This window comes from Paraburkholderia sp. BR10936, from assembly GCF_040965735.1.
Classification (GTDB): domain Bacteria; phylum Pseudomonadota; class Gammaproteobacteria; order Burkholderiales; family Burkholderiaceae; genus Paraburkholderia; species Paraburkholderia nodosa_A.
This window is the reverse complement of the sequence record NZ_JBFRCM010000017.1, coordinates 113,025-168,915: the sequence shown is the minus strand read 5'-3', so window position 1 is coordinate 168,915 and position 55,891 is coordinate 113,025. Positions and strand designations below refer to the sequence as shown.

Annotated in this window: 58 protein-coding genes (2 of these 58 only partly in view); 35 read left to right on the top strand and 23 right to left on the bottom strand. The window is 65.2% G+C overall.

Annotated features, from left to right (window positions below; all coding sequences use genetic code 11):
* The 8 genes from rhmD to AB4Y36_RS30450 all read right to left on the bottom strand — a co-directional run.
* Positions 1–50: the 5' portion of an L-rhamnonate dehydratase gene (gene rhmD, locus AB4Y36_RS30485; RefSeq protein ID WP_342947114.1), read on the bottom strand. 1,129 nt of this gene lie to the left of the window's left edge; the window shows 50 of its 1,179 coding nt (coding positions 1–50); it begins with the start codon at positions 48–50; its stop codon lies off the left edge, out of view.
* Positions 51–74: 24 nt separating this feature from the next.
* Positions 75–1,433, bottom strand: a complete 1,359-nt coding sequence (locus AB4Y36_RS30480) for an MFS transporter (RefSeq protein ID WP_368684948.1) — start codon at positions 1,431–1,433, stop codon at positions 75–77.
* A 94-nt stretch (positions 1,434–1,527) separates the two neighbouring features.
* Positions 1,528–2,280 carry an SDR family NAD(P)-dependent oxidoreductase gene (locus AB4Y36_RS30475; RefSeq protein ID WP_069266107.1) on the bottom strand — a complete coding sequence of 251 codons (753 nt, stop codon included), beginning with the start codon at positions 2,278–2,280 and terminating at the stop codon, positions 1,528–1,530.
* Complete coding sequence (locus AB4Y36_RS30470; RefSeq protein WP_368684947.1) at positions 2,277–3,140, bottom strand: fumarylacetoacetate hydrolase family protein; 864 nt, start codon at positions 3,138–3,140, stop codon at positions 2,277–2,279. The genes AB4Y36_RS30475 and AB4Y36_RS30470 overlap by 4 nt, the downstream gene beginning before the upstream one ends.
* Positions 3,141–3,370: 230 nt before the next feature.
* Positions 3,371–4,087, bottom strand: a complete 717-nt coding sequence (locus AB4Y36_RS30465) for an MIP/aquaporin family protein (RefSeq protein WP_028203061.1) — start codon at positions 4,085–4,087, stop codon at positions 3,371–3,373.
* Positions 4,088–4,199: 112 nt separating this feature from the next.
* Positions 4,200–5,702 (bottom strand): glycerol kinase GlpK, encoded by a 1,503-nt coding sequence (gene glpK, locus AB4Y36_RS30460; RefSeq protein ID WP_368684946.1) that lies wholly within the window; start codon positions 5,700–5,702, stop codon positions 4,200–4,202.
* 93 nt (positions 5,703–5,795) lie between these two features.
* Complete coding sequence (glpD, locus tag AB4Y36_RS30455) at positions 5,796–7,346, bottom strand: glycerol-3-phosphate dehydrogenase (RefSeq protein ID WP_368603413.1); 1,551 nt, start codon at positions 7,344–7,346, stop codon at positions 5,796–5,798.
* Between the two features lie 290 nt (positions 7,347–7,636).
* The gene (locus AB4Y36_RS30450; RefSeq protein ID WP_069266111.1) at positions 7,637–8,416 is read right to left on the bottom strand and encodes a DeoR/GlpR family DNA-binding transcription regulator; all 780 of its coding nucleotides are present in this window, start codon (positions 8,414–8,416) and stop codon (positions 7,637–7,639) included.
* Positions 8,417–8,487: 71 nt separating this feature from the next.
* Here AB4Y36_RS30450 and AB4Y36_RS30445 point away from each other — a divergent pair, with 71 nt between their 5' ends.
* The 4 genes from AB4Y36_RS30445 (at position 8,488) to AB4Y36_RS30430 (ending at position 11,722) form a co-directional block, all read left to right on the top strand.
* Entirely contained in the window at positions 8,488–8,940 is a 453-nt protein-coding gene (locus AB4Y36_RS30445) for a hypothetical protein (protein WP_368684945.1), read from the top strand.
* 94 nt (positions 8,941–9,034) lie between these two features.
* The gene (locus AB4Y36_RS30440; protein WP_368684944.1) at positions 9,035–10,426 is read left to right on the top strand and encodes a uracil-xanthine permease family protein; all 1,392 of its coding nucleotides are present in this window, start codon (positions 9,035–9,037) and stop codon (positions 10,424–10,426) included.
* Between the two features lie 103 nt (positions 10,427–10,529).
* Positions 10,530–11,120, top strand: a complete 591-nt coding sequence (locus tag AB4Y36_RS30435; protein WP_368684943.1) for a helix-turn-helix domain-containing protein — start codon at positions 10,530–10,532, stop codon at positions 11,118–11,120.
* Positions 11,121–11,173: 53 nt separating this feature from the next.
* On the top strand, positions 11,174–11,722 hold the full coding sequence (locus AB4Y36_RS30430) for a GNAT family N-acetyltransferase (RefSeq protein WP_069266115.1): 549 nt from the start codon (positions 11,174–11,176) through the stop codon (positions 11,720–11,722).
* Between the two features lie 21 nt (positions 11,723–11,743).
* On the opposite strand, the gene AB4Y36_RS30425 is transcribed toward AB4Y36_RS30430, so the two are convergent.
* The gene (locus AB4Y36_RS30425; protein ID WP_368603409.1) at positions 11,744–12,097 is read right to left on the bottom strand and encodes a hypothetical protein; all 354 of its coding nucleotides are present in this window, start codon (positions 12,095–12,097) and stop codon (positions 11,744–11,746) included.
* A gap of 353 nt (positions 12,098–12,450) precedes the next feature.
* On the opposite strand from AB4Y36_RS30425, the gene AB4Y36_RS30420 reads away from it, so the two are divergent.
* Positions 12,451–12,720 (top strand): hypothetical protein, encoded by a 270-nt coding sequence (locus AB4Y36_RS30420; RefSeq protein ID WP_069266117.1) that lies wholly within the window; start codon positions 12,451–12,453, stop codon positions 12,718–12,720.
* Positions 12,721–12,805: 85 nt separating this feature from the next.
* On the opposite strand, the gene AB4Y36_RS30415 is transcribed toward AB4Y36_RS30420, so the two are convergent.
* On the bottom strand, positions 12,806–15,091 hold the full coding sequence (locus AB4Y36_RS30415) for an NADP-dependent malic enzyme (RefSeq protein WP_069266118.1): 2,286 nt from the start codon (positions 15,089–15,091) through the stop codon (positions 12,806–12,808).
* Between the two features lie 140 nt (positions 15,092–15,231).
* Between AB4Y36_RS30415 and AB4Y36_RS30410 the strand changes: the two genes are divergently transcribed.
* On the top strand, positions 15,232–16,197 hold the full coding sequence (locus AB4Y36_RS30410) for a LysR family transcriptional regulator (protein ID WP_069266119.1): 966 nt from the start codon (positions 15,232–15,234) through the stop codon (positions 16,195–16,197).
* Here AB4Y36_RS30410 and AB4Y36_RS30405 read toward each other — a convergent pair.
* Entirely contained in the window at positions 16,194–16,979 is a 786-nt protein-coding gene (locus AB4Y36_RS30405; protein WP_368684942.1) for a DinB family protein, read from the bottom strand. The genes AB4Y36_RS30410 and AB4Y36_RS30405 overlap by 4 nt on opposite strands.
* Positions 16,980–17,147: 168 nt before the next feature.
* Between AB4Y36_RS30405 and AB4Y36_RS30400 the strand changes: the two genes are divergently transcribed.
* The 10 genes from AB4Y36_RS30400 to AB4Y36_RS30355 all read left to right on the top strand — a co-directional run bounded on the left by AB4Y36_RS30400 (position 17,148) and on the right by AB4Y36_RS30355 (position 25,319).
* Complete coding sequence (locus AB4Y36_RS30400; protein WP_368684941.1) at positions 17,148–17,891, top strand: IclR family transcriptional regulator; 744 nt, start codon at positions 17,148–17,150, stop codon at positions 17,889–17,891.
* Positions 17,892–17,964: 73 nt separating this feature from the next.
* Positions 17,965–19,017, top strand: coding sequence for a cyclase family protein (locus tag AB4Y36_RS30395; RefSeq protein ID WP_368684940.1), 1,053 nt, complete (start codon positions 17,965–17,967; stop codon positions 19,015–19,017).
* A 45-nt stretch (positions 19,018–19,062) separates the two neighbouring features.
* The gene (locus tag AB4Y36_RS30390) at positions 19,063–19,764 is read left to right on the top strand and encodes an SDR family oxidoreductase (RefSeq protein ID WP_069266123.1); all 702 of its coding nucleotides are present in this window, start codon (positions 19,063–19,065) and stop codon (positions 19,762–19,764) included.
* 2 nt (positions 19,765–19,766) lie between these two features.
* A complete protein-coding gene (locus tag AB4Y36_RS30385; RefSeq protein ID WP_368616337.1) occupies positions 19,767–20,747 on the top strand; it encodes a 3-hydroxyacyl-CoA dehydrogenase in 981 nt (326 codons plus the stop codon).
* Positions 20,748–20,815: 68 nt separating this feature from the next.
* Positions 20,816–22,147 (top strand): TIGR00366 family protein, encoded by a 1,332-nt coding sequence (locus AB4Y36_RS30380; protein WP_342947103.1) that lies wholly within the window; start codon positions 20,816–20,818, stop codon positions 22,145–22,147.
* Positions 22,148–22,203: 56 nt separating this feature from the next.
* Entirely contained in the window at positions 22,204–22,488 is a 285-nt protein-coding gene (gene catC / locus AB4Y36_RS30375) for a muconolactone Delta-isomerase (protein WP_368684939.1), read from the top strand.
* 12 nt (positions 22,489–22,500) lie between these two features.
* Positions 22,501–22,797: a YciI family protein gene (locus tag AB4Y36_RS30370; protein WP_069266127.1), complete on the top strand. Its 297-nt coding sequence runs from the start codon at positions 22,501–22,503 to the stop codon at positions 22,795–22,797.
* A gap of 250 nt (positions 22,798–23,047) precedes the next feature.
* Complete coding sequence (locus tag AB4Y36_RS30365) at positions 23,048–23,224, top strand: DUF1328 family protein (protein ID WP_028203043.1); 177 nt, start codon at positions 23,048–23,050, stop codon at positions 23,222–23,224.
* Between the two features lie 65 nt (positions 23,225–23,289).
* On the top strand, positions 23,290–23,448 hold the full coding sequence (locus tag AB4Y36_RS30360; RefSeq protein WP_368684938.1) for a hypothetical protein: 159 nt from the start codon (positions 23,290–23,292) through the stop codon (positions 23,446–23,448).
* A gap of 191 nt (positions 23,449–23,639) precedes the next feature.
* Positions 23,640–25,319 (top strand): purple acid phosphatase family protein, encoded by a 1,680-nt coding sequence (locus AB4Y36_RS30355; protein ID WP_368684937.1) that lies wholly within the window; start codon positions 23,640–23,642, stop codon positions 25,317–25,319.
* Between the two features lie 36 nt (positions 25,320–25,355).
* Here AB4Y36_RS30355 and shc read toward each other — a convergent pair whose 3' ends face one another.
* Positions 25,356–27,392 (bottom strand): squalene--hopene cyclase, encoded by a 2,037-nt coding sequence (gene shc / locus AB4Y36_RS30350; protein ID WP_368616342.1) that lies wholly within the window; start codon positions 27,390–27,392, stop codon positions 25,356–25,358.
* A gap of 63 nt (positions 27,393–27,455) precedes the next feature.
* Between shc and AB4Y36_RS30345 the strand changes: the two genes are divergently transcribed.
* The 10 genes from AB4Y36_RS30345 to AB4Y36_RS30300 all read left to right on the top strand — a co-directional run bounded on the left by AB4Y36_RS30345 (position 27,456) and on the right by AB4Y36_RS30300 (position 36,262).
* A complete protein-coding gene (locus AB4Y36_RS30345; RefSeq protein WP_069266187.1) occupies positions 27,456–28,172 on the top strand; it encodes a TetR/AcrR family transcriptional regulator in 717 nt (238 codons plus the stop codon).
* A gap of 118 nt (positions 28,173–28,290) precedes the next feature.
* A complete protein-coding gene (locus AB4Y36_RS30340) occupies positions 28,291–29,250 on the top strand; it encodes a 4-hydroxyproline epimerase (protein WP_141710745.1) in 960 nt (319 codons plus the stop codon).
* A complete protein-coding gene (locus tag AB4Y36_RS30335; RefSeq protein ID WP_069266131.1) occupies positions 29,250–30,407 on the top strand; it encodes an FAD-binding oxidoreductase in 1,158 nt (385 codons plus the stop codon). Before AB4Y36_RS30340 ends, AB4Y36_RS30335 begins: the two co-directional genes overlap by 1 nt.
* Positions 30,400–30,675 carry a 2Fe-2S iron-sulfur cluster-binding protein gene (locus AB4Y36_RS30330; RefSeq protein ID WP_069266132.1) on the top strand — a complete coding sequence of 92 codons (276 nt, stop codon included), beginning with the start codon at positions 30,400–30,402 and terminating at the stop codon, positions 30,673–30,675. Before AB4Y36_RS30335 ends, AB4Y36_RS30330 begins: the two co-directional genes overlap by 8 nt.
* Entirely contained in the window at positions 30,672–31,940 is a 1,269-nt protein-coding gene (locus tag AB4Y36_RS30325) for an FAD/NAD(P)-binding oxidoreductase (RefSeq protein WP_069266133.1), read from the top strand. Before AB4Y36_RS30330 ends, AB4Y36_RS30325 begins: the two co-directional genes overlap by 4 nt.
* A gap of 89 nt (positions 31,941–32,029) precedes the next feature.
* Positions 32,030–32,812, top strand: a complete 783-nt coding sequence (locus AB4Y36_RS30320) for an AraC family transcriptional regulator (RefSeq protein ID WP_069266134.1) — start codon at positions 32,030–32,032, stop codon at positions 32,810–32,812.
* 179 nt (positions 32,813–32,991) lie between these two features.
* A complete protein-coding gene (locus AB4Y36_RS30315; protein ID WP_368684936.1) occupies positions 32,992–33,906 on the top strand; it encodes a dihydrodipicolinate synthase family protein in 915 nt (304 codons plus the stop codon).
* A 94-nt stretch (positions 33,907–34,000) separates the two neighbouring features.
* Positions 34,001–34,156 carry a hypothetical protein gene (locus AB4Y36_RS30310; protein WP_368684935.1) on the top strand — a complete coding sequence of 52 codons (156 nt, stop codon included), beginning with the start codon at positions 34,001–34,003 and terminating at the stop codon, positions 34,154–34,156.
* Between the two features lie 46 nt (positions 34,157–34,202).
* Positions 34,203–34,865: a response regulator gene (locus tag AB4Y36_RS30305; RefSeq protein WP_028203032.1), complete on the top strand. Its 663-nt coding sequence runs from the start codon at positions 34,203–34,205 to the stop codon at positions 34,863–34,865.
* Positions 34,862–36,262 (top strand): ATP-binding protein, encoded by a 1,401-nt coding sequence (locus AB4Y36_RS30300; RefSeq protein WP_368684934.1) that lies wholly within the window; start codon positions 34,862–34,864, stop codon positions 36,260–36,262. The genes AB4Y36_RS30305 and AB4Y36_RS30300 overlap by 4 nt, the downstream gene beginning before the upstream one ends.
* Here the strand turns inward: AB4Y36_RS30300 and ampC are convergent.
* The 5 genes from ampC to AB4Y36_RS30275 all read right to left on the bottom strand — a co-directional run bounded on the left by ampC (position 36,259) and on the right by AB4Y36_RS30275 (position 41,995).
* Positions 36,259–37,431, bottom strand: coding sequence for a class C beta-lactamase (ampC, locus tag AB4Y36_RS30295; protein WP_368684933.1), 1,173 nt, complete (start codon positions 37,429–37,431; stop codon positions 36,259–36,261). The two genes, AB4Y36_RS30300 and ampC, sit on opposite strands and share 4 nt — an antisense overlap.
* An 88-nt stretch (positions 37,432–37,519) precedes the next feature.
* Entirely contained in the window at positions 37,520–39,046 is a 1,527-nt protein-coding gene (locus AB4Y36_RS30290) for a cytosine permease (RefSeq protein ID WP_368684932.1), read from the bottom strand.
* Positions 39,047–39,206: 160 nt separating this feature from the next.
* On the bottom strand, positions 39,207–40,136 hold the full coding sequence (locus tag AB4Y36_RS30285; protein ID WP_342947089.1) for a LysR family transcriptional regulator: 930 nt from the start codon (positions 40,134–40,136) through the stop codon (positions 39,207–39,209).
* 12 nt (positions 40,137–40,148) lie between these two features.
* Positions 40,149–41,582, bottom strand: a complete 1,434-nt coding sequence (locus tag AB4Y36_RS30280) for an NAD(P)/FAD-dependent oxidoreductase (RefSeq protein WP_368684931.1) — start codon at positions 41,580–41,582, stop codon at positions 40,149–40,151.
* 68 nt (positions 41,583–41,650) lie between these two features.
* Positions 41,651–41,995, bottom strand: a complete 345-nt coding sequence (locus AB4Y36_RS30275) for a cupin domain-containing protein (RefSeq protein ID WP_368684930.1) — start codon at positions 41,993–41,995, stop codon at positions 41,651–41,653.
* Between the two features lie 166 nt (positions 41,996–42,161).
* Between AB4Y36_RS30275 and AB4Y36_RS30270 the strand changes: the two genes are divergently transcribed.
* The 6 genes from AB4Y36_RS30270 to AB4Y36_RS30245 all read left to right on the top strand — a co-directional run bounded on the left by AB4Y36_RS30270 (position 42,162) and on the right by AB4Y36_RS30245 (position 47,515).
* Positions 42,162–42,992, top strand: coding sequence for a helix-turn-helix transcriptional regulator (locus AB4Y36_RS30270; protein ID WP_368684929.1), 831 nt, complete (start codon positions 42,162–42,164; stop codon positions 42,990–42,992).
* A 138-nt stretch (positions 42,993–43,130) separates the two neighbouring features.
* Positions 43,131–44,081, top strand: coding sequence for an agmatinase (gene speB / locus AB4Y36_RS30265; RefSeq protein ID WP_069266141.1), 951 nt, complete (start codon positions 43,131–43,133; stop codon positions 44,079–44,081).
* Between the two features lie 18 nt (positions 44,082–44,099).
* Positions 44,100–45,584, top strand: a complete 1,485-nt coding sequence (locus AB4Y36_RS30260) for an aldehyde dehydrogenase family protein (protein WP_368684928.1) — start codon at positions 44,100–44,102, stop codon at positions 45,582–45,584.
* An 18-nt stretch (positions 45,585–45,602) separates the two neighbouring features.
* The gene (locus AB4Y36_RS30255; protein WP_368684927.1) at positions 45,603–46,109 is read left to right on the top strand and encodes a DUF2946 domain-containing protein; all 507 of its coding nucleotides are present in this window, start codon (positions 45,603–45,605) and stop codon (positions 46,107–46,109) included.
* Between the two features lie 133 nt (positions 46,110–46,242).
* Complete coding sequence (locus tag AB4Y36_RS30250) at positions 46,243–47,124, top strand: hypothetical protein (protein ID WP_368684980.1); 882 nt, start codon at positions 46,243–46,245, stop codon at positions 47,122–47,124.
* 28 nt (positions 47,125–47,152) lie between these two features.
* Positions 47,153–47,515 carry a copper resistance protein CopC gene (locus AB4Y36_RS30245; protein ID WP_069266144.1) on the top strand — a complete coding sequence of 121 codons (363 nt, stop codon included), beginning with the start codon at positions 47,153–47,155 and terminating at the stop codon, positions 47,513–47,515.
* A gap of 85 nt (positions 47,516–47,600) precedes the next feature.
* Here the strand turns inward: AB4Y36_RS30245 and AB4Y36_RS30240 are convergent, their stop codons facing one another.
* The 4 genes from AB4Y36_RS30240 to AB4Y36_RS30225 form a co-directional block, all read right to left on the bottom strand.
* Complete coding sequence (locus tag AB4Y36_RS30240; protein ID WP_342947083.1) at positions 47,601–47,825, bottom strand: hypothetical protein; 225 nt, start codon at positions 47,823–47,825, stop codon at positions 47,601–47,603.
* Positions 47,826–48,045: 220 nt separating this feature from the next.
* Entirely contained in the window at positions 48,046–49,236 is a 1,191-nt protein-coding gene (locus AB4Y36_RS30235; RefSeq protein ID WP_368684926.1) for a porin, read from the bottom strand.
* A 119-nt stretch (positions 49,237–49,355) separates the two neighbouring features.
* Positions 49,356–50,150: an ABC transporter substrate-binding protein gene (locus AB4Y36_RS30230; RefSeq protein WP_368616356.1), complete on the bottom strand. Its 795-nt coding sequence runs from the start codon at positions 50,148–50,150 to the stop codon at positions 49,356–49,358.
* A gap of 68 nt (positions 50,151–50,218) precedes the next feature.
* Positions 50,219–51,388, bottom strand: coding sequence for a M20 aminoacylase family protein (locus AB4Y36_RS30225; RefSeq protein WP_368684925.1), 1,170 nt, complete (start codon positions 51,386–51,388; stop codon positions 50,219–50,221).
* Between the two features lie 130 nt (positions 51,389–51,518).
* Here AB4Y36_RS30225 and AB4Y36_RS30220 point away from each other — a divergent pair, with 130 nt between their 5' ends.
* Positions 51,519–52,472: a LysR substrate-binding domain-containing protein gene (locus AB4Y36_RS30220; protein ID WP_368684924.1), complete on the top strand. Its 954-nt coding sequence runs from the start codon at positions 51,519–51,521 to the stop codon at positions 52,470–52,472.
* 43 nt (positions 52,473–52,515) lie between these two features.
* On the opposite strand, the gene AB4Y36_RS30215 is transcribed toward AB4Y36_RS30220, so the two are convergent.
* A complete protein-coding gene (locus tag AB4Y36_RS30215) occupies positions 52,516–52,986 on the bottom strand; it encodes a ribonuclease (protein ID WP_069266150.1) in 471 nt (156 codons plus the stop codon).
* Between the two features lie 589 nt (positions 52,987–53,575).
* A complete protein-coding gene (locus AB4Y36_RS30210; RefSeq protein WP_342947078.1) occupies positions 53,576–54,688 on the bottom strand; it encodes an alkene reductase in 1,113 nt (370 codons plus the stop codon).
* Here AB4Y36_RS30210 and AB4Y36_RS30205 point away from each other — a divergent pair.
* Positions 54,687–54,944, top strand: coding sequence for a hypothetical protein (locus AB4Y36_RS30205; protein WP_368684923.1), 258 nt, complete (start codon positions 54,687–54,689; stop codon positions 54,942–54,944). The two genes, AB4Y36_RS30210 and AB4Y36_RS30205, sit on opposite strands and share 2 nt — an antisense overlap.
* 112 nt (positions 54,945–55,056) lie before the next feature.
* Positions 55,057–55,891, top strand: partial view of a D-amino acid dehydrogenase gene (locus AB4Y36_RS30200; protein WP_368684922.1) — the 5' portion only. Its footprint extends 458 nt past the window's final position; the window shows 835 of its 1,293 coding nt (coding positions 1–835); its start codon is at positions 55,057–55,059; the stop codon falls past the right edge of the window.

Here is a 55,891-nt window from a genome sequence, read left to right as displayed (position 1 = left end):
CCGCCGCGCACGGTGAAGGCTCGCACGTGTTTGATGGTTGGCATGGCCATGTTACGTAGCTCCTGGGTAGAGGATTAGCGCGCGCGCCGCACGGGCGGCTCGAATGAGCGAGCCGCCGGCGCAACGGCGCGCGGCGCGACGACAAGAATGAGCAGCGCGGCGGCAATGCTTGCAAGCCCGAGCAGTTCGAGGCCCGCCGCGTGGGAAGCAAAGTTTCGGTCGGCGGCGGCGCGCAGCATCGGCGCGATGAAGCCGCCCAGGCCGCCGAGCGAATTGATGAGCGCGATGCCGCTGGCCGAGGCCGCGCCCGCGAGATCGCGCGCCGGGAAGGTCCAGAAGAGCGGCTGCGCCGCGATGAAGCCGCTCGCCGCGCAGCACAGGCCGAGCATCGCGACGATCGCGCCCGCGGTGCCGCCAAGGCCTGCCGCCAGGCCCGAGACGGCGATGCCGATGCCCGACATCACGAGCAGGCGCGCGGCCCAAGCGCGATGCCCTCCGAGGCGGTCCGCGCGGCGCGGCACGATCCACGTGAGCGCCACGGCGCACAGCCAGGGCACGGCCGCGAGCAGGCCTACCTCGAGGCCCACAGAGGCGCCCACGAGCGAGGCCACCTGTTGCGGCAGAAAAAAGATCACGCCGTACACGCTCATCTGGATCAGCGCATAGATGCCGGCATAGGCGAGCACGCGGCGGTCGAACAGCGCGGCGAGCGCATCGCGCGGGCCGTGCGCGGCGGCTTCGCGCGCGTCGAGCTGGATCGCGCTCGTGAGCGCGCGGCGCTCGTCGGGGGAGAGCCAGCGCGCGTCCCCGGGCTTATCGACGAGATACCAGAAGGCCCACACGCCCACGGCCGAGGCCAGCCCGCCTTCTACGAGAAAGAGCCACTTCCAGCCTGCGAGCCCGAAGGTGCCGTGCATCTCGAGCAGGAGTCCTGACAACGGCCCGCCGAAGATGAAGGCCAGCGGCGCGCCGAAATAAAACACGCCGATGGCGCGCGCCCGCGAGGACTGCGGAAACCACTGCGTGAGGTAATAGATGATGCCGGGGAAGAAACCCGCTTCGGCCACGCCCAGCAGGAATCGCAGCACATAGAACGAAGTGGGCGACTGCACCCACGCCATCGCTGCGGAAATCATGCCCCACGTGACCATGATGCGGCACATCCAGATCCGCGCGCCCACACGGTGCAGCGCGAGATTGCTCGGCACTTCGAAGAGTGCGTAGCCGACGAAGAACACGCCCGCGCCGAAAGCGAATGCCGCGTCCGAAAGGCCCGTATCGTGCAACAGCGCCTTTTGCGCGAAGCCGATGTTCGCGCGGTCGAGAAACGCGAGCACGTACATCAAGAGCAGGAAGGGCAAAAGGCGGCGCATGGCCTTGCGGCCCGCGGCTTCCGCCAGCGTAGGTGCCAAGGTAGGTGCCTCGATCGACATCGATGTCTCCTGTCGGCGCTCTTCTGTTACCACCGCGCCGTTATCGTGATCCCGCGCGTTGTCCGGCCGGTGCGCGCGGGTCCTGCTTCCCGCCTCAGTATGTCGCGCGCCCGCCCGAAAGATCGAATACCGAGCCGGTACTGAACGCGCAGTCTTCCGTCGTGAGCCAGACGATCATCGAAGCCGCTTCGTCCGGCATGAGGAAGCGGTTCATCGGGATCTTCGCGAGCATGTAGTCGATATGCTGCTGCGACATCGAATCGAAAATCTCGGTCTTGGCCGCCGCCGGCGTCACGGCATTGACGAGCACGCCCTTCGTGGCCAGCTCCTTGCCGAGCGACTTCGTCAGTCCGATGAGGCCGGCCTTCGATGCGCTGTAGTGCGAAGCATTCGGATTGCCTTCCTTGCCGGCCACGGAGGCGATATTGACGATGCGTCCATAGCCCTGCTCGATCATGCGCGGCACCACGGCGCGGCAGGTGAGGTAGCTGCCGATCAGGTTCACTTCGATCACGCGGCGCCACACGTCGACGGGTAGTTCCCACGTGAGACCATTGCCGCCCGTAATACCCGCGCTGTTCACGAGCGCGTGAATCGCGCCGTGCGTTTTCACGGTTTGCTGTGCGGCTGCCTCGACCGAGGCTTCGTCGGTCAGTTCGACCGTCACCACCGAAACCTTGCCCAGCTCCGACAACTCGGCGCGCGCGCGTTCGAGCCGTTCCGCGTCGATGTCCCAGAGCGCGACCGACGCGCCCGAACGCAATGCCCGCTGCGCCACGGCATAACCCAGACCGCGCGCGCCGCCCGTCACGACCATCACGCGATTGTTCAGATCCAGTTGATTCATTGCGCCTGCTCTCCTTGTTCCGCCACGAGGCGTTGCTGTTGTTCACCCAGGCCGCTCACGCCCAGCCGCATGGTCTGTCCCGCGCGCAAATAGATGGGTTCCGGCTTCTGCCCCATGCCGACGCCCGGCGGCGTGCCGGTCGAGATCACGTCGCCGGGCTGCAGGCTCATGAACTGGCTGATATAGGAAACGAGCGTGGCCACGTCGAAGATCATCGTGCGCGTGTTGCCGTTCTGGTAACGCTTGCCGTCGACTTCGAGCCACATGTCGAGCGCCTGCGGGTCGGCGATCTCGTCGCGCGTGACGAGCCAGGGGCCGAGCGGCGCGAAGGTGTCGTAGCCCTTGCCCTTGTCCCACTGGCCGCCGCGCTCGATCTGCCATGCGCGCTCGGAAACATCGTTGACCACGCAATAACCGGCCACATAATCGAGCGCGCGCTCGCGCGGCACATTGCGCGCTGCTTCGCCGATCACCACACCCAGCTCGACTTCCCAGTCGACCTTCATCGCGCCCGGGGGAATCAGCACGTCGTCGTTGGAGCCGGTGATCGAACTCGTTGCCTTGAGGAAGAGCACGGGCTCTGTGGGGACGGGCATATTGGATTCGGCGGCGTGGTCGGAATAATTGAGGCCCACGCAGACGATCTTGCCGACGCTGCCCACGCACGGACCCAGGCGGGTGTCGGCGGGAACGAGCGGCAAGGCGGCGAGATCGTGTCCGGCGAGCTGGCGCAGCGCGGCCGCGCCGAGGCCGTTACCGGCGACGTCCAGCGTGACGCCGGAGAGATCGCGCACGCGCCCCTCGTTATCGATCACACCCGGCTTTTCAGCCCCCTTACTGCCCCAGCGGACCAGCTTCATGCGGCGTCTCCTGATATTGGAATGGATCGTTGACAGCCAATATAGGGGTGCCGCGATAGCCGAACAATCCGAAAGCCGCATGAGGCGATAGCGAAAGCGGATCGCGCCCTTTGTCGCCTTATGTGTCGTGGGTACGCAGAAAAACAGAAGCCCGCGAACGCCGTGGCGTACGCGGGCTTTGTGCACTGCAACGCGCCTGGCTCGCAGGCGCGGCATGAGTCACAGCATGGTCAGTGCATCGCGTGCAGGTAGTGATAGAGACCGGCCGCCGCAGCACCGCCGGCAAGCGGCCCGAACACCGGAATCCACGCATAGCGCCAGTCGCTGTCGCGCTTGCCCGGGATCGGCAGCAGCGCGTGCATGATGCGCGGCGAGAGATCGCGCGCCGGGCTCATCGCGTAGCCGGTCGGGCCGCCGAGCGAAATGCCGATGCCGAGCACGAGCAGGCCGACGGGCAGCGCGTCGAGCGCGCCGAGACCCACCTGCGGCGAGGCCAGATAAAGCACGCCCAGGATCAGCACGAAGGTGCAGATCGCTTCCGTCAACACGTTGTGCCGCTTGCTGCGAATAGCGGGCGCCGTGCAAAACACCGCGAGCTTGATATCCGGATCGGCTTCGTTCGCGAAGTGCTGTCGATAGGCAAGCCATACGAGCAGCGCGCCCGCCATGCCGCCGAGCATCTGCGCCGCGATATAACCGCCGACCTTCGACCACGCGAACTTGCCCGCGAGCGCCAGGCTGATCGTGACGATCGGGTTGAGGTGCGCGCCGCTGAACGAGGCAGTCACGTAGACCGCCACGAACACGGCCATGGCCCAGCCCATCACGATGACGATGAGGTCGGCGCCCTTGCCCTTCGTTTTTGCCAGCAGCACGTTCGCTACGGCGCCGTTACCGAGCAGCACGAGAATGGCCGTGCCGATGAATTCCGCAATATAGGGTGACATGATTGTCGTAGTCTCTCTCTGCCCGCGCGGTGCATGCGCACGAAGCGCATGCGATCCCGCTGCGGGTTATGTTAATTAGTTATGCTTGTATGTTGTAAAGCTGACTCGCGGCTCAGTGCGAGTCGTCCGCCCAGGCCTTGGCCGCGCGCACCGCACGCTGCCAGCCTGCGCGACAGGCGTCGACCTGCGCGCCCTGCATCGACGGCGCGAAACGGCGGTCGAGCTTCCACTGGCTCTGCAGTTCGCCCACGTTCTGCCAGTAGCCGGTTGCGAGGCCTGCAAGGTAGGCCGCGCCGAGCGCCGTGGTTTCGGTGATCTTCGGGCGCACCGCATCCACGCCGAGCAGATCCGCCTGGAACTGCATGAGCAGGTTGTTCGCGCTCGCGCCGCCGTCCACGCGCAGCTCGCCCACGCTGATGCCCGAATCCGCTTCCATGGCCGCCAGCACGTCGAGCGACTGGTAGGCGATCGAATCGAGCGCCGCGCGCGCGAGATGCGCCGAGGTCGTGCCGCGCGTCACGCCGAACAGCGTCCCGCGTGCGCGCGCGTTCCAGTGCGGCGCGCCGAGGCCCGCGAACGCCGGCACGAGGTACACGCCGTCCGTATGCGGCACGCTTGCGGCGAGCGCTTCGATTTCCGGCGCGCTCTTGATGATGCCCATACCGTCGCGCAGCCACTGCACCACCGCGCCCGCGATGAAGATGCTGCCTTCGAGCGCATAGTTGACCTCGTCGCCGATCTGCCACGCGATCGTCGTGACGAGGTTGTTCTTCGACTCGATGGGCTTCGTGCCCGTGTTCATCATCAGGAAGCAGCCCGTGCCGTAGGTGTTCTTCACCATGCCCGTGCTCGTGCACATCTGGCCGAACATCGCGGCCTGCTGGTCGCCCGCGATGCCGGCCAGCGGAATCTTCGAGGCGAACACCGTGGTCTTGGTCGGACCATACACTTCGGATGACGAACGGACTTCGGGCAGCATGCTGCGCGGAATTTCGAGCGCGTCGAGCAACTCGTCGTCCCATTGGCGCGTGTGAATATTGAAGAGCATGGTGCGCGACGCATTCGTCACGTCGGTCACGTGCAGTTCGTGCTTCGTGAAGTTCCACACGAGCCAGCTGTCCACGGTGCCGAACGCGAGCTTGCCTTGACGCGCTTTTTCGCGTGCGCCGGGCACGTTGTCGAGAATCCAGCGAATCTTGGTTGCCGAGAAATACGAATCGATCGGCAGACCCGTTTTCGCGCGCACTTTCTCTTCGAGGCCGCGCGCCTTGAGCGAGTCGCAGAAGTCGGCCGTGCGGCGGTCCTGCCAAACGATGGCGTTATAGACGGGATGGCCCGTCTCCCGATCCCAGACGATCGTCGTCTCGCGCTGGTTCGTAATGCCGATCGCGGCGATGTTGGTGCCGTTCATGCCGGCGCGCGTCACGGCCTCGGCGGCGACGCCCGCCTGGGTCGACCAGATTTCCTGCGGATCGTGCTCGACCCAGCCCGGTTGCGGATAAATCTGTTCGAACTCTTTCTGGGCAACCGAAACGATGTTGCCCTGGCGGTCGAAAAGCATGGCGCGCGAACTCGTGGTGCCCTGGTCGAGCGCAAGAATGTACTGTTCCTGCATGTCTCTCATCTCCGTCTGTACTAGTTGTGATGACGCACCGCGGGGACAGTGCGTGGGGGGTACGTGACCTACCTTGCGTGATGCCGGCGAACTTCAGTGCTGCGCGGTCGCCGTCGCGCTTGTTGCGGCAAACCAGTGATCGATTGCGGCGGCCACGCCGTTGAGCGTGCCCGGCGCGACATGCAGGCCCAGCTTCGAGCGGCGCCACAACACGTCTTCGGCGCGCGTGGCCCATTCGGCGTTGCGCAGGTAGCGCAATTCGGCCTCGAAGATGCCCGGCGCGACTTCGCAGCCGAGGCCCGCGAGCGATTGCGCGTTGTCGAGCAGCCGCTCGGCGCGCGTGCCGTATGCGCGTGCGTAGCGGCGCGCAAGCGGTGCAGGCAGCCACGCATGGCGTCTCGCGAAGTCCTGCGCAAAGGGCTCGAAACGCGCGTTCGCGATATCGCCGCCGGGCAGCGGCGCGCCGGCCGTCCACGAAGGCGCGGCGTGGCCGAGCACGCGACACAGCATGTCCGAAGCCTCTTCCGCGAGCTTGCGGAAGGTCGTGATCTTGCCGCCGAACACCGAAAGCAGCGGCGCGCCGGCAGTTTCGTCGAGTTCGAGCTTGTAGTCGCGCGTGACGGCGGACGCATTCTCCGCGCCCTCTTCCTCGAGCAGCGGACGCACGCCCGAGTAGGTCCATCGCACGTCGGCCGGCGAGATCTTGCGCTTGAAATAGCGATTGATCGACTCGCACAGGTAGCGCGTTTCGTCGCCGTCGATCGAGACCTTCGCGGGGTCGTGGTGATACTCCACGTCGGTCGTGCCGATGAGCGTGAAGTCGTGCTCGTACGGAATCGCGAAGATGATGCGCTTGTCCGGGTTCTGGAAGATGTACGCGTGGTCGTGCTCGAACAGGCGCTTCGTGACGATATGACTGCCCTTCACGAGCCGCACGCTGTGCTGCGCGCCGCGCCCGAGCGCACCGTGGAGCACCTCGCCCACCCACGGCCCGGCCGCGTTGGCGATGGCGCGGGCGCGCACGTCGAAGGTGCTGCCGTCCGGGCGGCGCAGGAGCGCCTGCCATTCGCTTTGCGCGCCGTTCGTGGCGTTCGTGCGCACGGCGGATACGAGCTTCGTGCGCGTGAGGATTTGCGCGCCGCGCTCCTGCGCGTCGAGCGCGTTGAGCACGACGAGGCGCGCGTCGTCGACCCAGCCGTCCGAATACACGAAGCCGCGCTGGATCGAGTCGATGAGCGGCTCACCCGCCGCATGGCGGCGCATGTCGATGCCGCGCGAACCCGGCAGCAATTCGCGCTTCGCAAGATGGTCGTAGAGAAAGAGGCCCATGCGAATGAGCCAGGCGGGACGCAGATTCGGCATGTGCGGCATGACGAAACGCAGCGGCCACATGATGTGGGGCGCCGCGCGCAGCAGCGTTTCGCGCTCCTGCAGCGCCTTGCGCACGAGCCCGAATTCCCTGTACTCGAGATAGCGCAGCCCACCGTGAATCAGCTTGGTGCTGCACGACGAGGTATGCGAGGCGAGATCGTCCTGCTCGCAAAGGAGCACCGACAACCCGCGGCCGGCCGCGTCGCGCGCGATGCCCGCGCCGTTGATCCCGCCGCCCACGACGAGCAGATCGTACCGGTTCTGTTGAGTCACCCTGCTGTGTCCCTGAAAGAAAAACGAACCTCGAAATGTTCGAATTCGAAATTTATCGAACATGAACGAAAAAGTAAAGGTTCGGTTTTCGGGCTTTTGACCGAAAGCAGTGCGTAAACGAACATACATCGGACATTATCGAACGTTCGTCAGGCGCGAATGAAAACGGGCCTTGCGCGCCCGATGGGCAGCACCCCGCCCGCTCGCGAAGCGCGTTGGATGGCAGATCGGAAATGGAGAAAAGGCGCAGACGACGCGCCCGGAAAAAACGCGTACGAAAACCCCGCGGCTTATGCGGCGACGTGAACCTGCGTGCCCGCGGCGAGAACCGCCTCGTTCATTTCCTCGGGCAGCGGCTGGTCGGTGAAGAGCGCGTGGATCTGGCTCAGGTGCCCCTGGCGCACGAGCGCCGGGCGGCCGACCTTCGAATGGTCGGCCACGAGGTAGACCGTGCGCGCATGCTCGATGATGGCCTGCGCCACGCGGACTTCGCGCGTGTCGAAGTCGCGCAGCGTGCCGTCGGTCTCGATGGCCGAGGTGCCGATGATCGCGTAATCCACCTTGAACTGGCGGATGAAGTCGATGGTGTGCTCGCCGACGATGCCTTTGTCCCAGGGTCGCACGACGCCGCCCGTGATCATCACTTCGCAGTCGGGATAGCCGCTCATCACGCTCGCCACGTTGAGGTTGTTCGTGACGACGCGCAGTCCCTGATGATGATTGAGCGCGCGCGCGACTTCCTCGGTCGTGGTGCCGAGGTTGATGAAGAGCGAGGCCTGATCGGGAATGTGCTGGGCCGCCAGGGCCGCGATGCGGCGCTTCTCCTCGTGGAACATGTGCTGCCGTGCACTGTACGAGACGTTCTCCGCACTCGTGGGCAGGCTCGCGCCGCCGTGATAGCGGCGCAGCAGATTCATGTCGGCGAGCCAGTTCACGTCGCGGCGAATGGTTTGCGGCGTGACGTCGAAATGCGAGGCGAGATCGTCGACCGTGACGAAGCCGTCGCGTTGCACCCATTCGAGCATTGCCTGCTGGCGCGCGTTCAGGGTGAGGCGAGGATCTCGTGTCATTGGCTCGTTTGGCATGCAAGTGAGGACCGACCTATTGTAAGGGCTTGCCCACCCGAATCAGGAGAAAGCCGATGCATGCCGTACGCAAATGGATAGCAGGCGTCGCCGTCGCCGCCATGCTGGCCCCGCTGTGGGCCCCGCTGCTGAACCCGCTTCCCGCCGCCGCGCAAACGAACCCCGGCGCGACGGCGCCCGCCGCCTCCGCCACGCCAGCCGGCGACGGCACCTTCCTCCTGACGATCTTCCTGAAGCACGACGAGTCGAAGCCGCTGCCGAAGATCAATCAGCAACTCGCGGAACAGGGCTTCTACAAGGCCTTTCCGCCGCCCGGCATCGAAGTGGTCTCGTGGTACGTGATGATGGGGATCGGCCAGGTCGTGACGCTGCGGGTGCCGGCCGACCGGCTGCGCGAGGTGAACCGCGCGATCGAGGAAACCGCATGGGGCGGCTATCACACGGAGTTTTATCCGACCTACGACTACAAGGCGCTCGCCGAGCAGGCGCGGGCGCGCAACGGCAAGTAGCGGAACGCGGGCGCGCCCTGAAGCAGGCGCGCCCAGGGTTGCTCCGAAGCTTCCGTTAAAATGCTGCGCTTTCTCTATTCCCCCGCCGCGCCCGATGCACTCCGCTCCATCGACCTCGCCCGCCGCTGCCCGCGAAGCGAACGACACCGAACTCACCCACGACCTCGTCTACGGCCCCAACGACCGCCCCGCGCCCACCATCGCCTTCGTGGCCGCGCTCCAGCATCTGCTCGCGATCCTCGTGCCGATCGTGACGCCAGGGCTCCTGATCTGCCAGGCGCTGGGCGTCTCCAGCCGCGACACCACGCTGATCGTCTCGATGTCGCTGGTGATTTCCGGCATCGCCACGTTCCTGCAATGCAAGCGCGTCGGGCCGCTCGGCGCGGGCCTGCTCATCGTGCAGGGCACGAGCTTCAACTTCGTCGGCCCGCTCATCGCGGGCGGCAGCCTGATGGTCAAGCAGGGCACGGCCGTCGAAACCGTGATGGCCGCCATCTTAGGCGTCGTCATTGCGGGTTCGTTCGTCGAAATGGCGGTGTCGCGCATCCTGCCCTTCATCAAGCGGCTCATCACCCCGCTCGTCACCGGCATCGTCGTGCTGCTGATCGGCCTCACGCTCATCAAGGTCGGCCTGATCAGCATGGGCGGCGGCTATGGCGCCATCGCCAAAGGCAACTTCGCGAGCGTCCAGAACCTCACGCTCTCGGGCCTCGTGCTCGGCACCATCATCGTGCTCAACCGCGTGCCCGTCGTTTGGGTGCGCAGCACGGCGCTCGTCATCGCACTCGCCATCGGCTATATCGTTGCGGGCGCAATGGGTCGGCTCGACTTCACCGGCGCGCGCGAAGCCGCGCTGTTCCAGATTCCGACCCCGCTGCATTTCGGCCTGGGCTTCTCGTGGTCGCTCTTCGTGCCGATGCTGATCATCTACCTCGTGACCTCGCTCGAAGCGATCGGCGACGTCACCGCCACCAGCAAGGTGTCGAAGGAGCCGGTGGAAGGCCCGGTGTGGATGCGGCGCATCAAGGGCGGCGTGCTCGTGAACGGCTTCAACTCGCTGCTCGCGGGCTTCTTCAACACGTTTCCCAGCTCCGTGTTCGCGCAGAACAACGGCGTCATCCAGCTCACCGGCATTGCCAGCCGCCACGTTGGCCTCTGGATCGCGGGCATGCTCGTCGTGCTGGGCCTCTTCCCGCCCGTGGCCGGCTTGCTGCAGGCCGTACCCGAACCCGTGCTGGGCGGCGCAGCCATGGTGATGTTCGGCGCGGTGGCCGCTTCGGGCATCAACATCCTCGCGGGCACGCGCCTCGACCGCCGCGCGCTGCTCATCATCGCCGTGTCGCTGGCACTGGGCCTGGGCGTCTCGCAGGTGCCGGAGATTCTGACCAGCCTCCCGCATGCGCTCAAGAACGTGCTGGAGTCGGGCGTCGCAACGGGCGGCATTTGCGCGCTCGTGATGAACTGGTTCCTGCCGGAAAAGGCTTAACGCTCGTCGAGCGTGTGGCCCTGATGCCGGGCCGCACGCTTTTTTATTGACCGTAATTTCCAATTTACTGGATAATGACTCCATCATCTTGGAAACGAACCCCATGGATACCCCGACCGACGCCGGCATCAACGAGCGCATTGCCCGCTGCGTGCGCGACCTGCGCGCCACGCGCGGCCTCACGCTCGACGCGCTGGCCGCGCGCAGCGGCGTGAGCCGTTCGATGATCTCGATGATCGAGCGCGGCGCCGCCAGCCCCACGGCCGTAGTGCTCGAAAAGCTCGCGGCGGGGCTGTCGGTCTCGATGGCGAGCCTGTTCGGCGCCAGCGGCGAGAGCACGCCCGCCGAGCCGCTGGTACGCCGTGCGCAGCAGGCACAGTGGCGCGACCCGCAATCGGGCTATACGCGCCGGAGCGTGTCGCCGCCCAACTGGCCTTCGCCGATCCAGCTGGTCGAAGTGGATTTCCCGGCCGGCGCGCGCGTAGCCTACGAAACGGGCAGCCGCGAGACTGTGATTCACCAGCAGGTCTGGGTGATGGAAGGACGGATCGACGTGGAACTGGGCACCGAACGCCATGCGCTTCATGCGGGCGATTGCCTCGCCATGCGGCTCGATCAGCCGCTCATCTTCAGCAATCCCGGTTCGCAGGCCGCGCGTTACGTCGTCGCGATTTGCGACGCGAGCGGACTCTGAACCCGCGTCATTCGCCTCGATCTTCCACCCTATCCATTTAAAGAGGATTCCCCATGAATTCGAACTCACGCAGCGATGGCGTGCGCTTCATCGATTGCAACGAAACGGACCACGCGTCGGCGATTCTCGAGATCCTCAACGACGCGATCGTCAATTCGACCGCGCTCTACGACTACAAGCCGCGTCCGCCCGAGGCCATGGTCACGTGGTTCGGCACCAAGCGCGCGAACGGTTTTCCGGTGGTGGGCGCCGTAGACGAGGCCGGCACGCTGCTCGGCTTCGCGAGCTGGGGCACGTTTCGCGCGTTTCCCGCCAACAAGTACACGGTCGAGCACAGCGTCTACGTGCACCGCGACCAGCGCGGCCGTGGCCTCGGCGAACGCCTGCTGCTCGAGTTGATCCGCCGCGCCCGTGAGGAACAGATTCACGTGATCGTCGGCTGCATCGACGCCGCCAATGCCGGCAGCATCGCGCTGCACGTCAAGCTGGGCTTCACGCACTCGGGCACGATCAAGGAAGCGGGATTCAAGTTCGGACGCTGGCTCGACGCCGCGTTTTACCAGCTCAATCTGGAGATGCCCGCCCCGCCGGTGGACGGCTGAGGCGAGCGCGCGCCTCGCGACTCAACGTGCGCTCGGGCGGGCCGCAGCCGCCGTCATGGCATTGCGGAGATGGCGCGCCCGCAGCGGCGCGCGTGCCGCGCGCTTCGAGGCGCACGCCGCGCGCGTGGCACGCCGCTTCGCCTGACTGCGGTTGCGGGACTCGGCCTCGCGCGTGGCGCGCCGCGCCTGCCTGCGCACGACGAGCAGCACGCAGCCGATTGCGGCGACCACGGCCACGCGAAACGGCGACGATTCGAAGGCGCGTTCCGGCACGTGCAGCAGAAGAATGGAAATGAACACGGCGACCTGAATGAGGATCGCCGAAAGCGAAGCGACGAACAGGTAGGCGTGCAGGCGATCGGTCGGCGGCTTCATGGGGTTGCACTCCAGAAAGTTGCGCGGACAACGATATCGAGTCTGGCTGGTTATACCCTACGCCTCGCGAATGTCAGGCGCATGGCAACGCGCGAAGCTGGGCAGCGTGAAGGGATCGTGCCTGCTCCAGGCTGATGAGAACCTTAAGGAAAGGCGCCTGCGATTACGCTTTTATCGTCGGACGATAATTGTTTATGCACCTTACCGACCAACGCCTTTCAGCGCCTTTCGTCTTGCCTCGATTGATGCGCAGCGCAGAAAGGTCTCTTCCAGTTCATTCAGTGCTTACCTAAGGTTGACTTAAGCTCGCGCGCCGTACCCTTGCAGGTTGTAATCCGCACGGCAATGCAGTCATGAATCGCACTTATGAATATCGCGGCTACGCAATCCGCGTTGGCGTCGAAGCAAATGGCACGCTCCCGCTCGAGCGCCTGGAAATCGAACGGCCTCGCTATGCAGCGGTGGTGAGCATCGCGGCAATCGACGAGCGCGCCGTCCCCTCGCCCCTGAGAATCGACAACGCCGCCGGGCTGCCCTTCCACTCCGATATCGACGCCTTGATGGGCGGCTACAGCGCGGCCTGCCGCCTGATCGACGAACAGCTCGCCGCAACGGCGCCCTGACCTGCCCAAGCAAAAAAACGCGCGACAGCCGGAAGCCATCGCGCGTTTTTCATCGGGACGCACTGTGTGCGTCCTGTGCCTGCGTTTAGTCGCGGTTCGCCTGCAACACGGTCAAAGCGGCCATGTTGATGATGCGTCGCACCGTCGAGCTCGACGTCAGCACGTTCACCGGCGCATTCACGCCCAGCAGGAACGGGCCGACCGCCACGTTGCTGCCCGCACCCGTCTTGAGCAGGTTGTAGGCGATGTTGCCCGAGTCCACGTTCGGGCACACGAGCAGGTTCGCCGCGCCCTTGAGCTTCGAATGCGGCAGGATGCGCAGGCGCAGGGCTTCGTCCAGCGCGCAGTCGCCGTGCATTTCCCCGTCGATTTCCAGGTCGGGATTTTTTTCCGTCACCAGCTTGAGCACTTCGCGCATCTTCGTGCCCGAAGCCGAACTGCCCGAGCCGAAGTTCGAACGCGAGAGCAGCGCTACCTTCGGCTGCAGGTTCAGCCATTCCATCTGGCGTGCCGCGGCCAGCGTGAATTCGGCGATCTGCTCGGCGTTCGGGTTGTCGTTCACGTGCGTGTCGACGATCGCGACCGTGCGCTTGTCGAGCAGCAGGATGTTCATCGCCGCATACGTATTCGCGTTGCGCTGCTTGCCGATCACCTCGTCGACGAAGCGCAGGTGGTCGTGATACGCGCCCACCGTGCCGCACACCATGCCGTCCGCGTCGCCCAGGCGCACCATCATCGCGCCGATCAGCGTGAGGCGGCGGCGCATTTCCACGCGCGCCATCTCCTTCGAAATGCCGTCGCGGCAACGCAGTTCCCAATAGGTCGTCCAGTACTGGTGGAAGCGCTCGTCGTACTCGGGGTTCGTGACTTCCACGTCTTCGCCGAGCTTCAGCCGCAGGCCGAACTTCTCGATGCGGGCGAGCAGCACTTCCGGACGGCCGATCAGGATCGGACGCGCAAGCTTCTCGTCGACGATCACCTGCACCGCGCGCAGCACGCGCTCCTCCTCGCCTTCGGCGAACACGATGCGCGACTTGCCGCCGTCACGCACGAACTGCTTCGCGGCCGCGAAAATCGGCTTCATGAACGCGCCCGAGTGATACACGAACTGCTGAAGCTCGTTCGTGTAGGCGGCGAAGTCGTCGATCGGACGCGTGGCCACGCCGTCTTCCATCGCCGCCTTCGCAACGGCCGGCGCAATACGCACGATCAGACGCGAGTCGAACGGCTTCGGAATCAGGTACTTCGGGCCGAAGCGCAGGTCATAGGCGCCGTATGCGGCCGCCACCGAATCGTTCAGCTCTTCTTCCGCGAGCTTGGCGATCGCGTGCACCGCCGCGATTTCCATGTTGCGCGTGATGGTCGTTGCACCGACATCGAGTGCGCCGCGGAAGATGTACGGGAAGCACAGCACGTTGTTGACCTGGTTCGGGAAGTCCGAACGGCCCGTGGCGATCACCGCGTCCGGGCGCGCTTCGAGCGCGACCTCGGGGAAGATTTCCGGCGTGGGGTTGGCAAGCGCGAGAATCAGCGGCTGGTCCGCCATCTTCTTGACCATTTCGGCCTTGAGCACGCCGCCGGCCGACAGGCCGAGGAACACGTCCGCGCCTTCGATCACGTCGGACAGCGAGCGCGCCGAGGTGTCCTGCGCGAAGCGTTCCTTGTCCGGGTCCATGAGCGTCGTGCGGCCCTGGTAGACCACGCCGTCGATGTCGGTCACCCAGATGTTCTTGAGCGGCAGGCCCAGATCCACCATGAGATCCAGACAGGCCAGCGCCGCCGCGCCCGCGCCCGAGGTCACGACCTTGACCTTCGAAATGTCCTTGCCGATCACTTTCAGGCCGTTCATGAACGCGGCCGAAACGGTGATGGCGGTGCCGTGCTGATCGTCGTGGAAGACCGGAATCTTCATGCGCTCGCGCAGTTTGCGCTCGACCGTGAAGCAGTCGGGGGCCTTGATGTCTTCCAGATTGATGCCGCCGAAGGTGGCTTCGAGGCTCGCGATGATGTCCACGAGCTTGTCCGGATCGCTTTCGGTGATTTCGATGTCGAACACGTCGATGCCGGCGAACTTCTTGAAGAGCACCGCCTTGCCTTCCATAACCGGCTTCGAGGCCAGCGCGCCGATGTTGCCGAGGCCGAGGACGGCCGTGCCGTTCGTGATCACGCCCACCAGATTGCCGCGCGCCGTATAGCGGAACGAGTTCTGCGGATTGTCGACGATCTCCTCGCAGGCCACGGCCACACCCGGCGTATAGGCGAGCGCGAGGTCGCGCTGGGTGACGAGCGGCTTGCTGGCCGTCACCGAAATCTTGCCCGGGGTGGGGAATTCGTGATATTCGAGGGCGGCCTGACGATCGGTCTTGTTCATGTTCCTCACTCTGATGGTGTGCCGCACGCACGGAAGGCGCGGCGGTCATGTTCGAATGAGGCGATTCTAGAGAGACCTCATAACCTGCTCATTTTGATTTAGTATGGGGCCATCATTTTTTGGTAATACCCTGGGGAATCGTGTCTTTCAGCATTGACGACGTGACGAGGCGGTTGAATACGCGCCTGAAAATGCGCCATCTGGTCCTGCTCCTGCAAATCCGCCAGCACGGCTCGCTCACGCGCGTGGCGGAACACATGGCGACGAGCCAGCCCGCCGTCACCAACGCGCTGGCTGAAATGGAGAGCATGTTCGGCGCGCCGCTCTTCGACCGTACGCCGCGCGGCATGACGCCCACGGCGCTCGGCAACGTGGTGCTCGCACGTGCCCAGGCCATGCTGCACGACCTGGATCACCTCGCGCGCGACATCGAAGCCGTGGTGGCCGGCCATGCCACGCGCGTGCACGTGGGCGTGATCCCGTTCATCTCGGGGCGCACGCTCGCCGCCGCCATTCGCCTCACGCAGTCGCGGCTGCCGCAACGCGTCACCATGACGATTCATGAAGGCACGAGCGACGCACTCCTTCCGCAACTGCGCGACCATACGCTCGATATCGTGATCGGGCGCGCGTCTTCGGCGGTCGACGTCTCGCAGTTGCGCTTCGAGGTGCTGCATCAGCAAAAGCCGCGGCTCATCGCCAGCCGCCGGCTCGCGGCGCGGCTCGCGCGCGGCAAGCTCGACTGGGAAAAGCTTGTCGAACTGGACTGGATCCTGGGCGCGCCGCACACGCCCATCCGCGAGCAGATTTCCGACCTCTTCCTGCACGCGGGCGTGGCGCCGCCCGTGCCTATCGTGGAGAGCTACACGTCGCGGCTGATCGGCGAGATGATCAGCACGAACGAGAACGCCGTGTCGATCGTGCCCGCCGATATCGCCGAGGAACTCGTGCACTTCGCGGGCGTGGCGATCGTGCCGTACACGCTCGACTGGACGCTGCCGCCGGTTGCGATGTTCACGCGCGCGGGCGTGCTGCGCGACGTCGACGCCACCTTCGGGCAGTCGCTGCGCGAGCTGTACCAGGAGGCTGAAAAGGCGCGGGGTTAAGCCGCTTCCTGCAGCTCGCTTTCCAGCTCTTCCAGCTCCAGCCCGTGCGTACGGTCGTGGTCGAGCAGTTCACGCACGAGTTCTTCCAGCGTCATGCGCCGGACGCCGTCGCGCAGCCCGCAGCGCAAGCGCTGCTCGGGCGTGAGGCGTTTGAGCGAGGCGCAAAGACGGCGCCGCCCTTCGCTGAATTCGCCCATTGCGGCGACGAAATCCTGCTTCAGGTATTCGCGTTCTTCCGCGAGCACCATGCCGTTCACCGATGCGATTTCCGGCAGTTGAGCCTTGCGCACGACACTGAATCGTTCGGCGAATACGGCGTCGAGATCGCGCAAATGGCACGCGTGCTCGAGCAACGAGAAGCCCGTGCCGCCTGGCCGGCGCGCCCATAGATCCATAGGCACGCGCTCGACGAGCGCCGCGAAGCGCTCCGGCATGGTTGCGAGCGCTTCGATCACCGCTTCGAACGGCAGGACCACCGGCTGCGCGCTGAACACCGCACCATAGCTGAAAAGCGCCCCGCTCACGCGGCCCCGCGCCTGAGCGACTTCGTGGCCGTGGCGGCGCATCACCTCGGCAACCAGCGCGCCGCAGTATTGGCGCGCCGTGGTGTCTTCGCCGATTTCCGGAAACTTCTGCGCGATTTCCTCGGCCACGGCGGCAATCGCCGCCACGCCGACGCGTGAGAGTACTGCGTACTCCACATAGCGCCCAGGCGCGTCGATCAAGGCTTCCAGCTGGCTGGCGAGCGGTGTCGCCTTGAAACGGTCGAAGCGTGAATGCATGCTGCCTCCTAATAGCTCGAATCGTAACGTATCAAAACGATACGTTACAAAACGCGAAGCGGCAAGTGCTCGAATGCAAACGGGGCGCGGACTTGATCGACGTGCAGCTTTAGGTGTTTACCCGTAATCATATTGTCAGCTGGTTATCGGTATGTCGATAATGCTCTCATGGATGTGAAAACTGCAGTGCGCGTCTTCGACGTGATCAACCTCTTTGCCGAAGTCCGGCAACCGATGATCTACAGCGAGATTGCGCGTCGAACCGAGATCCCGCTGTCGAGCTGCCACGCGCTGTTGCAGACGATGGTGGCCAAAGGCTATCTGTACGCGCCGGGCGTGAAGGCGGGCTACTACCCCACGCAGCGTCTTCTGCATGTGGCGCGCGACATCTGCAGCGAGGACCCGCTCACGCTGATGTTCCAGCCGCTGCTTTCCGCGTTGCGCGACGCAACCGGCGAAACCGCCGCGCTCGCCACGCTTGCGGGCAACCGCGTGGTCTATCTCGACGTGATGGAGTCGCGCCAGAAGATCCGCTACAGCGACGAGCCGGGCGGCTTCATGACCATTGCGAGCGCCGCGGGCAAGGCGCTGCTCGGCGCGCTCGCTCCGGCCGTGCGCCGCAAACTGCTCGACAGTTGCGAGCCGCCGTTGCACTCGGCCAACGGGGCGGTGATCGAGCGCGGCGCGTTCGAGCGCGATGTCGAGCAGGGCGTGACGGACGGCTGGCATCGCTCGACGGGCGAGAGCGTGGAGGACGTAGCCGGCCTCGCGCGCGGTTTCCTGATCCATGGCGAGGCGTTTGCGCTCGTCATCGGCGCGCCCAAGGCGCGTCTTCTCAAGAACGAGCAACACGCCGTGAAGGCTCTGCTCGAGGTGTACGCGCAAATCCCGCCCACGCTGCTCGCAGCCTGAGGCACGTTAAACGTCTCGGGCACTGACTGCAGCGATGCGCGAAGCGCGAAATTCCTGAAGTGGAGGGTCAAGCATGCGTTGGAAGAACCGGCCGCAAGGCTCGAACTGGGGCGACTTCGGTCCCGACGATCAATTGGGGCGCCCCAACCTCATCGGCGCCGAGCAGGTGCTCAAGGGCGCGCAGGAAATTCGCGCGGGCCTCACGTTCACCCTTTCGCTGCCGCTCGACTTTCCGGGCGACAGCAAGCTCAACGTGCGCCGCCATCCGCCGGTGCTGCGCCCTACCTTCCGCGACGGCCTGCCCTACGTGAACTTCCCGTTCGCGCGGAACGTTGCGGGCGCGACCGACGTGGTGAGCGACGATCAGGTGCTGCTCTCGCTTCAATACTCCACGCAGTGGGATTCGCTCGCGCACGTGGGTGCACGCTTCGATGCCAACGGCGACGGCGTGGCCGAAAGCGTCTACTACAACGGCTATCGCGCGAACGTGGACGTGGTCGGCCCGATGGAATATCGCGCGGAAGACAACTTCGCGCCTCACGCGTGCGGCGGCGAACATAGCCATGCCGATGTGCTCGGCATCGAGCATCTTGCCGTGAAGGGCATGCAAGGGCGCGGCGTGCTGATCGATTTCGCCGCGCATTTTGGCCGCGAGTTTCGCACCGTGGGCTACGACGACCTGATGCGCGTGATCGAGGCCGACGGCGTGGAAGTCGAGCGCGGCGACATGCTCGTGCTGCGCACCGGGTTTGCTGAGATGGTGCTCGAAATGAACCGCCAGCCCGACGAAGCCGTGCTGTCGAGCCACTGCAGCGCACTCGACGGCCGCGACGAGCGCCTGCTGCAATGGATCACCGATTCGGGCATCGCGGCGCTCGCTGCCGACAACTACGCAGTCGAACGCTACCCCGCGCGTGCGCCCGCCACACCCGGCGATCACCCGCTCATGCCGCTGCATCACCACTGTCTCTTCAAGCTCGGCCTGCCGCTGGGCGAGCTTTGGTATTTGCGCGATCTCGCCCTGTGGCTGCGCGAGCACCGGCGCTCGCGCTTCATGCTCACCGCGCCGCCGCTGCGGCTGCCTGGGGCCATGGGCTCGCCCGTCACGCCGGTCGCCACGGTTTGAGGAACTGCTTCGCTATCCTCTGTTTTATCCGCATTCCCGAAAAACATGGCTAAAGAAAGAGTCCTGATTACCGGCGGCGCCGCCGGCATCGGCGCCGCGTGCGCCGCGCGCTGCGCGGCCGATGGCTACGAAGCCGTCGTGATCGACCGCGTGGGCGACGGCATCATCGCCGATCTCTCCGACACCGAGGCAACGGCAGCCGCACTCGCCCGCGCGCTGGAAGGCGGCCCGATCACGCGCCTCATCAACAACGTGGGCGTGGTCGTGCCCAATGACGCCGAGCACCAGTCGCTCGAAGAACTCGAACGCGCATGGGCCCTCAACGTGCGCTGCGCGCAGCAGTGCATGCAGGCGCTGTTGCCCGGCATGAAGGCGGCGCGCTTCGGACGCATCGTCAACATGTCGTCGCGCGCCGCGCTCGGTAAAGAGCTGCGTACGGCCTATTCGGCCACCAAGGCCGCGTTGATCGGCATGACGCGTGTATGGGCGCTCGAACTCGGCGCATTCGGCGTGACCGCGAACGCCATTGGGCCGGGCCCGATTCGCACCGAGCTGTTCGACCGCGCCAATCCGCCCGGCGCGCCGCGCACCGAGGCGATCATCAACGCCGTGCCGGTCAAACGTGTAGGTACCCCCGACGATGTCGCGCACGCCGCCTCGTATCTGCTCGACGCGCGCAGCGGTTTCGTGACCGGCCAGGTGCTCTACGTGTGCGGCGGCATGACCGTTGGCGTCGCGGGAGTCTGACGATGGCGGCCCTCGAAACGCCTGCACAACCATGCGAACCGCGCCGCGCCGGCATCGTCGGCGCGGGCAGCATCGGCGTGGCGTTCGCGATCTGCTTTGCGCGGGCCGGCTGGCGCGTGCGCCTCTACGATCCCGACGCGGCACGCCGCGCCGCCGCGCCTGAAGAGATTGCGCTGCGCCTCGACGCTCTCACGCAATACGCGCTGCTCGATGAAAGCGCACAGCAAATCGCCACACGCGTCGCGATCGTCGACACGCTCGAAGCCGCGGTGGCGCACGCCGATCTCGTGCAGGAATGCGCACCGGAGCGCGCCGAACTCAAGCGCGAAATCTTCGCGCAGCTCGACCGCGCCGCGCCGCCCGAAGCGATTCTCGCGAGCGCTTCGTCGTTTCTCGCGGCTTCGATATTCGTCGACGCTACACTGCCGGGTCGCGCGCGCTGCCTCGTCGCCCATCCCGGCAACCCGCCCTACCTCGTACCCGTGATCGAGGTCGTGCCCGCACCGTTCACGTCCGAAGCGGCGACCACGCGCGCGATCGCGCTCTACGCCGAAGCGGGCATGAAGCCCGTGCGCGTAAAGCACGAAGTGGAAGGCTTCATCTTCAACCGCCTGCAAGGCGCCGTGCTGCGTGAAGCGTATTGCCTCGTGCGCGACGGCGTCGCGTCGGTGGAAGACATCGACACCGTGATGCGTGAAGGCCTCGGCCCGCGCTGGTCGGTGATCGGCCCGTTCGAGACCGTCGATCTGAACACGCGCGGCGGCATCGCCTCGCATGCGCAGAAGATGGGTCCCTCGTACGCGCGCATGGGCGCCGAGCGCGGCCAGCACGACCCGTGGACGCCCGAACTCGTCGCCGAGGTCGAGGCGGCGAGACGCGCGGCATTGCCGCTCGATCAATGGGACGAGCGCGTGGGCTGGCGCGACCGCCAGCTCATGCATCTCGCCCGCCATCGCAAGACCCAAAGCCACGACGACTCATAAGCGCATCGAACACGCGCCGAGAGCCGAAGAGACCCGACAACTATTACATTTCAGATAGAGACACTTCCATGCAGAAAGTCACCGCTTTCTTTACCGAGCTGATGCGCCGGTATTTGCCCGATCCGTTCGTCTTCGCGATCGGCCTCACCCTGCTGACGATGGCCCTTGCCGTGATCGTGCAAGGACAAGCCGTCACGGCGCTCACCACGAGCTGGGGCAAGGGCTTCTGGGCGCTGCTCGCGTTCACCACGCAAATGGCGGTGATTCTCGCGATGGGCTACGTGCTCGCGACCGCGCCGCTCACCGACCGCTTTCTGAACCGCCTGGTGGCGCGCGTGAACGATCCGCGCATGGCGATCATCGTCGCGACGCTGGTGGGCGGCATCGGCAGCTATCTGAACTGGGGCTTCGGCCTCGTGGTGGGTGGGATCGTCGCGCGCAAGCTCGCGCTGCGCGTGAAAGGCGTGCACTACCCGCTCATCATCGCTTCGGCCTATAGCGGCTTTACGCTCTACGGCCTCGGGCTTTCCGCCAGCATTCCCGTGCTGATCTCCACGAAGGGGCATCCGCTCGAGGCGCAGATGGGCGTCATTCCGCTCTCCGAAACGATTTTCTCGCCCACCATGCTCATCACGAGCCTCGTGACCCTCATCACGCTGCCGCTGCTGAACGCATGGCTGCACCCGAAGCCGGGTCAGCCGATCAAGGAAATCGACCGCGCCCAGGAAGAAAAGCAGCAGAAGGCCGCCGCGCTCGGCGTGGATCTCGACGAAGGCAACACGCTCGCCAACCGCCTGAACAACAGCCGTCTTCTGAGCTACGTGATCGGCCTGATCGGCATGGGCTATGTCGCGCTGCACTTCGTGCAGGGCGGCTCGATCGACCTGAACCTCATCAACTTCTTCATTCTGTTCCTCGGCATCCTGCTGCTCGGCACGCCGATCCGCTATGTGGAGAAGCTCAACGAAGGCATTCGCACGATCAGCGGCATCATTCTGCAGTACCCGTTCTACGCGGGCATCATGGCGATCATGGCGTCTTCGGGTCTGGTCAATACGTTTTCCGAAGCGTTCGTGAAGGTCGCGACGCCGGGCACGCTGCCGTTCTGGGGCTTGATCAGTTCGTTCGTGATCAACTTCTTCGCGCCTTCGGGCGGCGGCCACTGGGTCATCCAGGGACCGTTCATGATCGAAGCGGCGAAGACCATCGGCGCCTCCGTGGGCCATACCTCGACGGCCGTGATGCTCGGCAACGCATGGAACGACCTCGTGCAGCCGTTCTGGATCTTGCCCGCGCTTGCGCTTTCGAAGCTCAAGCTCAAGGACATCATGGGCTACACGGTCATCATGATGTTCTGGATCGGCATCGTGTATTCGGTTGCGATTCTCGCCTGGGGCTGATTGGCTCTCCCTTATAGGCGCCCCTTTCTGAACCCCATCCTCACCGGAGACTATTCATGCTGTTTCTTGTGCACATGCAGGTGCAGCTTCCGCACGGCACCGACGCCGCCTTCGCCGACGCCCTGAAGGCCGAGGAAAAAGCGTTTTCGCAGAAGCTGCAACGAGAAGGCAAATGGCGCCACCTGTGGCGCGTGGCCGGGGAATATGCGAATTACAGCGTGTTCGATGTCGAATCGAACGACGAACTCCATACGCTGCTGACCGCGCTGCCGCTCTTCCCGTTCCTGAAGATCAGCGTGACGCCGCTCGCCCAGCATCCGTCGGCCATCGTGCCGAATTAAGAGGAACGCGCCATGCCTTTTCTCATCGAAACGTTCGACAAGCCCGGTCACGCCGAAGTGCGCGCACGCGAGCGCGATTCACATCTGGCGTTTCTCGCGCAAAACAAGGCGCTGTTGCTGGCCTGCGGCGCGAAGCTCAACGACGACGGGAGCAGCGCAGGCGGCGGCATCTATATCGTCGATCTCGAAACGCGCGAGGAAGCCGAGCGCTTCATCGCGCAGGATCCGTTCACGCATGTCGGGCTGTTCGAGAGCGTGAAGATCGTTCGCTGGCGCAAGGCCTATATTGACGGAACCTCCTACCTGTAAGCGCAACGCACCTGCAGTCCCGCGAACGTTAAGTTCGTTTTCGACCTCGACGGCGCCGTGCTCCCCTGTACGGCGCCGTTTTGGCCCGGCGTGTGCCTCCGCACGCCGGGCCGTTTTTCATTCCCGCCCGGTTAGGCGCCTGGCTGCGTGCCCCGGTGCTGGGCACATCGATTGCTGAGCAGGTGCGCTGTCAGTCCATCAAGCAGCGCGGCCCATGTGGCGGCGCCTTCACGCGAGGAGGAAACCGATCATGCTAAAAATGGCCCTGTTCTTTGCCGTGATCGCCGTGATCGCGGCCCTGTTTGGCTTCACGGGTATTGCGGCCGGCGCGGCCGCGATTGCGAAGATCCTGTTCTTTATCTTTGTGGTGCTGTGCGTGGTATTCCTCGTGATCGCACTCGTGGTTACGAAGAAGATCGTCGATTGACCGAAGCGCGAACGACGCCCGGCGCGGGCGGCAGCTAGACGATCGGGCAGGCAAAGGTGGGTCTCGTGTTCACGCGCACGATGGTTGCCGAGCCCACGCAGACCGCCCGGGGTGGCTCGCTCAATGCGTTCGACGCCGACTACCTGACGTTCAATAACTTCCCGAGCAACACGCAAGCAGTCGTCGCGGCAGGCATGCGCCTGAAGTTCCAGGCCCATGCTTAACGGCCAAGCGCGTGCCGCGCGATGCTAGCGCGGCCCGTCGTGCTGCGTAAAATAAGGGCAGTGTCATCGCCAGGTCATGCAAGCGCGCCATCGTTGCGCAGACACTCACCCTGCGATGCTTGCGCCCGCGCGCGTCAGTCATGCAAGTCCGCCAGCGCAGGCTTCGCCTTCTGCTCCCGAGGCGAGACGACATGACGAATAAAGACATCCCCGAGAATGCATCCACCGAAAGCGGCGCCAGTGTCTCGCGCCGCGGCTTCCTCAAGCTCGCCGGCGCTTCCGGCTTCGCTAGCGCGGCGAGCGCTTTCGCGGGCAGTGCGAAAGCCGACGCCGCCACAGCCGACGGCACGCCCGAGCAGATCCACCTCACCTGGGGCGAAGATCCGACACGCGAAGTCGTCGTTTCGTGGGCATCGCTCGCCTCCTCCACGAATCCGCGCGTGATCTACAGCGCCGATCGCGGCAAACACGAGACGGTGCACGCCATTCAACGCACCTATACCGACGGGCTCACCGGCGTCGTCGTCTTCACGTATCACGCGCGGCTGCGCGGGCTGGACCCGGCCACGACCTACCGCTACGAAGTCACCGCCGATAACGACAGCCACGCGAGCAGCCCGTTTTCGTCGAGCTTCACCACGGCGCCGCGCGGGCGCGTAAAGTTCCGCTTCACGAGCTACGGCGACCTCGCCACGCCGAACACGGGCTGGGTGCTGTCGTCGCCGCAAAGCCGCTTCGCCGTCGAGGCCGTGGAGCGCTTCCAGCCGCTCTTTCATCTGCTCAATGGCGACCTCTGCTATGCGAACCTGAATCCCGCGCACCAGACCGACGTGTGGTGCGACTTCGGCAACAACAATCAGACGTCGTCCGCGAATCGTCCTTGGATGCCGTGCCCCGGCAATCACGAGATCGAGTTCTACAACGGCCCGCAGGGTCTGAATTCGTATCTCACGCGCTATACACTGCCGCATAACGGCACGCAGTTTTCGGGCCGGTGGTACAGCTTCCGCGTGAGCAACGTGCTGTTCGTCTCGCTCGACGCCGACGACGTGGTCTACCAGGACGCCGCCGCGTTCGTGGCCGGCCCGTCGCCGCTCGTGCCCGCGGCGAGCACGGGCAACGCGCCGGTTCAGCCGGGCACGTCGTTCTACGTGCGCGGCTACAGCAACGGCGTGCAGACGCGCTGGCTCGAGCAAACCTTGAAGCAGGCAAGAGAGGACGACGATATCGACTGGATCGTGGTGCAGATGCACCAGGACGCGCTCAGCTCGTCGAAGACGGGCAACGGCTCGGACAAGGGCATACGCGAAGCGTGGCTGCCCCTCTTCGACCGTTATGGCGTGGATCTCGTGGTGTGCGGCCACGATCACGACTACGAGCGCAGCTACCCGGTGCGCGGCTGCAATCATCACGCGGGCGTCGATGCGAAGACCGGCGCGAGCGTCGACACGCTTCAGCCGCGCCCCGTCACGCACGCTCAGGGCACGGGCAACACCTTCGACACGAGCCACGGCACGATTCACCTGATCCTGGGCGGCGGCGGCACGAGCGCGCCGCTCGACGTGTATGGCGTGGACGCCGGCAACGGCAACCCGCAGGCGCAGGTGTTCACGAAGCCCAATCACCCGGTGGCGGGCACGACCGCGGGCACGTTCGCGCGCCCCACGGCGGATGCGCTCGAAGACGCGATCTGGTCGGCGCAGCGCGATACGGGCACGGGCTATGGCATTGCGGTGTTCGACGTCGATCCCGGCGCGCACGGCGGCAAGACGACGATCACGATGAACTACTATCACGCACCCGGTGCGGATCAAACGCCGACCGGCAATTATGAGTTGTTCGAAACGATTACGCTGGCGAAGTCACGCTAAGCGAGCCACGCGGGGCGCTTGCGCCCCGCTTCGAATTCAGACTGCGAGCACAGCTTCTTCCACTTCCCGCACCGCGACCGCACCGGCCGCCAGCCGCCGGTAGCGCGACAGCGCCCACAGCGGGAAATAGGCCGTGTACCCGTGATACTTGAGGTAGTAAATGCGCGGGAACCCCGGCGCATTGTGCGAACGGTGCCACCAGAATCCATCTTCCTGCTGCACGGATAGCAGATACGCCACGCCGCGCCGCACCGATTCGGATTCCCAGTCACCGAACGCCATTTGCGCGAGCAGCGCCCACGCGGTGAAGTTCGACGCGCTTTCGCCGCCGTTGGTGCCGGCAAGGCGCGGGTCGATATAGCTGTCGTTGGTCTCGCCCCAGCCGCCATCGGCATGCTGACGGGCGCGCAGCCACGCCAGCGCGCGTGCAATGTACGGCTGCTTCGGGTCCTCGCCCGCGAGCGCGAGACCCGCCAGCACGCTCCACGTGCCGTAGATGTAGTTGGTGCCCCAGCGGCCCCACCAGCTGCCGTCGGCTCGCTGGGTGGCCTTCACATATTCGACCGCGCGCGCAAGCGCCGCCTTGTCCTCCTCGCGGCCCGTCACGCCGAAGCACAGCAGCACGCGGCCCGATACGTCTTCGGTAGGCGGGTCGAGCAAGGCGCCGTGATCCGCGAAGGGGATCGCGTTCAGATAGAGGCGGTCGCAATCGGCGTCGAAGGCCCCGAAGCCGCCGTTGCGCGATTGCAGGCCGCGCATCCAGTCGAGCGCGCGCGCGACGCGTGCCGCATACGGGTCGGTGCCCGTTTTGCGCGCCTGCCCAAGGCCGCGACGATGGAGCATCGCAGCGACCACGGCGGTATCGTCGATGTCGGGATAGTACGGGTTCTCGTACTGAAAGGCCCAGCCGCCAACCGGCGTGTCGGGCTGCGCGTTCTCGATCCAGTCGCCGCGCACGTCGTCCACCTGACGCTCGGCGAGCCAGTCGTACGCGCGCGCAATGCACCGCTGCAGTTCCTGGTCGCTGATCGCGGCCGACGCCGGATCGGCGGGCACGACTGTGCACGCCTGCTCGAGCGCCATCGTGCTCCAGGCCGTGTCCCACACCGGCGAGAGACATGGCTGGCAATACACGCTGCCGTCCGGGCGCTCGACGAGCAGCTTTTCCAGCGCGTTCTCGCAATCGCGGCGCAACGGATGATCCTCCGGATACCCAAGCACCTGCATCATCTGGTAGCTGTAGACGATGGGCGGAAAGATGCCGCCCATGCCGTCCTCGCCGTTCATGCGCTCGGCGCACCAGGCCTCGGCATATTTCATGGCGCGCTGGCGCAGCGCGCGCGGCAGCAGCGGCTCGATATGGCGCAGCGCCCGGTCAGCCGCGAGAAAGAACCGGCGGATGCCCTTGCCGCGTGCAAAGTATTCGCGCTCCTTCTCGGGCGGGGTGACGAACAGTTCGGCGATCGATACGTCATGCGGATTGGCCGCGCGCGCCTTCAGCGAACAGAGCGCGAGCAGCGGCACCATGGTCGTGCGCGCCCAGTAGGCGACCTTGTACATCGAAATGGGCACCCACTTCGGGAACAGCACGAATTCGATCGGCATGAACGGCGTGGCGCGCCACGGCACCTGACCGAAGGTGGCGAGCAGAATGCGCGTGAACACGTTGGACTTTGCCGCGCCGCCGAGCTTCAGAATGGTCTCCCGCGCGCGCACCATGTGCGGCGCGTTCGCCGAATCCCCTGCCGCCTTCAGCGCGAAGTACGCCTTCACGCTGCACGAGACATCGGGCGCGCCATCCACGTAGAGATCCCATGCGCCGTGCGTTTGCAAACGCTGGATCGCGCGTAGATAGCGCGCCATCTTCTCCTGGCGCACCGTATCGATCTTGCCCATGAAATGCATCATGAGGATGTATTCGGCGGTGATCGTGGCGTCCGATTCGAGCTCGAAGCACCAGCTGCCATCGGCGTCCTGCTCTCGCACGAGCGCGTCGCGGCCGCGAACGATCGAGGCGTCGAGCGCCGCCACGGCGGCTGCAGAGGCGGTAAAAGGTGGGTTGGAATTTTTCATCGGCGGATCATACCATCCGTACGGAATGTTTAGCAGCAGCGCCTGAATGGTATGATCGCCGCCATGAAAGACTCCTCCGTCAAGGCGCCCGCGCGCGCGACAAGGCGCAGCGCGAAGGCGGCTGACGCAGCGGCCCCCTCGGCTCCGCCGGCCTCCCCGGCCCCGAAACCCCGTTCCCCACGCAAGGACGCGGCGCCTGCCGCCGGCACGCGCCGCAAGAAAGCCCCGGCTCAGGTGCGCGCGCAGTTGCTGCAAGCGGCTTCCGATATCGCCACCGATCAAGGCGTGCCCGCCGTCACGCTCGACGCCGTGGCCGAACGCGCGGGCGTGACCAAAGGCGCGCTGCAGTATCACTTCGCCAACAAGCAGGGCTTGCTCGATGCCCTCTTCGAGCAGACGCTAACGCGCTTCGAGCAGCAGATGCACACGCGCATCGACGAAGGCGTGGCGCAAGGCACGCCGAAACACGGCGCCGCCGCGCGCGCCTACCTGCACACCACCATCGACGAAACGAGCCCTGCCGCCAGCACCAACGTGCTGCGCGTGCTGGTGGCCGCGATGATGACCGATCCCGCGATTCGCGAGCGCTACGCCGCGCCCATGCGCAAGTGGACGCGCCCCGACCCGCTGCCGCTCGAAGCCGCCGCCCGCCTCATGATCTGCCGGCTCGCGGCGGACGGCCTGTGGATCTCCGACCTGCTCGGCTACCAGAACATGCCGCCGCGCCTGCGCGCCGAAGTGGTGCGCCAGCTGGAGCAGCTGGCGCTCGTGAAAGCCTGACGAAAGCACGCGCAAGGGTTCCGCCTCACCGCCGCGCATTCACGCCCGGCGCACTATGCCGAAATCGTCACCGCGCATGGGTCGTTCGAGCAAGACGGCCAAAATGGCGCGACCTACGATTGTCGGCATGAAAGCCCTGACCGTTATCGACTCCCACACGGGCGGCGAGCCCACGCGCCTCGTGATCGACGGCGGCCCCGAGTTGGGCCGCGGCCCGCTCGCCGAACGCCTCGCCGTATTCCGTCGCGACTTCGACCGCGTGCGCGCAGGCGTCGTCAACGAGCCGCGTGGCTCGGACGTGATGGTCGGCGCGCTGCTTTGCGAGCCGCATGATCCGTCCTGCTCTGCCGGCGTGATCTTCTTCAACAACGTCGGTTTTCTCGGCATGTGCGGCCACGGCACCATCGGCCTCATCGCGTCGCTCGCGCATCTCGGGCGCATCGCGCCAGGCGTGCATCGCATCGAAACGCCGGTCGGCAACGTCGAAGCCGAACTGCACGCCGACGGCAGCGTCACCGTGCGCAACGTGCCCGCGTATCGCTACCGCCAGGCCGTGCCGCTCGACGTGCCCGGCTACGGCCGCGTGCACGGCGACATCGCCTGGGGCGGCAACTGGTTCTTCCTCGTCGCCGATCACAACCTGACGCTCGAAGCGGGCAACGTCGAAGCGCTCACCGAAGCCACGTGGGCCATGCGCCAGGCGCTCGAAGCGAATGGCATGACCGGCGCGGACGGCGCGCTGATCGACCATATCGAACTGTTCGCGCATTCGGACATCGCGGGCATCGACAGCCGCAATTTCGTGCTGTGTCCCGGCAAGGCCTACGATCGTTCGCCGTGCGGCACCGGTACGAGCGCGAAAGTCGCGTGCCTCGCCGCGGACGGCACGCTCGCGCCCGGCGCGCGGTGGCGCCAGGAAAGCATCATCGGCAGCGTGTTCGAAGCCTGCTATGAAACCACGCCCGATCTCCCCGCGGGCCATGTGCGCCCGAGCATTCGCGGCAGCGCGCATATTAGCGCGGAGTCCAAACTGATTTTCTCCGACGATGATCCGTTCGCGTGGGGCATTCCCGCGTGATGCAAGGTTCGAGCCGTCGACACGATGTCGTCGTGATCGGCGCGGGCATCGTGGGCGCGGCTTGCGCGCATGAACTCGCGGCGCAGGGCCTGAACGTGCTCGTCATCGAGCGCGCCGGCATAGGCGGCGGCGTGACGGCCGCGGGCATGGGCCACCTCGTCGTGATGGACGACACGCCCGCCGAATTCGCGCTGAGCGCGTGGTCGCTCGCGCTGTGGCACGCGCTGGCGCCGCGTCTCGACGAGCGCCACGCGTTCCTGCGCTGCGGCACGCTCTGGGTCGCCGCCGACGAAGAAGAACTGGCGCTCGCGCAGACGCGTCAGCAGGCGTTGCAACACCAGGGCGTGGCGTGTTCGATGCTCGACGCGCGCCAGTTGCGCAAAGCGGAACCGGGGCTGCGCAAGGGCCTCGTGGGCGGCATGATCGTCGACAACGACGCCGTGGTTTACGCGCCTGCCGTAGCCGCATGGCTGCTCGAGCAGCCCGTTAGCGGCCGCTTGACCTGCCGCACGCAGACGCAAGTCGTGCGTATCGACCGCGTGGGCGTACACCTCTCCGATGGCGAGGTCGTCGGCGCGGGCGCGGTATTGATCGCGAACGGCCTGGCGGCGCTCGAGTTGCTACCGCGCCTGCCGCTCCAGGCGAAGAAGGGACACCTCCTCATTACCGATCGCTATCCCGGCGCGATTCGTCATCAGATTCTCGAACTCGGCTACATCAAAAGCGCGCACAACGCGAGCGGCACCTCGGTGGCGTTCAACGTGCAGCCGCGGCCGACCGGTCAATTGCTGATCGGCTCGTCGCGCCAGTTCGACAGCACGGACCCCGCCGTCGAGCCGGCGATTCTCGCGCGCATGCTGCGCCGCGCCGCCGACTATCTGCCGCAACTGCCCGCGCTCAACGCGATCCGCGCATGGACGGGCTTTCGCCCGGCATCGAGCGACGGCATGCCGCTGATCGGCCCCGCGGCGGCGTTCGCCGATGACGACAGCCATCCGTCGACGTGGCTCGCCACCGGGCACGAGGGCCTCGGCGTCACCACGGCGCTCGGCACCGCGAAGCTGATTGCCGCGCAGATGCTCGGACGCGCCGCCGAGATCGACGCGACGCCGTATCTGCCCGCGCGCTTCGCTGACCAGGGGGCCGTGCATGCCTGAAGCCAATACGACCTTGACGATCGACGGTCGCAACGTGGGCGTCGCGCCGGGCAGCTCGGTCGCAGCCGCCATCGCCATTGCCGCGCATGCAGAACACGCAGCGCCCGTCACGCGGTGCTCGGTGAGCGGCGCGCTGCGCGGGCCGTTGTGCGGAATGGGCATCTGCCAGGAATGCCGCGTCACCATCGACGGCGTGCCGCATCGCCTTGCCTGCCAGACAGTTTGCATCGCGGGCATGAAGGTCGTCACCGGGAATGCAGCGCCATGAAGTTCGACATCCTGATCATCGGCGCCGGACCGGCCGGATTGAACGCCGCGCGCATCGCCGCACAGGCGGGCGCAAGCGTCGGCATCGTCGACGACAATGCGCTGCCCGGCGGCCAGATCTGGCGTCAGGGTCCCGGGCATCGCGCCGCCGGTCCCGCACGCGCCGTACTAGACGCCCTCGCGGCCCGCACCAACGTCACGCTGCTGGGCGCCACCCGCATCGTGCAGGCGCTGCCCGGGCGGCAACTGCTCGCGGAGAGCCCCGACCGTGCGCTCGCGCTCGCTTACGGCAAGCTCATCGTCGCCTCGGGCGCGCGCGAACGCTTCCTGCCTTATCCCGGCTGGACCTTGCCGGGCATCACAGGCGCGGGAGGTTTGCAGGCGCTCATCAAGGGCGGGATGCCCGTGCGCGGCGAACGCATCGTCATCGCGGGGAGCGGGCCGTTGCTCTGGGCCGCCGCGGTCACCGCGCGCCAGCATGGCGCAACGATCGCCGCCGTCGTCGAGCAGGCGCCGCCCCAGGCGGTGCGCCGATTTGCGGCAGGCCTCGTCCATACGCCCGCGAAACTCGCCCAGGCGCTGCGCATGCGCTTCGATCTGCGCGCGACGCCCTACTGGTGCGATGCGTACGTTGCCGAAGCCATCGGCACGACGCGCGTGACGCAGGCGCGCGTGCGGCGCGGCAACGACGACGTGCTGGTCGATTGCGACCGGATCGCATGCGCCTATGGCCTCGTGCCGAATACGGGCATCGGCGCGGCGCTGGGTTGCCGCCTCGAAACCCATGCGGGTTCTCCCGCCATCGCCGTGAACGAATGGCAGCAGACCTCCGCCGAAGCGGTTTACGCGGCCGGCGAATGCACAGGCGTGGGCGGCATGGAACTCGCGGCGGTGGAAGGACGCATCGCCGCGTATGCTGCGCTCGGCGACCACGCGAACGCCCGGCACCTGTTTGCCGAACGCGAGCGTTACCGCCGTTTCGCCACGCGCCTGCACGCGGCGTTCGAACTCGCCCCCGCGTTGCGGGCGCTGCCGCAGCCCGACACTGTGTTTTGCCGTTGCGAAGACGTCGCGTATGGCGACGTCGCGCGCCATACGTCGTGGCGCGACGCCAAGCTGCAGACGCGCTGCGGCATGGGTCCCTGTCAGGGCAAGATTTGCGGCGAGGCGGCGGCGTTCTGTTTCGGCTGGCCGCAAAATGGCCAGCGCCCTCCGTTCTCGCCCGCGCGCATCGACACCTTGCTGCACGTAGAAGCGGCGCAATAGCGCCACACCCGCTTTTTGTTGCAGATGCGCGCGCGTGCGCAAATCGGCACAATGGTATTTTCCGCCGATACCGCCCCAAGCGCCTCGCGATGTCCGAACCGGTCCTGCCCGCCGCCCTCGAAAACGCCACGTTTGCGCAGATGATCGCGCATTTCACCATGCTCGAACCGCTGTTCGACGCCATGCCCGACGTGGTGTTCTTCGTGAAGGATCACGAGGCGCGCTACGTGATCGCCAACACCACGCTCGCCGCGCGCTGCGGTTTCAAGGAGAAACGCGCGCTGCTCGGCAAGACGGCCGAGCAGGTCTTTCCCTCGCGCTTCGGCCACAGCTATACCGCCCAGGACCGGGCCGTGGTGCGGCTCGACAGCAGTCTCATCGACCAGCTCGAACTGCATCTGTATCCGGGCCGGCAGCCGGGCTGGTGTCTCACCTCGAAAGTCCCGCTGCACGACGCGCGCGGCCGCGTGCTGGGCGTGGCGGGCATTTCGCGCGACCTGCAGGCCGCCGAAGGCACGCATCCCGCTTACCAGCGGCTCGCGGTCGCCGCGAAGTACATCCAGGACAACTATGCGCAACCGCTCAAGCTCGCGCACCTGGCGAAGCTCATCAACATGTCGGTGGCGCAGATCGAGCGTTACTTCCACAAGATCTTTCACCTCACGCCCCGCCAGATGCTGCTGAAAACGCGTCTGGATGCGGCCTCGGTGCTGCTCGCGAGCGACCTGAGCATCACCGACATCGCCACGCAGTGCGGTTATAACGATCACAGCGCGTTCACGCGGCAATTCAAGGCCACGGTGGGTGTCACGCCCAGCCAGTACCGCGCGCTGCTGCAAACGCCCGAAAGCGCGCAGGCGTCCGCCGCCTGAGCCTCGCGCCAGCTTGCCCAGGGTTGTCCCTGGGCCGCTGAAGCAAGCGGCGGACTATGCAGATTTCGTCTTTTTGAGGCGCGAAAGGCCTCAAGCGTCAAACGATCTGGACAGCGATACTTCACTCATATTCAACAGGTACCGGCGCGAGCCGCTACGCATTCAAGGAGTGAGTCACAGTGAGCGCTATCCAGTGGAGCGGGGTGTTTCCCGCCGTCAGCACGCAGTTCAAGGCGGACTTCTCGGTCGATATCGACGCCACGCACCGGGTGGTGAGCAATCTCGTCAAGGACGGCGTGTCGGGCCTCGTGGTGTGCGGCACCGTCGGCGAGAACACCTCGCTCGCGACGAGCGAAAAGATCGCGGTGATCGAGGCCGCGCGCGACGCGGCAGGCGGCAAGGTGCCGGTAATCGCGGGCATTGCCGAATTCACCACCGAGTTCGCGCGTCAAACCGTGAAGGAAGCGGCGAGCGTCGGTGTGGACGGCGTGATGGTCATGCCGGCGCTCGTGTATTCCTCGAAGCCGCACGAAACGGCCGCGCATTTCCGCGCCGTGGCGTCGAGCACCGACGTGCCGGTGATGGTCTACAACAATCCGCCGATCTACAAGAACGACGTCACACCCGACATCCTGATCGCTCTTCAGGATTGCGAAAATATCGTCTGCTTCAAGGATTCGTCGGGCGACACGCGCCGCTTCATCGATCTGCGCAACGCCGTGGGCGATCGCTTCGTGCTGTTCGCGGGCCTCGACGACGTATTGGTCGAAAGCGTGGCTGTGGGCGCGCAAGGCTGGGTCTCGGGCATGTCGAACGTGTTCCCGAAGGAAGGCGAAACGCTGTTCCGCCTCGCGAAGCAAAAGCGCTTTGACGAAGCGCTCGCGCTCTACCACTGGTTCATGCCGCTGCTGCATCTCGACGCGCGCCCCGACCTCGTGCAATGCATCAAGCTGTGCGAGGAACTGGTGGGCCGCGGCAGCGCCGTCACGCGCCCGCCGCGCCTGCCGCTCGAAGGCGAAGCGCTCGCGCATGTGAAGGCCGTGGTCGAGAAGGCGCTCGCCACGCGCCCCGCCCTGCCGGACGTCGGTCTGTAAGCGCTACGCATTCAACGCGCCTCTCTCCCAATCTTCATTCGAATCGCCGAAACCGGGCCACGTTGGCCCGGTTTGTTTTTTTACACGGGATGCCATGTCCGCCACCATCGTCCTCACGCTCGACGAAGTCTTCACGCTCTCGCGCAACGTGCTGCCGCAAGGCATATCCGATGCGCGCGCCGAGCCCGCGCTGCGCGATATCGCGCCCGGCGTGCTGACCGTGGGAGCGTGCCGCTTAAGCACCGGTTAAGCCGGGATGAGCGACAATGTAAGGCTGGAAATTGGGGGAGCGAGCGATGCGCCTGTTGCTGGTGGAAGACGACGAAATGATTGCGGAAACGGTGCTCGACTCGATGCGCCGCGAGGGTCATGCCGTCGACTGGGCGCGCGACGGGCGGGAAGCGGAGCTTTCGCTCGACAACGACGTGTACGACCTCGTGCTGCTCGACCTCGGGCTGCCGAAGAAGGACGGGATCGAAGTGCTGAACGGCTACCGCCGCAAGGGCGGCGAAGCGGCCGTGCTGATCCTGACCGCGCGCGACTCGGTGACGGACCGCATCGCCGGGCTCGACGCCGGCGCCGACGATTACCTCATCAAGCCCTTCGATCTCGACGAACTGGCCGCCCGTACGCGCGCCATGCTCCGCCGCCGCACGGGCCAGAAACAGCCCGTCTACACGCACAGCGGCCTTGCGCTCGACCCCGCCGCGCACGAGGTGACGAAAGACGGCGAAAGCGTCGCGCTCGTGCCGCGCGAGTTCGCGCTGCTGCGCGTGCTCATCGAGCAGCCCGCGCGCGTCTTCACGAAGGCCGAACTCGAAGAGCGCATGTACGGCTGGGGCGAGGAAGTCGGCAGCAACGCGATCGAGGTGCACGTGCACAGCTTGCGCCGCAAGATCGGCACCGACCAGATCGTGACTGTGCGCGGCGTGGGCTACCGGCTCAAGAGATCGGAATGAACTCCATCCGCCGCCGCCTGCTGGGCTGGCTCATCTGCGGATTCGCGGCCGCCTCCATCGTGGCCGGCTTCGGCATTTTTCACAGCGCGCGTGAAGAAGCGGGCGAGCTCTTTGATTACGAGCTGCATGCCGTGGCGCAATCCATGCCCGCGAACGCCGCGATGGCGCGCGAGGTCGAGCAGTCCGGCCCCGGCTTCGACGAGATCGCCGACGACCGTATTCTCATCCAGATCTGGGACCACGACGGCAAGCTGGTTTACCGCTCGCAGGAAACGCCCGTGCTGCCGCGCCAGGCCACGGGCTTTCGCACGATCGAGCACGACGAGGTGCATTGGCGCGTGTACGGCATCGCGCAACCGGATCGCTTCGTTCAGGTGGCGCAGCCCATTTCCGTGCGCGACGGGCTGGCGCTGCATCTCGCGCTGCATACGTTGTGGCCGCTCGCACTGCTCGTGCCGGTGGCCATCGTGCTGCTGCTGTTCGTGGTGACGCGCGGGCTCGCGCCGGTGGGCGCGTTGTCGGCGCTGCTCGCTTCGCGCTCGGCGCATGAGCTGGAGCCGTTGCGCCTCGACGGCTCGGTGCCCGTCGAACTGCGCCCGCTCGTCGTCGCGCTCAACGATCTGCTGGACCGCCTGAATACGGCTTCGCAGGCGCAGCGCACCTTCATCGCCGACGCGGCGCACGAGCTGCGCTCGCCGCTCGCCGCGCTCAAGCTGCAATGGCAGGCGGCGCTGCACGACGGCACGCTCAACGGCGAGCCGCGTACGCTCGAGCGCATGCAAACGCGCCTGAACCGCACGATCCGCCTCGTGCAGCAATTGCTCACGCTTGCGCGCGAAGATGCGCAAGCGAGCACGCCCGCCACTGTCGTGAGCCTGCGGCGGCTGGGAGAGCAGGCCATCGGCGACTTCTCGCTGCTCGCGGAAGAGAAAGGCATCGACCTCGGCCTCGAGTCGCGGCCGCCCATCACGCCCAATTGCATCTGCAACGTGAACGCCGACGCGCACGGCCTGAACACCCTGCTGAACAACCTGCTCGACAACGCGATCCGCTACACGCCCTCAGGCGGCAAGATCGATCTCGTGCTCACGCGTTCGCAGGACACGCTCGGCTTCGAAGTCATCGATAACGGGCCCGGGATTCCCGAAGCCGATCTCGAGCGCGTGGTCGACCGCTTCTTTCGCGGCGATCATGCCCAGGGCACAGGCAGCGGGCTCGGTCTTTCGATCGTGGCGCGCATCGCGCAGCGTCATGGCCTGACGTTCACGCTGCGCAACAACCCGGGCGGGCGCGGTCTCACGGCGGCGGTGAGCGGGCTGCCTGTGCACGACAGCCCGGCGGCTAACATGAATGCGCCCGCCAGCCGAACCGCGCGGGCGACGAGCGATTCGGCCTAAGGTGCAGGCACGCCCTGCACCCGTTCCAGCACGCGATAGGCGAACCGCACGCGCGACTCGGTGGGGTGATTGCGGTTGGCGAGAATGACGATGGCCGTTTTGCGCGAAGGCTCGAACGCCAGATAGCCGCCAAAACCATTGGTCGCGCCCGTCTTGTCGAGCAACACGTCGGGCTGCGGCGGCTGCGGCGGAATCAACGCCGTGGCCGGGTTGTCCTCCAGCACCATCACGTTCGCGTTGCCTTTCACGAGATCGTTCAGGCCCACCGGCTGCGCGTACTGCTCCCATACGAGGTCCTGAACGAACGGCCCCGTGCGGAAATAGCCCACATGCGTGGCCTCCAGCGCGCGCTGCATCTCTGGTTCCACTTCGACCTGGCGCAGGTTCGCTTCGAGAAAGCGCAGCATGTCTCGCGTATCCGATTTCACGCCGTAGGCTTCGTCGGCTAGCACGCCGGGATGCAGACGCACCGGCGCGTTCTTGCTGTTGTAGCCCTGCGCATAGGCCGCGCGCTCCGCGGCCGGCACGCGGATGAACGTGTGCGTGAGCCCGAGCTTCGGAAAGAGCAGTGTCTCCACCGCATCCGGGTAGCTCATGCCGAGCTGCTGCGCCGCGATGCGCGCGAACATGCCGATGCTCGGGTTCGCGTAGGTGCGCTGCGTGCCAGCCGGATAACGCGGCCGCCATGCCTTGAGCCAAGCCATCAGCTGCGCGTCGTTCGTGACTTCATCGGGCACCTGCAGCGGGAAGCCGCCGCCCGTGTGCGTACCGAGATTGACGAGCGTGAGCGCGCCGAACGGCGTGCCGCGCATCTCGGGCACATAGGTGCTCACCGGCGCATCGAGCGAGAGCTTGCCGTTCACCTGCGCCCACCCGGCCAGGGTGGCGGCGAACGTCTTGCTCATCGAGCCGAGTTCGAACAGCGTTTCGTTCGTGACCGGCTCGCCCGTTTCCTTCGATGCGACGCCGAAGTTGTAGAAGCGCTCCGTGCCGTTCACGGCGACCCCGATCGCGAGACCGGGGATGCCGTTCTCGCGCATGAAGGCGAGCGCGGCTTCGCGTATTTGAGCGTCGCTGCCGGTGGCAGGTTCGGCGGCAAAGCCGGGACCGCTTATGGCGATGGCGAAGAGCAGGGCACCGGCACAGCCCCTTACGAGTGAACGAAGCAAGATCGCCTCCTTACGCGCTGCGCAAAGCCGTGATCTTACCCGCTCTCTGCGCAACGGCTCCCGGCGAAGCGACCTGGTGCTTGCCGACTTACTCGGCGTATTCCGGGCTGCGTTGCAGTTCACGCACCGCTCCAGCGGTTTGCCCGCGCGCGCCGCCGCGCACGAAGCGGCGCCCTTCCCGGCCGTACACGGCATCCGGCTCGGGGAAGATCGTCAGCAGTACGACGTAGATCATGCCGCCCACCGCCAGCGAAACCGGCACGCTCAGATCGAGGCCACCCGCCAGCGAGCCAAGCGGACCGACGAATTGCCCCGGCAGATTCACGAACGAAAGACCGAAGAACGCCGCCGGCAGCCAAGCACCCATCGCGCGCAGATTCCAGCCGTGCGTGAACCAGTAGTGGCCGCCACGGCCGCCGCGATTGAAGACCTGGAGGTCATCGTTGAGATAGTGGCCGCGGCGCGTAACGAACCCGATCACCATGATCGCCATCCACGGGCAGCTGAACGTGCAGATGAGCGTGGAGAACGTCGAGACGCTTTCCACGAGATTGAACGCGAAGCGGCCGACGAAGATGAAGCCGATGGCCAGCGCGCCGATCAGCATGGTCGCACGCACGCGATTCAGGAGTCTCGGAAACATGCTCGACATGTCGAGGCCGGTTCCATAGAGCGCGGTCGTGCCCGTGGACATGCCGCCGATGATCGCAATGAGGCACGTAGGCAGCAGGAACCAGCGCGGCGACACGGCCAGCAGTCCGCCGACATAGTCGTTCGAGGCAATAAAGCTCGGCGCCTTCGTAGCGATGAGCGTAGCCGTGACGAGGCCGAAGAAGAATGGCACGAAAGTGGCGATCTGCGCGGCGAATACGGCGCCCATCACGCGGTGGCGCGGTGTGTGCTGCGGAATGTAGCGCGCCCAGTCGCCGAGCGTCGAGGCGAACGACACCGGGTTGCTCAATGCGACGAGCACGGCGCTCACGAAGGCCACCCAGAAACCCGCGCCGCCCTCACGCAGCGTGCCGGCGTAGTTGGGATCGAATGCGCCCGCGAACGCGAAGGCGCCCACCACGAACATGAGGCTCGCCGCCCATACGGCGATCTTGTTCACCCACAGCATGAAGCGAAAGCCGTAGATGCACACCACCACCACGAGCACGGCGAACACCATGTAAGCCGAGCTGAGTGTCCAGGCGTTGACCGGCACCCCGACCATGTCGTGTGCGCCGCCCACGAGTGCATCGCCCGAACTCCACACGGCGAGCGCGAAGAACGCGATCGATGTGAGCAGCGCGAGGAACGAGCCCACGATCCGCCCATGGATGCCGAAGTGCGCCCCCGACGAAACGGGATCGCTCGTGCCGTTGCGCGGACCGAACAGGCTCATGGGCGCGAGAATGCAGGTGCCGGCGAGCACGCCGAGCACGACGGACCACACGCCCGCCTTGAACGAGAGGCCGACCAGCACCGGAAAGCTGCCCAGCACCGAAGTGGAGAAGGTATTGCAGCCGCCGAACAGCAGCCGGAAAAGATCGATGGGCCGCGCGTAGCGCGATGCATCGGGAATGCGTTCGAAACCGAAAGTTTCGATCTGGGTAATGCTGTTATTGCTCATTGTCTCACTCCTTGCCGCGCTGATCTGGCTGCTTTTGCAACAACCGGCCAACGCACTATCAACGTCTCTCGCCCACTTTAATCGATCGCAGCGGGCTAATTATTCTGCATTCCATACGTTTACATCTTGCGCAGCCAATGTATGGCGCGCAGCGCTTCTTTCATTCAACCAGCGCTTCGGGCGCGGCGGCATGCTGCCCGTAGACGCCCAGCAGATCGTCGCAGAACGCGCGCACGATGGGCTTTTCCGCCGCGCTGCGCTTGACGGCCAGATGCATCGGCACGTCGAAGCCGAACGTGGTGCGTCCGAGCGCCCGGATGAGGCCGCGTTGCTCGAACGGCTCGGCGTGATGCGCAGGCAGATAGCCGATATGGCTGCCCGAGAGGATCAGAACCGTGGCGGCGTCGATGCTGTCGGCAATCGCCGTCACCTGCCGGTCGCCGATACCGGCAAGCTCCTCGGGGATCGGATAGCTGCGCCAGACCCAGTCGTGCTCGCGCAGATCATCGACATTGACGTGCGGCGCATGATGGAACAGCGCGTGCCCGCGCCCGCAGCACAGCACCTGGCGCTCGCTGAACAGCTCGGTGTAGTCGAGGCCCGCCACGCGATGCCAGAAGTAGCCGATCGCAATGTCGAGGTGGTTGTTGACGAGGCTTTCTTCGAGTTCCTGCGGCGCCGCGACCTTCATCGTGAAACGCACGGCCTGATCGCGTTTGCGGAATGCGCCTATCGCTTCCGCGAGCCGCGCGTTCTCGACGTGCGAAGCCTGGCCAATCAGGCCGATGCCGAGCGTGCCGACGAGTTTTCGGTCGATATCGCGCACCCGCGCGACGAACTCGGTGGTGGCCGCAACGAGCGCGCGCGCCGAGGGCACGAAACGTTCGCCCTTCGACGTGAGACGAAAGCCGCCGCGTCCGCGCTCGCAGAGCTTGAAGCCCACGCGCGCCTCGAGCGCCGAGAGCTGCGTGCTGATGGTGGACTGCCGCACGCCTAGCGTCGCTTCGGCTGCCGTGATACCGCGCGCGTCCACCACGGCGAGAAACACGCGGATGAGCCGCAGGTCGAGATCGGAGGTATTGGAGAACATGCCGCTAGTCCCTCACATCGGAAAGCCCATCGCCTTGATACCCTTGATCCACGCGCGCTTCCAGCCGCCTTCGGCGTCGGCGCCGTCGAACGCATGGAACGTGACCTTGGCGGCCAGCCAGCGCACTGGCTCCGGCGGGATATAGGTCGGGCTCTGGTTGGCGATATCGAGCGTGCGCTCGGGGCTGTTGCGGTCGAACAGGATATTCAGGCCCATGAAGGCGCCGAAGCGGCTCGCCGCCACGCCAAAGCCCGTGTAACCCGCCACGAAAACAGCTTTGTCGTTCAGATAGCGCTTCGCGAATACGGAGCCGCGCGAGCAGTAGTCGATCGGGCCGCCCCATGCATGCGAGAAGCGCACGTCCGCAAGCTGCGGGAAGGTGCGGTAGAACGCCTGCGCGAGCCGATAGTAGGTCTCGGCCTTCTGGTCCTGCGCGGGATTCGGATCGCCGTCGAAGTGATAGCTCACGAGCCCGCCGAAGATGATGTTGTTGTTCTTCGTGAGGCGGAAGTAATTGAGCTGCGTGCGCGTGTCGTAAATGCCCTGGCGATGCTTCCAGCCGATACGCGCGAGCTGTTCTTCGGTGAGCGCTTCGGTGGCGAGCACGTGGTCGCGCACCTGCAGCACGCGCCGGTTGATATCGGGAATGCCGACCTTCGCCGTACCGCTGCCGAACACCACGCGCGGCGCGCGCACGCTGCCTTCGGGCGTCTTCACGTAAACAGTTTGGCCTTCGTCGATGACATCGATGAGCGGCGTGTGCTCGTAGAGCTTCACGCCGAGCGAAAGCGCCGCGCGTTTGAGGCCCCACGCGAGCTTGGCCGGATGCACTATGCCGCTGCGATTGCGCGACCACAGCGCGCCGGCGAACAACGGCGAATCGAGTTGCTCGCGCGTCGCTTTGCTGTCGAGCAGAACGACATCGTGCCCGTAGCGCTTGTGCAGCTCGTAGTCGCCGCGCAAGTGCTCGATATGCTCCGGATCGACCGCCACCGTCATTTCGCCGTTCCATTCGATGTCGGCGTCGATGTTGTAGCGCTTGAGCGTCTGCTCGAAGCCATCGAGGTTGTGATGACCGAATTCTTCGAGCTGCGCAATATCGTTGGGGAATACCCGTACGGCATTGGGCAGTCCATGCATCACCGAAGTCGAGATGATGCCGCCCGCGCGGCCCGACGCGCCGTGCGCGACCTTACCCGCCTCGATCAGCACGACGTTCAGATGCGGCATCTGCTCCCTGGCCTGCACGGCGGCCCATAGCCCCGTGAAACCGCCGCCGACGATCAGCAGGTCGGCCTCGACGTTGGCGGTGAGCCTGGGCTCGGTCGGCGGCTCGGCGGGGTTGTCGAGCCAGTACGGAAAGAACCGTGTGCGCGAAAGCGCCTCTTGCACGCTGAGCGTGGCGCCCGGGCGCGATTCGACTTCAACTTCTGCAGGGGTACTCATGATTGGCTTCACTGCGCGGAACGAGAGAAACAGAACCGCCTCCCGTTGAAGGCGGCTCGCCATGGTCCTTAGGCCTGTTCGAGCACGACGTAGAACTTCTTCGCGTCTTCGAGGGTTTCCCAGCGGCCTGCAAAGCCGGCGGGCAGCAGATAGCCCTGGCCGGCCGCAAATTCCTTGCGGGAGCCGTTCGCGTCGGTCAGGGCGATCTTGCCTTCCACGAGCCATACCGCTTCGTCGGCGGTCGTGGCCGGGAAGTCCACCGCGCCGACCTTGCCTTCCCACCAGCCGATCACGTAGTGATTGTTCTTGCCGACCGTGGCGCGCCAGTCGCTTTCGTCCATGCCGTATTCCAGTTTGGTGAATTCGCCGATGCCAGCGCCCAGCGGCACGATGTCCTGAATCAGTTTGCTCATTTGCGTCGCTTCCAGTTGATTGAGTGACGCCAAAGTTACCGACTCGCGCGGTTGCGGTATGCCCCCCCTCAGGGGGGGCAAGCGGTGTTTTGCTGCGTGATTTGGGCATTTTGGGCGGCCAATAGCGTTCGGCTATAATCAATCAGCCATTATGAATGGGCGTGCCATGCTGCTCAACGTCCCCCCGCTGAACCGCGATCAACCGAACTTTCCGCTCTCGTTCAAGACCCTCGGCAACGTGATCGAGGCCGTCGGCACGCCCGATTTCGTGCCGCGTCTCACGCTGCTGCTCAACGAGGTCGTGCCGGTCAATGTCGTGCATATCGAACGTTCGCGCGCGGACAACACGATGCCCACGGGCTATCGCTGCGAATGGATCGGCAGTGGCGGGGTCGGAATGGATTCGGGCGCGATCTCGGACGTGATGACGCTCTACTACGACCGCTTCTACGAAAGCGATCCGCTCTTCGCGGGCATTCGCGGCAAGCTCGGCACGATGCTGGTGGTGCGCGACATCGGCGCGATGCCGCCGGGCGAATTCCGCCAGCGGCTCTTCGACGAGGCGCGCATCGCCCACGAATGCGTGCTCGCTCGCGGCACGCGCCACGCGCAGGACTCCATCGCGCTCGAACGCGGGCTGCGCGAACCGCCGTTTACGCTCGTGGAAATGAACCGTTTTCGCAGCGTGAGCGAGTTTCTGTTTCCGCTGCTCGAACTGCACGCCTCCACGAGCGCGGCTCGGCGCATCGCCCATGCGGCTCCGTTCATGCATCCGCTCGCGCAATTCGACGCGCGCGTTGCGGCCGACAACGTGCGCCTGTCCAAACGCGAATACGAGACCTGTGCGCACCTCATCACCGGCAAGACCGTGCCCGAAGCCGCGCAGATCCTGGGCGTGCAGGTGGCCACCGCCGAGTCGTACGTGAAGCGCGCCTTCGCGAAACTGGGCGTGCGCACCAAGCGTGAACTGATCGCCTGGGGCCACGCCGCGGTTTAGTCAGGCTGGTCGGCCTGTTAAGGACCCGCATACATCGATTTCCATCGATGTAAACATCTCAACTTCAATATTTGGCCGCGCGGGATCTCCCCTACCATCGCCCGATCGATTTGACTCTAACGATCGGAGACACACCAGATGGAACGCCAGTTCAACCAACCGCAGGGCGGCAACGAGATGCCGCGGTTCGGCGGCATCGCCACGATGATGCGCCTGCCGCAGGCCGAGACCACCGAGGGCCTCGACGTCTGCTTCGTGGGCGTGCCGCTCGATATCGGCACCTCGAATCGCTCCGGCACGCGCTTCGGGCCGCGCCAGATCCGCTCGGAATCGGTGCTGCTGCGCCCGTACAACATGGCCACGCGCGCGGCGCCGTTCGATTCGCTGCAGGTGGCCGATATCGGTGACGTCGCAACGAATCCGTATGACCTGAAGGATTCGATTCGTCTGATCGAAGCGGCCTACGACCGCATCGTCGAGACAGGCTGCCGCCCAATCACGCTCGGCGGCGACCACACGATCGCGTGGCCGATCCTGCGCGCGCTGCACAAGAAATACGGCAAGGTCGCCGTCGTCCACATCGACGCTCACGCCGATGTGAACGACACCATGTTCGGTGAAAAGATCGCGCACGGCACGCCGTTTCGCCGCGCCGTCGAGGATGGCCTCCTGCAATGCGACAAGGTCACGCAAATCGGCCTGCGCGGCACCGGCTATCACGCCGAAGACTTCGACTGGTGCCGCAAGCAGGGTTTCACCGTCGTGCAAGCCGAAGCCTGCTGGAACCGCTCGCTCGCACCGCTCATGGAAGAGGTGCGCGAGCGCGTGGGCGACACGCCCGTGTACCTGAGCTTCGATATCGACGGGCTCGATCCCGCCTTCGCGCCCGGCACCGGCACGCCCGAAATCGGCGGCCTCACCGTGCACCAGGGCCTCGAAATCGTGCGCGGCATGAAGGGGCTCAACGTAGTGGGCGCCGATCTCGTCGAAGTCTCGCCGCCGTACGACCAGGCCGGCACGACCGCGCTCGTGGGCGCGAATCTCGCCTTCGAAATGCTTTGCATCATGCCCGGCGTGGCTTACCGCTAGGGCGCGAGGAGACACCTCATGGCTACGAATACCGAACGTCGGATCGACGGCAAAGCCTTCGTGCTGCCCGCCGCAGTGATTGCGGGCGAAACCTTTTGCGCCGCGGACAGCGAAGTGTGCTCGCGCATCTGCAATGCGGCCACGGGCGAAACGATCGGCTGGCAGGAGCACGCGACGGCCGCGATGGTCGATCGGGCCGTGCACGCCGCACACGATGCGCTCATCGCGTGGCGGCACACCACACCGGCCGCGCGCGGCAAGCTGCTGCGCAAGATCGCCGAACTGATGGAAGCCGACCGCGCACGCCTCGCTGCCATGCAGATGCAGGTGAGCGGCAAGCCGCCGTTCGAAGCAGACCTCGACGTGAGCGACGCCGTCGCGACGTTCGACTACTACGCCAGCCTCTGCGATGACGCCTCGGCGTTCGCCGCCGAACCGGTCGCGGTGCCGGACGATGCGCTGCTGGCCGAACGCGTGCACGAACCGGTCGGCGTCGCGGCGCTGATCGTGCCGTGGAATTTCCCGATGGTCACGACGGCGTGGAAACTCGCACCCGCGCTGGCCGCGGGCTGCACGGTCGTCATCAAGCCTTCGGAACTCACCTCGCCCACCGAGCACATGCTCGCCGCAATCGTGAGCGAAGCGGGCGTGCCCGATGGCGTCGTGAACGTGGTCAACGGCGGCGGCGACGTCGGCGCGTGGCTGACGACGCATCCGCTCGTCGACAAGATCTCGTTCACCGGCAGCACGGCTTCGGGCCGCAAGGTCATGCAGGCCGCCGCGCAGGACATGAAGCGCCTCACGCTCGAACTGGGCGGCAAATCCGCGCTGATCGTGCGCGAAGACGCCGACGTGGCGCAGGCCGTCTCGCTCGCGGTAGGCGGCGCGTTCACCAACGCCGGACAGATGTGCTCGGCCACCGCGCGTATCCTCGTGCACGACAACGTGTATCGCAAGTTCATGGCCGCGTTCGAGACCGCGGTGCGAGCCGTCGTGGTCGCGCCGCCTCAAGGTGCGGACGCGGCAATGGGACCGCTCATCAGCGCGGCCCAACACGCGCGCGTGGCCGCCCTTGTGGCGCAAGGCGTCGAAGCGGGCGCACAGATTGCGTTCGCGGGGAAACTCGATCCCGCCTGCGCCGATGGCTTCTTCATGGCGCCCGTCGTCATCGCGGAGCCCGCGGCGGACAACGTGCTGTGGACCGACGAAGTTTTCGGACCGGTCGCGTGCGTGAAGTCTTTCCGTTCGGATGACGAAGCAATCGCACTCGCCAACGATACACGTTACGGACTGGTCGCCACGGTCGTGACGCGCGACGAAAAGGCCGCGCGACGCTACAAGGCGCAGTTGCGCGCCGGGCTCGTCTGGGTGAACACCCCGCAACTGATCTTCCCGCAAGTGTGCTGGGGCGGCTTCGGCCTGAGCGGGATCGGTCGCGAACTGGGCGTCGCGGGCTTGCGCAGCTACCAGGAATTGCGTCACACAGTCGGCCTGCGCGGCTGATCGCTTCAAGGCACTTTCGTGCCGGCTTCACGCGGGCTCGATCGCTTTGACGGGCGGCGCTGCCGTCGTCAGCCGCGCGGCGGGGATGGCGGCTCGCGTGGCATAATCGCCGCACTATTTCCGCCACTTCACGCCGTGCGCCGATTCCATCTCAGGCTGGGCAGTCTACTGGGGACGCTTGCGCTCCTCATGGCGACGCTCGCGCCCGTGGTTTCGCATCTGCTTGCCGCCCAGGCCATGCAGATGGCGCCCGGCACGGTGGAACGCGCGCCCTGCGGCATGCCTTCGATGGAGCATCACGTTCACGGCGCGAGCGGCACAGCGGGCACGCACGCAACGTCGGGCGACATGCAGGACTGCGGCTATTGCAGCTTCTTCGCGCACCTGCCCGTCGTGTCCGGCGTACCTGTGGCGCTGTTCGTCGTCGGCCGGCTCGTGCAAGCGCGCATCGCGGCGCAGTTCGAAAGCGTTCGCCTCGTCGCGCCCGCGGGCCACATCCACGCACGCGCCCCACCCCTGTCCTGACTGGCTCGACCATGCCAATCCCGGCCGACGCGCCCAGCGTGTCGCCGGGTCTGCCCGCGCGCCGCCGAAGCTCGCGCGCGTGCCTCGCTCCTCGACAGGACAACTCATGTCTGACCAATCGCCTTCCAGCCGCATGGCGCCGGGCGTTCTTGCCGACCTTCGCACACTCGGTCGACTCGTCGGCTGCGCGCTGCTGCTCGGACCGTGCGTGGCCCATGCACACGCCATCGCAGGCGACCGCGTTTTCCCCTCCACGCTCTCCGTCGACGACCCGGGCGTGGGCGACGAAGCCAACCTCGAATTCGGGCACCAGCGCGTGCCGGCTGACGCCGGCGACCAGAGCATCAACACCTTCCGCTTCGAGTACGACAAGCTCATCACGCCGCGGCTCGCGTTCTCGGTGGACGGCGGCTACGTCATGCAGAACAACCCCACCGCGCGCGGCTTCGACAACTTCGGCGTGGGGCTCAAGTACCTGCTCTACGTGAACGATGCGCATGAATTCATGACCTCGGTCGGCGTGAACGCCGAACTCGGCGGCACCGGCAGCCGGGCGATCGCCAACGACTTCTCGACGATCTCGCCCACGGTCTTCGCCGGCAAGGGCATGGGCGATCTGCCCGACTCGCTCGCCTGGCTGCGGCCCATCGCCATCACCGGAGAAGCGGGACCGTCGTTCACGACCGGAGGCGGGCAGCCGAACTCGTTCGACTATGGCTTCACGTTCCAGTACAGCCTGCCCTACCTGCAGCAGCACGTGCACGACCTCGGCTTGCCGCAGCCGTTTTCCAACCTCATCCCGCTGGTCGAAGTGCCCCTCTCGCGCAGCCAGGGACAAACGACCGGGACCGTCAACCCCGGCTTCATCTGGATGAACCGTTACGGCCAGCTCGGCATCGAAGCACAGATCCCGATCAACCGGGCGAGCGGCTCGCACGTCGGCATCCTCGCGCAGGCGCACATTTTCTTCGACGATGTCGCGCCGCGCACGATCGGCAAGCCGCTGTTCCAGTAAGCCAGCACATTCACACAGGAATATCGCCATGAAACTCGCTACTTTGCGCACGGCTGTTGCCTCGATCGCGCTGCTCGCCGCCCACCTCGCATGGGCGCACGCCTATCCGAAGCATCAGGAACCGCCCGCGGGATCGACCGCGCCGGCCACGCTCAACGCGGTCGTGATCGACTTCGACGATGGGCTCGAGCCCGCGTTCAGCTCCATCGACGTGACCGACGCGCAGGGCAAATCCGTCATTCGCGAGAAGGCCAAGGTCGATGCGGGCAACAGCAAGCGCATGTCGGTTGCGCTGAACGCGCTGACGCCCGGCAAGTATTCGGTGGTGTGGGTCGCGGTTGCCGCCGATGGGCATCGCACGACCGGACATTACTCGTTCGATGTGAAGTGAACGGGTAACGACGAGATGAGGCCATGCTGCGATTTCTTGCGCTTTCGCAGCGTGGCTCTTCGTGGTTATCCGGCGGGGTGCCGGCTCAATGCGGCGTGGTTGTGGTAAAGGCTTCGGGCGAGCCGTTCAAGGCGTCGTACAGATCCCCAACGGGCAAGTCGCCGATTTCGTTGTGGATATAGGCGTTAAACGCGCGGTCGTAGAGCGCACGCCCGGCGTCGGTTTCCATCGTCATGTCGAAGCCGTTGAGAACCAGGCCGGCGATCTCGTCGGCTTCGAGCAGGATGTGTTCAGCTTTCTTTCGTTCCATGGTAGTGCTCCGGTACTGCAGGATCAGCCAATTTTAAAGGGAACGGCCCAAAAATGCTGGAGAAAAAAACGGGGGCGATTCGGTTTCGTTCCCGCGATGCGGCATACGTCGACGCGCCACAATACTTAGTTATCCGATTAATTTTCGAAACCTGAGTCTTTCATAAAATCACCATGGGCGGCGCTCAGACCGTGCAGAGCGCCGCGTGCAGGCTGCGACGTCAGAAGCTGTGACGAATGGCGGCACGCACCACGACCTGGCGGGAAGTGGACGAGAGATCCTGCGCGCCGGGCACATAAGCCTGGTCGAGCGACGAGCCGGTCTTGTCGCCCGCCACGAGCTGGAATGCGCCCTGCAGATACACGTCCGTGCGTTTCGAGAGGTTGTAGTCGGCCATCACGCCCACGGAGTGGATCGATGGCTTCACGCTGCCTGTCGTCGCGTCGTAGTGTACGAGCGTGTAGACATAGTCCGCTCCGACGTAGAAAGCCGGCGTAAGCTGATACTTGCCGTTCACCTCGAAGTTCTGATACCTGAGCGACGTCACCCGGCCGCCGGCGAGCGGCCCCGTCACCGGCTGGATCGTCTCGTCACCGGTGAGATACCCGACGTTCGCCACAGGTTGGCCGATGTACGTATTGGTGTACGCGAAGCCGACCGTTGCCGAGCCCGCTGTGTAGCTCACGCCAGCGCCGAAAATCTGCAGACGCGACGAAGCGAAATTGCCGTCCGCGCCGTTCGTACTGCTCGCGCCCGCAATCGCGCCGCCCGAGGTCAGCGCGGGGTTGCTGGCGTTCAGGTAGGCCGCGGCGATGAGCCATTCGCCCACCGTGTATTGCGCCCCCACGCTCACCGCGCGGTTGTTCGCGAAGTTCGTGTCGTTGCTGAAGCTATACGTGCCGCCGAACGAGAAGCCGCCGAACGTCGGACTCGCGTATTTGATCGTGTTGTTCAGGCGAAAGGTATTGTCGGTATTGTCGTTGTCGTAGGGGTGCGAAAACAGGTAGCCGCCCCAGTTGCCGTTCGCCGTCGTCTGCGCGAGATAGTCCACCACGGCGTCGTACTGACGCCCGAACGTGAGCGTGCCGTAGCGTTCATTGGCGAGACCAACGTACGCCTGGCGTCCGAAGGCTCGGCCGCCTTGTGCCAGCGTCCCGTTGCTCGCATTGAAGCCGCTTTCGATCTGAAAGACCGCGCTGTTGCCGCCGCCCAGGTCTTCAGTGCCCTTCAGACCCCAGCGGCTGCCTTGGGCGTAGCCGCTCGTCATTTCGTAGACGGCGTGACCGCCGACGTTGTTCGTATAGTCAATGCCCTCGTCGATCAAACCGTACAGGGTCACGCTGCTTTGCGCAAAGGCTGGCGCCGCCGCACCGCACAGCGCCATGACGCAAACGATCTTCCTCTTGCTCATATGTCTTCCGTTTTTATAAGTCATACTTATTATCAGGCGAATACATAGCCCGCTTTTCGTCACCAGGGCGGATCGCATGCCTTGCGCCCGCCCTGGTCAATTGCACGACCTGTCCAGAGTTATTTCGAGCCGTAAATATCGAAGTCGAAGTACTTCTTGTTGATACGCGCGTAGGTGCCGTTTGCGAGAATGTCGGCGAGTGCGCCGTTGAAGGCTTCGCGCAGTTCGGTGTCCTGCTTGCGCAGGCCGAGACCGTCGCCCTGACCAAAGAATTTCGGGTCGTCGATGGCCTGGCCCGCGAACGTGAAGTCCTTGCCTTCAGGGCGCTTCAGAAAGCCGTCGCTTGCGGCGATCGACGCCTGAAACGCGGCATCCAGGCGGCCCGACGTCAAATCGGTATAGACCTGGTCCTGGTTTTGATAGGGGACGATCTCCACGCCCGCGGGCTGCCACTTCGCGCGCGCGTAGTCTTCCTGACTCGTGCCCTGCTCCACGCCCACGCGCTTGCCCTTGAGCGAAGCCGCATCGGGCAGGAGCGGCGAGCCGCGGCGTACGACGAGCCGCGCGGGCGCATTCGAGATCTTGTTCGTGAAGGCGATCTGCTCCGCGCGCTTGGGCGTGATCGTCATCGACGAAGAGATGACATCGAACTTGCGCGCGATGAGGCCTGGAATCATGCCGTCGAAGCTCGTTTCCACCCATACGCAATGCGCGTTCAGTTGCGCGCACAACGCATTGGCAATGTCCACGCCGAAGCCCGTGAGCTTGCCGTCCGGCGTTTTGTATTCGAGCGGCGGGTAAGTGGGATCGACCGCGAGCCGGATCTCCCGGCCCTTCAGGTCCACCGCGTGCGCCTGTCCCGCCGTTGCCGCCGCAGCGAGCGCCAGTGAAAGCGCCATCGTCCATTGCTTCATATGCCCGTCTCCTTCGTGTCGTTTCGGTTGTTTCAATTGCTTCGGTGGTTTCTGCGATTTCTGTGGTGCTATTGCAGAATGTGTTCTGCGAGCTTGACCCAGTAGCTCGCGCCAATGGCAAGGCTCGCGTCGTTGAAGTCGTAGCCGGGGTTGTGAAGTGAGCAGTGCTGCTCGCCGTCACCATTGCCGATCGAGAGGTAGCTGCCGGGGCAGCGCTCCAGCATGTACGCGAAGTCCTCGCTCGCCATGAGTGGGCGCAGGCCGTCGAGCAGCATCTCCGGGCCGCCCCATTCGAGCGCGACGCGGCGCGCCACCTCGGTCTCGTCGCTATGGTTGACGAGCACCGGGTAGTCATGGCGATAGTCGATCTCCACGCGCGCGCCGTAACTCGCGGCCTGCCCGTGCGCCACTTCACGGATGCGGCGCTCGAGCAGTTCGCGCACCGGCGCCGAAAGCGCGCGCACGCTCAGGTGCAGGTCGGCGTGCGATGCAATGACGTTCGAGGCGCTCCCCGCGTGCAGCGCGCCGACGCTGACGACGGCCTGATCGTGCGGCGCCACGTTGCGCGCCACCACGCTTTGCAGCGCCATGACGATCGAGGCGCCGACCACGACGGGGTCGATCGTCTGCTGCGGCGCGGCCGCATGACCGCCGCGGCCGATCACGCGGATCGTCACCTCGTCCGCACTGGCCATGAATGCGCCGCTGTGAAAGCCGATTCGTCCTGCCGGGAAGCCAGGCACGTTATGCATCGCGAACACGGCGTCGCAGGGAAAGCGCTCGAAGAGGCCATCCTCGATCATCTTGCGCGCGCCGCCCAGGCCTTCTTCGGCCGGCTGAAAAATCAGGTGCAACGTGCCGCGCCACTGTGCGGTTTGCGCGAGGCATCGAGCGGCTGCCAGCAGTATCGCCGTGTGGCCGTCATGGCCGCAGGCATGCATCACGCCTTCGTTGCCGCTGGCGTAGGGAAGGCCCGTCGCCTCGCGTATGGGCAGCGCATCCATGTCGGCGCGCAGCCCAAGCCTGAACCCCCTGCCGCGCTCGAACGTGGCGACCACGCCCGTGCCGCCCACGCCCCGCGTCACGCGATAGCCCCATGCTTCGAGCTTTTCGGCGACAAGCGCGCTCGTCACATGTTCTTCGAAGCCCAGTTCGGGCTGCGCATGCAACTGGCGGCGCAACGCAATCATGTCGCCTTCGATTGCCGCCACCTCGGGCAAAACCCACTGTCTGCTCAATTCGCCTCCTCAGTCCATTCGTGCATCGTGGAGCGAATCGTATGCAGCGCAAATTCCGGGGAACAGCCAGCGTTTTGTTATGATGACAACCCACCGTTGTCACCCCACCTCTCTCGCCGCGCACGCTGACATGAAACTGCACCAACTGGAAGCGCTGGTCGCCAGCGCGGACGCCGGCAGTATTCGCGGCGCGGCCCGGTCGCTTGGGCTTTCGCAGGCGGCAGTCACGCGCGCGCTGCGCGAACTGGAGGCAAACGAGCGCCTGCCGCTCCTGATCCGCGCGCCCGAAGGCATTACCTTCACCGAGCACGGCAAGGTGCTGCTCACGCACGCGCGCATCGTGCTCAATCAACTCGAACACGCACACAACGACCTCGAGCGACTGAGAGGCCGTGTGGAAGGCAGTCTCACGGTGGGCGTCACGCCGTGGATTACGCTGACCTTTCTGGCCGAGGCCGTACGGCTGTTTCGCGAGCGCATGCCCGACATCCGTCTGGAACTGGTCGAAGGATTGATGGCCGTTGCCCAGCCGCTGCTGCGCGACGGCAGCATGGATTTCGCCGTCGGCCAGTTGCAGCCCGGCGCGAGTGAGCAGGAGTTCGCATCCGAGGCTGTGCTCACTTACGAATCGTCGGTGATGGTGCGGGAAGGACACCGGAAAGTGCGGGCGCGCTCGATCCGCGAACTGCTCGATGAAGACTGGGTGCTGAATTTCGCGCCGGACGGCAAACGCGATCTGGTCGACTATCTGTTCACGCGCCACGGCGCGCAGATCGACGAACGCCGCATTGTGCGCGCGCAGTCGGTAGCGACGCTGCAAACCATGGTGGAGCAGGCAGACATGTGCACGTGGAGCCCGACGATCCTGAGCCACGTGCCGCCGTTCGGAGGCCGCCTGCGCTCGCTCGCGTTGCGCGAAGCGTTCGAACCCCGACAACTGGGCATCGTCACGCGCCGCAACAGCACACTGAGCCGCGCGGCCGTTGCTTTCATCGACTGTTTGCTGCAGGTGATACGCCGCCACGCGCGCTCGGCGAAGAAAGAAGACCTCGCCTTGTTCAAAACCCTGGAGCTATTGATTTAGCGCCCGAGCATGCGCTCAGGTACGACGAAATCTGGATTCGCCTTTACCCGGCAATGCGCTTGAAGCTGACGTAGTAGTCGTCGGTGTAATAGCAGTCGCTGGTCTGCTTGCGCGGTCCACCACATACGACCCGGCGCTGCCCACGATCCGTCATGCCCGGGGTGCGCACCGTGTATGTGTGGTAGTAGCCGCGTGGATGCTGCGGCAGTAATTGCGCCGTGTTACGGAACAGGACGCCGTCGTCCGCAAAAGGAAAGGGGCCGCCCGCCTTGATCAGCCGCAGTGTCTCGGTCGCTTCCCCCGGCAACTGCTTCATGGTGACGGTACCCAGCGCGCCCGCAACCTGCGCGCCTGATGCGGCAGGTGTGCCGCTTGCGCCCTGCGCGGGCTGACCCGGCGCCTGGCTCGCAGATGCGCCCGACGCCTCGGTGACGTTTCGCGAACTCTCCTTGCCGCAACCGCCAAGGATCGCGCCCAAGGCGACGACGCAAGGGAAAACCCACGCTCTCTTCACGAAACGATTCTCCCCTCGTTGACCGGCACTCGACGAACAGGACAAACGTAAAGGTAGCGCGAATGGCGGAGCGAATCAATGCTCGACCGGGAACACGCACTCGTACACGTGACCCAGGCAGACGAACGGCGGCCGCTCACACCCGTTCCGATGTAAGCGGCCTGGACTTGCAATCGCATACTGCCTGGATGAAGCGGTACTTCAACTGCGTGTTGCTCCGCACTTCAACTGCGTGATTCAACTGCGCGATGCTCTGCTCTTCAACTGCGTGATTCAACTGCGCGATGCTCTGCTCTTCAACTGCACGGTACTCTGCACTTCAACAACGAGTTGCCCTGCACTCCTCATTGATTCAACAGCGTGGTGCTTCGACATTGACACTCAACTCTGCCACATACGACTACAACTGCCGGACTGCTGTTCTGCAACGGGTACACGGTATGGTCCAACTCGACCGCAGGAGGGGAATCCTGGGATGGAGCCAACGTCTCGCTCCATGAAAGACAGTGTAGGCGTAGACGCGCTGAACCAATTGCCCGAAACGAGCCCAATATCGCACTGAATTCGCGCAATTGGGCGGCCGCCCTGCTCAGGCTACTGCCTGCGTCCCGGACTGATAGAACGGGTAGTCCGTATAACCGACGTGTGTGCCGCCAAAGAACGTGGGGCGGTCGTACCGGTTGAGCGACAGCTTGCGACGCAGCCGCTCCGGAAGATCGGGATTCGCAATGAAGTGACGACCGAATGCAACCAGATCGGCATCGCCCGCCTGCAGGATGGCCTCGGCCTTTTCGCCGTCGAAGCCGCCGGCCGCGATGATGGTGCCCGCATAGTGCTTGCGAATGAGCTGGGCAGCAACGGGATTGGGATCGGCGCCCTCGTTTTCGACATTGCCGAGAATGCGGGGCTCGATGAGGTGCAGGTACGCGAGATTCAGCTTGGCGAGTTCTTGCGCAACATACGCGAACAAGCCGACAGGATCGCTATCCGACATATCGCCCCACGACCCGCTCGGCCCAAGGCGCACGGCAACCTTGTCGCTTCCCCACACGGAAATCACAGCCCGTGTGGCTTCCATCAACAGGCGGGCGCGGTTTTCGAACGAACCGCCATAGATGTCCGTCCGCTTGTTGCTGCCGTCCTGCAGGAACTGGTCGAACAGATAGCCGTTTGCGGCGTGCAGTTCCACGCCGTCGAAGCCCGCCGCGACGCCGCGTGCCGCCGCAGCGCGAAAGCTCTCGACGATACCCGCAATTTCATCCGTCTCAAGGGCGCGATTCGGCGTATTCGGAACCCAGCCGGCGTCCGTGTAGGCGACGCCGCCGTGAGGGACTTCCGAGGGACCCACGGGCCGCCCGCCATCGGGTTGCAGCTCCGAGTTCGACTGGCGCCCAGCGTGGTAGAGCTGAAGGAAAATCTTCGCGCCTTTCACGTGCACGGCATCGGTCACGCGCTTCCAGCCCGCAATCTGACTATCGTCGTACAAGCCAGGCGCACCGAGATAGCCGTTGCCGTTCGGCGCAGCGATGGTGGCCTCGCCGATCAGAAAGCCGCCGGCCGACGCGCGTTGCGCGTAATACTCCGCCATGAGTGCGCCGGGAATCGCGCCGCTTTCGGCGCGCATGCGGGTGAGCGGTGCAAGAACGACCCGGTGCGAGAACGTGTAAGGGCCGACTTTGACTTCAGAAAAGAGCTTGGACATGATTTACCCGAAGAAAGATGGGAAGGCGCGTCGATTGCTGGTTGTCCGACGTGACAGCGACGAAGCCGCAGGGTTAGCTTCCTTCGCCGTGACATCGATGAGCCAGAGTGTATATGCACACGTCGATGAATTTATCCCGATTCCTTCCAATACTGTTCGCGTATTTCGCAAACAATCCTTCAGCCGTGAAGCCGGTTTGAAAACATCCGTCCTCCTCCAGGCGACATGGCTATTTCAACCAGAAATAACCCGCTAAACATTATTGAAAACTGCTCGCATGTCGCTAGCATTCCTTCATCGACTGCCAGATCGAATACCGGCAGCGTTCATCAGATGTTGGCGGCCGCCTGGCTGGGGAGACTACGGATATGCGAGTTCTGGTATTGGGCAGCGGGGTCGTCGGCGTGACGAGCGCGTACTATCTGGCGCGCGCCGGCCATGAAGTCACTGTCATCGACCGCGAGCACGGTCCTGCGCTCGAGACGAGCTTCGCGAACGCCGGGCAAATTTCTCCGGGATACGCGGCGCCGTGGGCGGCCCCTGGTGTTCCGCTCAAAGCCGTTAAGTGGATGTTCCAGAAGCATGCCCCGCTCGCCATCCGCCCGGATGACGCGGACAAGCAGTTCCAGCTGCAGTGGATGTGGCAGATGCTGCAGAACTGCACGGCGGAGCGCTACGCCATCAACAAGAACCGCATGGTGCGGCTTGCGCAATACAGCCGCGATTGCCTGATGGCGCTGCGCGCGGAAACGGGCATCCAGTACGAAGGACGAACCGGCGGGACGCTGCAGGTTTTCCGGACACAGCAGCAGTTCGACGGCGCGGCAAAGGACATCGCCGTCCTCAAAGAGGCGAACGTTCCCTACGAGTTGCTCAGTGCAGGCGAACTCTCGCGGGTCGAGCCGGCCCTCGCCGCAACCTCGCAAAAATTGACCGGCGGTCTTCGCTTGCCTGGCGACGAGACAGGCGACTGCCAGCTGTTCACGACCAGGCTTGCCGCGCTCGCCGAGGAGGCCGGTGTGACGTTCCGCTACAACACGATCGTCGATACGCTCGTCGTCGAAGACTGCAAGGTCGTTGGCGTCCGTCACGGAACGAGGCTCATCCATGCCGACGCGTTCGTTGTCGCGTTTGGTTCCTATTCGACGAGTTTCCTGTCTGGCCTCGTCAAGATTCCGGTCTACCCGCTCAAGGGGTATTCCA

Bases quoted from the DNA above. Each gene is read 5' to 3' on its own strand.
- AB4Y36_RS30480 (WP_368684948.1), bottom strand. From the start codon at position 1,433: ATGTCGATCGAGGCACCTACCTTGGCACCTACGCTGGCGGAAGCCGCG.
- AB4Y36_RS30475 (WP_069266107.1), bottom strand. From the start codon at position 2,280: ATGAATCAACTGGATCTGAACAATCGCGTGATGGTCGTGACGGGCGGC.
- AB4Y36_RS30470 (WP_368684947.1), bottom strand. From the start codon at position 3,140: ATGAAGCTGGTCCGCTGGGGCAGTAAGGGGGCTGAAAAGCCGGGTGTG.
- AB4Y36_RS30465 (WP_028203061.1), bottom strand. From the start codon at position 4,087: ATGTCACCCTATATTGCGGAATTCATCGGCACGGCCATTCTCGTGCTG.
- glpK (WP_368684946.1), bottom strand. From the start codon at position 5,702: ATGCAGGAACAGTACATTCTTGCGCTCGACCAGGGCACCACGAGTTCG.
- AB4Y36_RS30450 (WP_069266111.1), bottom strand. From the start codon at position 8,416: ATGACACGAGATCCTCGCCTCACCCTGAACGCGCGCCAGCAGGCAATG.
- AB4Y36_RS30445 (WP_368684945.1), top strand. From the start codon at position 8,488: ATGCATGCCGTACGCAAATGGATAGCAGGCGTCGCCGTCGCCGCCATG.
- AB4Y36_RS30440 (WP_368684944.1), top strand. From the start codon at position 9,035: ATGCACTCCGCTCCATCGACCTCGCCCGCCGCTGCCCGCGAAGCGAAC.
- AB4Y36_RS30435 (WP_368684943.1), top strand. From the start codon at position 10,530: ATGGATACCCCGACCGACGCCGGCATCAACGAGCGCATTGCCCGCTGC.
- AB4Y36_RS30430 (WP_069266115.1), top strand. From the start codon at position 11,174: ATGAATTCGAACTCACGCAGCGATGGCGTGCGCTTCATCGATTGCAAC.
- AB4Y36_RS30425 (WP_368603409.1), bottom strand. From the start codon at position 12,097: ATGAAGCCGCCGACCGATCGCCTGCACGCCTACCTGTTCGTCGCTTCG.
- AB4Y36_RS30420 (WP_069266117.1), top strand. From the start codon at position 12,451: ATGAATCGCACTTATGAATATCGCGGCTACGCAATCCGCGTTGGCGTC.
- AB4Y36_RS30415 (WP_069266118.1), bottom strand. From the start codon at position 15,091: ATGAACAAGACCGATCGTCAGGCCGCCCTCGAATATCACGAATTCCCC.
- AB4Y36_RS30405 (WP_368684942.1), bottom strand. From the start codon at position 16,979: ATGCATTCACGCTTCGACCGTTTCAAGGCGACACCGCTCGCCAGCCAG.
- AB4Y36_RS30400 (WP_368684941.1), top strand. From the start codon at position 17,148: ATGGATGTGAAAACTGCAGTGCGCGTCTTCGACGTGATCAACCTCTTT.
- AB4Y36_RS30395 (WP_368684940.1), top strand. From the start codon at position 17,965: ATGCGTTGGAAGAACCGGCCGCAAGGCTCGAACTGGGGCGACTTCGGT.
- AB4Y36_RS30390 (WP_069266123.1), top strand. From the start codon at position 19,063: ATGGCTAAAGAAAGAGTCCTGATTACCGGCGGCGCCGCCGGCATCGGC.
- AB4Y36_RS30385 (WP_368616337.1), top strand. From the start codon at position 19,767: ATGGCGGCCCTCGAAACGCCTGCACAACCATGCGAACCGCGCCGCGCC.
- AB4Y36_RS30380 (WP_342947103.1), top strand. From the start codon at position 20,816: ATGCAGAAAGTCACCGCTTTCTTTACCGAGCTGATGCGCCGGTATTTG.
- catC (WP_368684939.1), top strand. From the start codon at position 22,204: ATGCTGTTTCTTGTGCACATGCAGGTGCAGCTTCCGCACGGCACCGAC.
- AB4Y36_RS30370 (WP_069266127.1), top strand. From the start codon at position 22,501: ATGCCTTTTCTCATCGAAACGTTCGACAAGCCCGGTCACGCCGAAGTG.
- AB4Y36_RS30365 (WP_028203043.1), top strand. From the start codon at position 23,048: ATGCTAAAAATGGCCCTGTTCTTTGCCGTGATCGCCGTGATCGCGGCC.
- AB4Y36_RS30355 (WP_368684937.1), top strand. From the start codon at position 23,640: ATGACGAATAAAGACATCCCCGAGAATGCATCCACCGAAAGCGGCGCC.
- shc (WP_368616342.1), bottom strand. From the start codon at position 27,392: ATGAAAAATTCCAACCCACCTTTTACCGCCTCTGCAGCCGCCGTGGCG.
- AB4Y36_RS30345 (WP_069266187.1), top strand. From the start codon at position 27,456: ATGAAAGACTCCTCCGTCAAGGCGCCCGCGCGCGCGACAAGGCGCAGC.
- AB4Y36_RS30335 (WP_069266131.1), top strand. From the start codon at position 29,250: ATGCAAGGTTCGAGCCGTCGACACGATGTCGTCGTGATCGGCGCGGGC.
- AB4Y36_RS30330 (WP_069266132.1), top strand. From the start codon at position 30,400: ATGCCTGAAGCCAATACGACCTTGACGATCGACGGTCGCAACGTGGGC.
- AB4Y36_RS30325 (WP_069266133.1), top strand. From the start codon at position 30,672: ATGAAGTTCGACATCCTGATCATCGGCGCCGGACCGGCCGGATTGAAC.
- AB4Y36_RS30320 (WP_069266134.1), top strand. From the start codon at position 32,030: ATGTCCGAACCGGTCCTGCCCGCCGCCCTCGAAAACGCCACGTTTGCG.
- AB4Y36_RS30310 (WP_368684935.1), top strand. From the start codon at position 34,001: ATGTCCGCCACCATCGTCCTCACGCTCGACGAAGTCTTCACGCTCTCG.
- AB4Y36_RS30305 (WP_028203032.1), top strand. From the start codon at position 34,203: ATGCGCCTGTTGCTGGTGGAAGACGACGAAATGATTGCGGAAACGGTG.
- AB4Y36_RS30300 (WP_368684934.1), top strand. From the start codon at position 34,862: ATGAACTCCATCCGCCGCCGCCTGCTGGGCTGGCTCATCTGCGGATTC.
- AB4Y36_RS30290 (WP_368684932.1), bottom strand. From the start codon at position 39,046: ATGAGCAATAACAGCATTACCCAGATCGAAACTTTCGGTTTCGAACGC.
- AB4Y36_RS30285 (WP_342947089.1), bottom strand. From the start codon at position 40,136: ATGTTCTCCAATACCTCCGATCTCGACCTGCGGCTCATCCGCGTGTTT.
- AB4Y36_RS30280 (WP_368684931.1), bottom strand. From the start codon at position 41,582: ATGAGTACCCCTGCAGAAGTTGAAGTCGAATCGCGCCCGGGCGCCACG.
- AB4Y36_RS30275 (WP_368684930.1), bottom strand. From the start codon at position 41,995: ATGAGCAAACTGATTCAGGACATCGTGCCGCTGGGCGCTGGCATCGGC.
- AB4Y36_RS30270 (WP_368684929.1), top strand. From the start codon at position 42,162: ATGCTGCTCAACGTCCCCCCGCTGAACCGCGATCAACCGAACTTTCCG.
- speB (WP_069266141.1), top strand. From the start codon at position 43,131: ATGGAACGCCAGTTCAACCAACCGCAGGGCGGCAACGAGATGCCGCGG.
- AB4Y36_RS30260 (WP_368684928.1), top strand. From the start codon at position 44,100: ATGGCTACGAATACCGAACGTCGGATCGACGGCAAAGCCTTCGTGCTG.
- AB4Y36_RS30250 (WP_368684980.1), top strand. From the start codon at position 46,243: ATGGCGCCGGGCGTTCTTGCCGACCTTCGCACACTCGGTCGACTCGTC.
- AB4Y36_RS30245 (WP_069266144.1), top strand. From the start codon at position 47,153: ATGAAACTCGCTACTTTGCGCACGGCTGTTGCCTCGATCGCGCTGCTC.
- AB4Y36_RS30240 (WP_342947083.1), bottom strand. From the start codon at position 47,825: ATGGAACGAAAGAAAGCTGAACACATCCTGCTCGAAGCCGACGAGATC.
- AB4Y36_RS30235 (WP_368684926.1), bottom strand. From the start codon at position 49,236: ATGAGCAAGAGGAAGATCGTTTGCGTCATGGCGCTGTGCGGTGCGGCG.
- AB4Y36_RS30230 (WP_368616356.1), bottom strand. From the start codon at position 50,150: ATGAAGCAATGGACGATGGCGCTTTCACTGGCGCTCGCTGCGGCGGCA.
- AB4Y36_RS30220 (WP_368684924.1), top strand. From the start codon at position 51,519: ATGAAACTGCACCAACTGGAAGCGCTGGTCGCCAGCGCGGACGCCGGC.
- AB4Y36_RS30205 (WP_368684923.1), top strand. From the start codon at position 54,687: ATGATTTACCCGAAGAAAGATGGGAAGGCGCGTCGATTGCTGGTTGTC.
- AB4Y36_RS30210 (WP_342947078.1), bottom strand. From the start codon at position 54,688: ATGTCCAAGCTCTTTTCTGAAGTCAAAGTCGGCCCTTACACGTTCTCG.